Source organism: Mameliella sp. MMSF_3455 (genome assembly GCF_030733205.1).
Taxonomy (GTDB): Bacteria; Pseudomonadota; Alphaproteobacteria; order Rhodobacterales; family Rhodobacteraceae; genus Antarctobacter.
Genome location: NZ_JASHJL010000020.1, coordinates 1 through 55,344, shown reverse-complemented (window position 1 = coordinate 55,344; position 55,344 = coordinate 1). Strand labels below are relative to the sequence as shown.

54 protein-coding genes (1 of these 54 only partly in view) are annotated in these 55,344 nt (G+C 64.4%); 25 read left to right on the top strand and 29 right to left on the bottom strand.

The features are described from left to right. The 6 genes from RBB42_RS15620 to RBB42_RS15595 form a co-directional block, all read right to left on the bottom strand. A protein-coding gene (locus tag RBB42_RS15620; RefSeq protein ID WP_305971432.1) for a phytanoyl-CoA dioxygenase family protein crosses the window boundary here: on the bottom strand, positions 1-1,095 show its 5' portion. It extends 72 nt beyond the left edge of the window; only the first 1,095 of its 1,167 coding nucleotides appear in the window; it begins with the start codon at positions 1,093-1,095; the stop codon falls past the left edge of the window. Next, a complete protein-coding gene (locus RBB42_RS15615; protein WP_305971431.1) occupies positions 1,092-1,310 on the bottom strand; it encodes a hypothetical protein in 219 nt (72 codons plus the stop codon). The genes RBB42_RS15620 and RBB42_RS15615 overlap by 4 nt, the downstream gene beginning before the upstream one ends. A gap of 3 nt (positions 1,311-1,313) precedes the next feature. After that, positions 1,314-2,213, bottom strand: coding sequence for a myo-inosose-2 dehydratase (gene iolE, locus RBB42_RS15610; RefSeq protein ID WP_305971430.1), 900 nt, complete (start codon positions 2,211-2,213; stop codon positions 1,314-1,316). Between the two features lie 45 nt (positions 2,214-2,258). Further along, a complete protein-coding gene (gene iolD / locus RBB42_RS15605) occupies positions 2,259-4,079 on the bottom strand; it encodes a 3D-(3,5/4)-trihydroxycyclohexane-1,2-dione acylhydrolase (decyclizing) (protein WP_305971429.1) in 1,821 nt (606 codons plus the stop codon). Positions 4,080-4,082: 3 nt separating this feature from the next. Next, positions 4,083-5,981, bottom strand: a complete 1,899-nt coding sequence (locus RBB42_RS15600; protein ID WP_306043729.1) for a bifunctional 5-dehydro-2-deoxygluconokinase/5-dehydro-2-deoxyphosphogluconate aldolase — start codon at positions 5,979-5,981, stop codon at positions 4,083-4,085. A 363-nt stretch (positions 5,982-6,344) separates the two neighbouring features. Beyond that, a complete protein-coding gene (locus tag RBB42_RS15595; protein ID WP_305971427.1) occupies positions 6,345-7,376 on the bottom strand; it encodes a LacI family DNA-binding transcriptional regulator in 1,032 nt (343 codons plus the stop codon). Between the two features lie 134 nt (positions 7,377-7,510). On the opposite strand from RBB42_RS15595, the gene RBB42_RS15590 reads away from it, so the two are divergent. Further along, positions 7,511-8,635: a Gfo/Idh/MocA family protein gene (locus tag RBB42_RS15590; protein ID WP_305971426.1), complete on the top strand. Its 1,125-nt coding sequence runs from the start codon at positions 7,511-7,513 to the stop codon at positions 8,633-8,635. A gap of 234 nt (positions 8,636-8,869) precedes the next feature. On the opposite strand, the gene RBB42_RS15585 is transcribed toward RBB42_RS15590, so the two are convergent. The 6 genes from RBB42_RS15585 to RBB42_RS15560 all read right to left on the bottom strand — a co-directional run bounded on the left by RBB42_RS15585 (position 8,870) and on the right by RBB42_RS15560 (position 16,715). Then, positions 8,870-9,667, bottom strand: a complete 798-nt coding sequence (locus tag RBB42_RS15585; protein WP_305971425.1) for an OmpA family protein — start codon at positions 9,665-9,667, stop codon at positions 8,870-8,872. Between the two features lie 13 nt (positions 9,668-9,680). Then, the gene (locus RBB42_RS15580) at positions 9,681-12,185 is read right to left on the bottom strand and encodes a DUF4384 domain-containing protein (RefSeq protein WP_305971424.1); all 2,505 of its coding nucleotides are present in this window, start codon (positions 12,183-12,185) and stop codon (positions 9,681-9,683) included. Between the two features lie 43 nt (positions 12,186-12,228). Beyond that, positions 12,229-14,091 carry an SH3 domain-containing protein gene (locus RBB42_RS15575; RefSeq protein WP_305971423.1) on the bottom strand — a complete coding sequence of 621 codons (1,863 nt, stop codon included), beginning with the start codon at positions 14,089-14,091 and terminating at the stop codon, positions 12,229-12,231. Between the two features lie 171 nt (positions 14,092-14,262). Beyond that, positions 14,263-14,991 carry an amino acid ABC transporter ATP-binding protein gene (locus RBB42_RS15570; protein WP_305971422.1) on the bottom strand — a complete coding sequence of 243 codons (729 nt, stop codon included), beginning with the start codon at positions 14,989-14,991 and terminating at the stop codon, positions 14,263-14,265. Further along, positions 14,991-15,803: an amino acid ABC transporter permease gene (locus tag RBB42_RS15565; protein WP_305971421.1), complete on the bottom strand. Its 813-nt coding sequence runs from the start codon at positions 15,801-15,803 to the stop codon at positions 14,991-14,993. The genes RBB42_RS15570 and RBB42_RS15565 overlap by 1 nt, the downstream gene beginning before the upstream one ends. A gap of 96 nt (positions 15,804-15,899) precedes the next feature. Next, positions 15,900-16,715: an ABC transporter substrate-binding protein gene (locus tag RBB42_RS15560; protein ID WP_371931765.1), complete on the bottom strand. Its 816-nt coding sequence runs from the start codon at positions 16,713-16,715 to the stop codon at positions 15,900-15,902. A 193-nt stretch (positions 16,716-16,908) separates the two neighbouring features. Between RBB42_RS15560 and RBB42_RS15555 the strand changes: the two genes are divergently transcribed. Beyond that, entirely contained in the window at positions 16,909-17,727 is an 819-nt protein-coding gene (locus RBB42_RS15555; protein WP_305971420.1) for a metallophosphoesterase, read from the top strand. Between the two features lie 42 nt (positions 17,728-17,769). Here the strand turns inward: RBB42_RS15555 and RBB42_RS15550 are convergent, their stop codons facing one another. After that, the gene (locus RBB42_RS15550) at positions 17,770-18,732 is read right to left on the bottom strand and encodes an aldo/keto reductase (RefSeq protein WP_305971419.1); all 963 of its coding nucleotides are present in this window, start codon (positions 18,730-18,732) and stop codon (positions 17,770-17,772) included. 277 nt (positions 18,733-19,009) lie between these two features. On the opposite strand from RBB42_RS15550, the gene RBB42_RS15545 reads away from it, so the two are divergent. Next, a complete protein-coding gene (locus RBB42_RS15545) occupies positions 19,010-19,951 on the top strand; it encodes a hypothetical protein (RefSeq protein ID WP_306043399.1) in 942 nt (313 codons plus the stop codon). A gap of 231 nt (positions 19,952-20,182) precedes the next feature. On the opposite strand, the gene RBB42_RS15540 is transcribed toward RBB42_RS15545, so the two are convergent. Then, on the bottom strand, positions 20,183-20,650 hold the full coding sequence (locus RBB42_RS15540) for a DUF411 domain-containing protein (protein ID WP_305972556.1): 468 nt from the start codon (positions 20,648-20,650) through the stop codon (positions 20,183-20,185). A gap of 82 nt (positions 20,651-20,732) precedes the next feature. Further along, positions 20,733-23,159: an FAD-dependent oxidoreductase gene (locus RBB42_RS15535; RefSeq protein ID WP_305972557.1), complete on the bottom strand. Its 2,427-nt coding sequence runs from the start codon at positions 23,157-23,159 to the stop codon at positions 20,733-20,735. Between the two features lie 158 nt (positions 23,160-23,317). On the opposite strand from RBB42_RS15535, the gene RBB42_RS15530 reads away from it, so the two are divergent. Further along, entirely contained in the window at positions 23,318-24,865 is a 1,548-nt protein-coding gene (locus RBB42_RS15530; RefSeq protein ID WP_305972558.1) for a trimethylamine methyltransferase family protein, read from the top strand. A gap of 15 nt (positions 24,866-24,880) precedes the next feature. On the opposite strand, the gene RBB42_RS15525 is transcribed toward RBB42_RS15530, so the two are convergent. The 6 genes from RBB42_RS15525 to urtA all read right to left on the bottom strand — a co-directional run bounded on the left by RBB42_RS15525 (position 24,881) and on the right by urtA (position 32,729). Next, complete coding sequence (locus RBB42_RS15525) at positions 24,881-26,329, bottom strand: methyl-accepting chemotaxis protein (protein ID WP_305972559.1); 1,449 nt, start codon at positions 26,327-26,329, stop codon at positions 24,881-24,883. 170 nt (positions 26,330-26,499) lie between these two features. Further along, on the bottom strand, positions 26,500-27,198 hold the full coding sequence (urtE, locus tag RBB42_RS15520) for an urea ABC transporter ATP-binding subunit UrtE (protein WP_305972560.1): 699 nt from the start codon (positions 27,196-27,198) through the stop codon (positions 26,500-26,502). 89 nt (positions 27,199-27,287) lie between these two features. Continuing rightward, positions 27,288-28,031: an urea ABC transporter ATP-binding protein UrtD gene (urtD, locus tag RBB42_RS15515; protein ID WP_305972561.1), complete on the bottom strand. Its 744-nt coding sequence runs from the start codon at positions 28,029-28,031 to the stop codon at positions 27,288-27,290. Then, positions 28,028-29,191 carry an urea ABC transporter permease subunit UrtC gene (gene urtC, locus RBB42_RS15510; RefSeq protein WP_305972562.1) on the bottom strand — a complete coding sequence of 388 codons (1,164 nt, stop codon included), beginning with the start codon at positions 29,189-29,191 and terminating at the stop codon, positions 28,028-28,030. Before urtC ends, urtD begins: the two co-directional genes overlap by 4 nt. Positions 29,192-29,398: 207 nt before the next feature. Then, a complete protein-coding gene (gene urtB / locus RBB42_RS15505; protein WP_305972563.1) occupies positions 29,399-31,342 on the bottom strand; it encodes an urea ABC transporter permease subunit UrtB in 1,944 nt (647 codons plus the stop codon). 106 nt (positions 31,343-31,448) lie between these two features. After that, positions 31,449-32,729 carry an urea ABC transporter substrate-binding protein gene (urtA, locus tag RBB42_RS15500; RefSeq protein WP_305972279.1) on the bottom strand — a complete coding sequence of 427 codons (1,281 nt, stop codon included), beginning with the start codon at positions 32,727-32,729 and terminating at the stop codon, positions 31,449-31,451. 380 nt (positions 32,730-33,109) lie between these two features. On the opposite strand from urtA, the gene RBB42_RS15495 reads away from it, so the two are divergent. From RBB42_RS15495 to ureG, 12 genes are all read left to right on the top strand, one after another. Continuing rightward, complete coding sequence (locus tag RBB42_RS15495; protein ID WP_305972280.1) at positions 33,110-33,952, top strand: urease accessory protein UreD; 843 nt, start codon at positions 33,110-33,112, stop codon at positions 33,950-33,952. Positions 33,953-33,956: 4 nt separating this feature from the next. Further along, positions 33,957-34,259: an urease subunit gamma gene (locus RBB42_RS15490; protein ID WP_043135940.1), complete on the top strand. Its 303-nt coding sequence runs from the start codon at positions 33,957-33,959 to the stop codon at positions 34,257-34,259. A 41-nt stretch (positions 34,260-34,300) separates the two neighbouring features. Next, positions 34,301-34,465 carry a hypothetical protein gene (locus tag RBB42_RS15485; RefSeq protein ID WP_305972281.1) on the top strand — a complete coding sequence of 55 codons (165 nt, stop codon included), beginning with the start codon at positions 34,301-34,303 and terminating at the stop codon, positions 34,463-34,465. Beyond that, the gene (locus tag RBB42_RS15480; RefSeq protein WP_305972282.1) at positions 34,462-34,770 is read left to right on the top strand and encodes an urease subunit beta; all 309 of its coding nucleotides are present in this window, start codon (positions 34,462-34,464) and stop codon (positions 34,768-34,770) included. The genes RBB42_RS15485 and RBB42_RS15480 overlap by 4 nt, the downstream gene beginning before the upstream one ends. Positions 34,771-34,829: 59 nt before the next feature. Beyond that, positions 34,830-35,651 (top strand): cyclase family protein, encoded by an 822-nt coding sequence (locus tag RBB42_RS15475; protein WP_305972283.1) that lies wholly within the window; start codon positions 34,830-34,832, stop codon positions 35,649-35,651. Between the two features lie 5 nt (positions 35,652-35,656). After that, positions 35,657-35,962 (top strand): antifreeze protein, encoded by a 306-nt coding sequence (locus RBB42_RS15470; RefSeq protein ID WP_305972284.1) that lies wholly within the window; start codon positions 35,657-35,659, stop codon positions 35,960-35,962. Then, positions 35,962-36,357: a carboxymuconolactone decarboxylase family protein gene (locus RBB42_RS15465; protein ID WP_305972285.1), complete on the top strand. Its 396-nt coding sequence runs from the start codon at positions 35,962-35,964 to the stop codon at positions 36,355-36,357. The genes RBB42_RS15470 and RBB42_RS15465 overlap by 1 nt, the downstream gene beginning before the upstream one ends. A gap of 51 nt (positions 36,358-36,408) precedes the next feature. After that, the gene (gene ureC / locus RBB42_RS15460) at positions 36,409-38,121 is read left to right on the top strand and encodes an urease subunit alpha (RefSeq protein ID WP_305972286.1); all 1,713 of its coding nucleotides are present in this window, start codon (positions 36,409-36,411) and stop codon (positions 38,119-38,121) included. Positions 38,122-38,241: 120 nt separating this feature from the next. Continuing rightward, positions 38,242-38,829, top strand: coding sequence for a hypothetical protein (locus RBB42_RS15455; RefSeq protein ID WP_305972287.1), 588 nt, complete (start codon positions 38,242-38,244; stop codon positions 38,827-38,829). Then, complete coding sequence (locus RBB42_RS15450) at positions 38,826-39,302, top strand: urease accessory protein UreE (protein WP_305972288.1); 477 nt, start codon at positions 38,826-38,828, stop codon at positions 39,300-39,302. The genes RBB42_RS15455 and RBB42_RS15450 overlap by 4 nt, the downstream gene beginning before the upstream one ends. After that, positions 39,292-39,933: an urease accessory protein UreF gene (locus tag RBB42_RS15445; protein ID WP_305972289.1), complete on the top strand. Its 642-nt coding sequence runs from the start codon at positions 39,292-39,294 to the stop codon at positions 39,931-39,933. Before RBB42_RS15450 ends, RBB42_RS15445 begins: the two co-directional genes overlap by 11 nt. Beyond that, the gene (gene ureG / locus RBB42_RS15440) at positions 39,930-40,541 is read left to right on the top strand and encodes an urease accessory protein UreG (protein WP_305972290.1); all 612 of its coding nucleotides are present in this window, start codon (positions 39,930-39,932) and stop codon (positions 40,539-40,541) included. The genes RBB42_RS15445 and ureG overlap by 4 nt, the downstream gene beginning before the upstream one ends. A 313-nt stretch (positions 40,542-40,854) precedes the next feature. Here the strand turns inward: ureG and RBB42_RS15435 are convergent, their stop codons facing one another. Beyond that, positions 40,855-41,289 (bottom strand): RbsD/FucU family protein, encoded by a 435-nt coding sequence (locus tag RBB42_RS15435; protein WP_305972291.1) that lies wholly within the window; start codon positions 41,287-41,289, stop codon positions 40,855-40,857. Positions 41,290-41,476: 187 nt separating this feature from the next. Here RBB42_RS15435 and RBB42_RS15430 point away from each other — a divergent pair, with 187 nt between their 5' ends. Next, the gene (locus RBB42_RS15430; protein ID WP_305972292.1) at positions 41,477-41,863 is read left to right on the top strand and encodes an acyl-CoA thioesterase; all 387 of its coding nucleotides are present in this window, start codon (positions 41,477-41,479) and stop codon (positions 41,861-41,863) included. A gap of 19 nt (positions 41,864-41,882) precedes the next feature. Here the strand turns inward: RBB42_RS15430 and RBB42_RS15425 are convergent, their stop codons facing one another. The 3 genes from RBB42_RS15425 to RBB42_RS15415 all read right to left on the bottom strand — a co-directional run bounded on the left by RBB42_RS15425 (position 41,883) and on the right by RBB42_RS15415 (position 43,267). Beyond that, entirely contained in the window at positions 41,883-42,089 is a 207-nt protein-coding gene (locus RBB42_RS15425) for a cold-shock protein (protein WP_043135970.1), read from the bottom strand. Positions 42,090-42,328: 239 nt separating this feature from the next. After that, on the bottom strand, positions 42,329-42,799 hold the full coding sequence (locus RBB42_RS15420) for a hypothetical protein (RefSeq protein ID WP_305972293.1): 471 nt from the start codon (positions 42,797-42,799) through the stop codon (positions 42,329-42,331). Between the two features lie 75 nt (positions 42,800-42,874). Further along, a complete protein-coding gene (locus tag RBB42_RS15415; protein WP_305972294.1) occupies positions 42,875-43,267 on the bottom strand; it encodes a DUF1036 domain-containing protein in 393 nt (130 codons plus the stop codon). A gap of 171 nt (positions 43,268-43,438) precedes the next feature. Here RBB42_RS15415 and RBB42_RS15410 point away from each other — a divergent pair, with 171 nt between their 5' ends. Together RBB42_RS15410 and RBB42_RS15405 are read left to right on the top strand one after the other, a co-directional pair. Next, positions 43,439-43,912, top strand: coding sequence for a DUF2938 family protein (locus RBB42_RS15410; RefSeq protein WP_305972295.1), 474 nt, complete (start codon positions 43,439-43,441; stop codon positions 43,910-43,912). Between the two features lie 138 nt (positions 43,913-44,050). Next, positions 44,051-44,476 carry a DUF4168 domain-containing protein gene (locus tag RBB42_RS15405; RefSeq protein ID WP_305972296.1) on the top strand — a complete coding sequence of 142 codons (426 nt, stop codon included), beginning with the start codon at positions 44,051-44,053 and terminating at the stop codon, positions 44,474-44,476. 547 nt (positions 44,477-45,023) lie between these two features. On the opposite strand, the gene ettA is transcribed toward RBB42_RS15405, so the two are convergent. Next, positions 45,024-46,679, bottom strand: a complete 1,656-nt coding sequence (gene ettA, locus RBB42_RS15400; RefSeq protein ID WP_305972297.1) for an energy-dependent translational throttle protein EttA — start codon at positions 46,677-46,679, stop codon at positions 45,024-45,026. Positions 46,680-47,192: 513 nt separating this feature from the next. On the opposite strand from ettA, the gene RBB42_RS15395 reads away from it, so the two are divergent. Beyond that, positions 47,193-47,786: a nicotinate-nucleotide adenylyltransferase gene (locus RBB42_RS15395; protein ID WP_305972306.1), complete on the top strand. Its 594-nt coding sequence runs from the start codon at positions 47,193-47,195 to the stop codon at positions 47,784-47,786. Positions 47,787-47,844: 58 nt separating this feature from the next. Then, positions 47,845-49,359 (top strand): D-alanyl-D-alanine carboxypeptidase/D-alanyl-D-alanine endopeptidase, encoded by a 1,515-nt coding sequence (dacB, locus tag RBB42_RS15390; RefSeq protein WP_305972298.1) that lies wholly within the window; start codon positions 47,845-47,847, stop codon positions 49,357-49,359. Between the two features lie 264 nt (positions 49,360-49,623). Here the strand turns inward: dacB and RBB42_RS15385 are convergent, their stop codons facing one another. Then, positions 49,624-50,052 carry a L,D-transpeptidase gene (locus RBB42_RS15385; protein WP_305972299.1) on the bottom strand — a complete coding sequence of 143 codons (429 nt, stop codon included), beginning with the start codon at positions 50,050-50,052 and terminating at the stop codon, positions 49,624-49,626. A 182-nt stretch (positions 50,053-50,234) separates the two neighbouring features. Continuing rightward, positions 50,235-50,657 (bottom strand): tellurite resistance TerB family protein, encoded by a 423-nt coding sequence (locus RBB42_RS15380; RefSeq protein ID WP_305972300.1) that lies wholly within the window; start codon positions 50,655-50,657, stop codon positions 50,235-50,237. A 102-nt stretch (positions 50,658-50,759) separates the two neighbouring features. Between RBB42_RS15380 and RBB42_RS15375 the strand changes: the two genes are divergently transcribed. Both RBB42_RS15375 and RBB42_RS15370 read left to right on the top strand, forming a co-directional pair. Next, positions 50,760-52,337: a lysine--tRNA ligase gene (locus tag RBB42_RS15375; RefSeq protein ID WP_305972301.1), complete on the top strand. Its 1,578-nt coding sequence runs from the start codon at positions 50,760-50,762 to the stop codon at positions 52,335-52,337. 75 nt (positions 52,338-52,412) lie between these two features. Then, positions 52,413-52,829, top strand: a complete 417-nt coding sequence (locus RBB42_RS15370) for a DUF4864 domain-containing protein (protein WP_305972302.1) — start codon at positions 52,413-52,415, stop codon at positions 52,827-52,829. Between the two features lie 12 nt (positions 52,830-52,841). Here the strand turns inward: RBB42_RS15370 and RBB42_RS15365 are convergent, their stop codons facing one another. Next, a complete protein-coding gene (locus RBB42_RS15365) occupies positions 52,842-53,516 on the bottom strand; it encodes a hypothetical protein (protein WP_305972303.1) in 675 nt (224 codons plus the stop codon). A gap of 150 nt (positions 53,517-53,666) precedes the next feature. On the opposite strand from RBB42_RS15365, the gene parA reads away from it, so the two are divergent. Further along, positions 53,667-54,308, top strand: coding sequence for a ParA family partition ATPase (parA, locus tag RBB42_RS15360; RefSeq protein ID WP_305972304.1), 642 nt, complete (start codon positions 53,667-53,669; stop codon positions 54,306-54,308). Positions 54,309-54,333: 25 nt separating this feature from the next. Continuing rightward, positions 54,334-55,176, top strand: coding sequence for a DUF6206 family protein (locus RBB42_RS15355; RefSeq protein ID WP_305972305.1), 843 nt, complete (start codon positions 54,334-54,336; stop codon positions 55,174-55,176). Positions 55,177-55,344 lie beyond the last annotated feature (168 nt).

The window sequence follows — 55,344 nt, the reverse complement described above, 5'->3', positions numbered from 1 at the left end:
GGCCCGGTGGAACAGGGCGCTCTGGGTTTCCGGGGCCAGGCCGCCCAGCGGCGGGTCGCTGTCGAGGTTGGTGGGAAAGGAATAGCCCTCGGCGGCGGCGCCCACGGCGGCGGCCAGCGCTTCGTCCCCGAGGCGCCCGGCGGCGCGCAACGTCTGGATCGCGGGGTAAAGCGTGCGGCTCATGGCCGTCCGGTCCACCGTCTCCATCGCACGGCCAAACGCCGAGGACACCTGCAGCAGGTTTGCCATGCGTTCGATGTCGGTGCTGCGGTTCTCGCCCGCCGCATGAAACAGGGCCGGATTGAAGAAAACCGCGTCGCCCTTGGCCAAGGGCAACTGGATATGTTTCTCCTCGAAGAACTCTCGGAAATCCTCGCGCCGGTAGGCCATGTAGCCGGGGCGGAACAATTGCGAGAAGGGCAGCAGTTTCGTCGGGCCGCTTTCGATGGGCATGTCGCAATGGGCCACGGCGCCCTGCAGGGTCATCACCGCCGAAAGGTCATGCACATGGGCCGGGAATCGCGCGGCCACCTCGGCGGTCTGAAAGCCAAGGTGATAGTCGCGGTGCGCCGATTGGGCCTGCCCGCCGGGGCGCACGAGGTTCACCTGCGCGGTCATCTGGTAGAAAGGCCCAAGCCAGGCCTCGCAGACCGCCGCGATCGCCGGGTTGCCATAGTAGAGCGCAAAGCCCTCGGGATCTTCGAGACAGTGTTTCTGCAGCGAATTCCAGATGCGGGCGTTCGACCCGGCCTTGGCGAAATGGTCGCCTGCGCCCAGTCCGGCCTCGCTCTCGCGGGCGATGATCCGGTTGAAGACGGCGGTGGCCGCGTCGACGGGGGCAGTGTCCGCATAGGCGCCTTTCAGCGCCAGGACGCCGGCGGATCGGCCCAGGACAAAGCCCCATTCGGCCAGCAACTCGGCGCGCTGGGCGGGATCGCCCAGTGTCGCCTGCAGCGAGGCCACGTCATAGACCGGCACGTTCTTTTCCACCGCCGAGGCAAATCGAAGGTCCGCGGCAGAGAGGCTCTGTCCGGTCAGCCGGGCAAATTCAGCAAGGTCACAGGACGTGACGTCGAAATAAGCCGTGTCTTTCATGACGATCCTCCTTCGTCGGTGTACTTCTTCCGGATCGCCTCGGCGTCGAAGGCGACAAAGAACTGGTGCGCGCAATAGACCCCGATGGCGCCGAACAGGATCGACCAGCCGGGGTTGCCCCAGCTGAGTTCCAGCAGCGCCCAGCCCAGGCAGGCGGCCACCACAAAGATGCGGCGCCAGAGCGGGATGAAGAAGGGATGCTGGACGTCGAACATGGGTCAGCCCCTGTCCAACCCAGTGGCGCGCGCTGTCTCCCGCAGCGTGGTCAGGCCAAGGGTCTGGTATTTCATCGGGTCACGCAGATCGGGGTCCTGTTCGGCCTCGATCACCAGCCAGCCCTCGTATCCGGTGTCGGACAGGATCTGCAGGCAGGGGGCAAAGTCGATCGCGCCCTCGGCATCGCCGGGCACGGTGAAGACGCCCCTGCGCACGCCTTCGAGAAAGGTCAGGTCCTCGCCCCGGACCTGGTTCATGATGTCCTGACGCACGTTCTTGGCGTGGAAATGGCGCACGCGGGGGGCGTGGCGGGCCAGAACCGCTGCCGGGTCTCCGCCGCCGAAATGGCAATGTCCGGTGTCGAACAGCAGGTGCGTCGCGGGGCCGGTGGCGGCCATCAGCCCGTCGATGTCCTCGGGGCTTTCGATGATGGTGCCCATGTGGTGGTGATAGACCAGCGTCAGCCCCTGGTCGGCGCAGAACTGCGCTATCTCCTCCAGCTTGGCGCCATAGCTGGCCATCTCGTCCGCAGAGAGCCGGGGGCGCTGCGACACGGGTGTCTCCTTCGAGCCGTGCACCGTGTTGGAACATTCGGCAGCGATGCAGACCGAACAGCCGTTGGTCTTCAACATGTCCAGGTGCGGCTGGATCGCCGTCTTCTCGTCCTCGACGGAACGGGCGCAAAGCTCGAGCGAATACCAGGCCGATGGCAGGACAAGCCCGTGGCTGCCCAGCAGGTCCTTGAGCGCCTGCGGATCGGCGGGCCAGCGGTGGCCGCCCTCGATCCCCTCAAAGCCGATCGAGGCGGCCTGTGACAGGATCTGGTCGGTCGGGATATGGGCGCCCAGCGTCTGGTCGTCGTCGTTGGCCCAGGCGATGGGGTTGGTGCCGTAGCGGATCATTGGCGTGTCTTTCCTTTGGGGCAGGGGCCGTGCGGGCCGGTCCTGTCAGATGCGTTCCTTGAGCTGGGCCTCATATCCCTTGCGGGCCTCGGTCACCTCCTCGCGGGGCGAGACCTCGGGCACGGCCACGTCCCACCAGTGACCGCCGTGCGGCGTGCTGGGGTAGGGGTCCGTGTCGATCACCACGACAAACGGGCCTGCGGCATCGGCGGCGCGTTTCATCGCCTCTTCCAGTTCGGCGATGGTCTGGACGTGGATGGCCGCCGCCCCCATGCTGGCGGCATGGGCGGCGAAATCGATATTGCTCTGCGCCGCGCTGGAGTGGTCGAGGAGATTGTTGAACTCGGCCCCGCCGGTGCCCATCTGCAACCGGTTGATGCAGCCAAAGCCGCGGTTGTCGGTGATCACGAGCGTGATCTTGGTGCCCATCGCGACCGCTGTCGCCAGCTCGGAATTGGCCATCATGTAGCTGCCGTCGCCCAGCATGCAGACGACGTCGCGCCCCGGTTGGGCCATCTTGATGCCCATGGCGCCGGCGATCTCGTAGCCCATGCAGGAAAAGCCGTATTCCATGTGATAGGCGCCCGGGCGCGGGGCCTTCCACAGCTTGTGCAATTCGCCCGGCATGGTGCCGGCGGCGCACATCACCACGGTGTCCGGCCCGCTCGCACGTTGCATCGCGCCGATCACCTGCTGGTCGGTGGGCAGCTGGTTGCCGTCGGCGGGCGCATCGGTCAGCGGATCGACGGCGGCGAACCAGTCCTGTTTCAGCTGCGCCGGGACATCCTCGGCCCGGTACGAGGTCAGCTCCAGCGCCAGTTCGGTCAGCCCGGTCTTCGCGTCCGACTGCAGGGGCAGCGCGCCATGTTTGACCGCGTCATAGGCGTTGACGTTCAGGCTCACCAACGTGGCGGCCGGATTCTTGAACACCGTCCAGGACCCGGTGGTGAAATCCTGAAACCGGGTGCCCACGCCCAGCACAAGATCCGCCTCGCCGCAGACCGCATTGGCCGACGACGCGCCGGTCACGCCCACGGGACCCAGGTTCAGCGGGTGATCCCAGGCCAGCGCCGACTTGCCCGCCTGCGTCTCGACCACGGGGATGTTGTGCGCCTCTGCAAAGCCCTGCAGGTCGCCGCAGGCATCCGCGTAGTGCACACCGCCCCCGGCGACGATCACCGGGCGCTTGGCGGCGCGGATCTTTTCCACCACGCGGTGCAGTTCGTGGTGATCGGGGCGGATGCGGCGGCGATACCAGACGTGCGGCTCAAAGAAGCTGGCCGGATAGTCGTAGGCCTCGGCCTGCACGTCCTGGCAAAAGGCCAGCGTGACCGGCCCGCATTGCGCCGGGTCCGTCAGGGTGGCCATCGCGCGGGGCAGGGCGGTCAGCAGCTGCTCGGGCCGGGTGATCCTGTCGAAATAGCGCGAGACGGGGCGGAAACAGTCATTGGCAGAGACGGTGCCGTCCTCGAAATCCTCGATCTGTTGCAGCACCGGGTCCGGCCTGCGGTTGGCAAAGACGTCACCGGGCACCAGCAGCACCGGCAGGCGGTTCACATGCGCCAGCGCGGCGGCGGTGACCATGTTGGTCGCCCCCGGCCCGATCGAGGAGGTCACCATCATCGCCCGTTGCCGCCCGCTCTGCTTGGCAAAGGCAATCGCGCTATGCGCCATCGTCTGTTCGTTGTGACCGCGAAAGGTGGGCAGCTCCTCCTGCGCCTGGTACAGCGCCTCGCCCAGCCCGGCGACGTTGCCGTGGCCGAAGATGCCCCAGCAGCCCGCCAGGAACCTCTCTCCATCCTCGTTCATCTGCGCCGAAAGATAGCGCACCATCGCCTGCGCGGCGGTCAGTCGGATCGTCGTCATGGTTCAGTCCTCCCCGCGTGCGGCATCCCAGTAGCCGCAGAGGCGTGCGAAATTGTCCTTCATTTGCGCCACCGCTTCCGCGTCGGTCATGGCGCCCGTCATCCAGGCCTGCGCCGCATCGGCAAAGATCGTGCGGCCCACGGCAAAGCCCTTGACCATGGGGAAACGTGCCGCGACCTCGAAACTTTGCTTCAGCGCCGCCTCTTCGGCCCCCAGGCCCAGCACCACGATACCACGGGTGTTGGGATCGTTCTCCTCGATTGCCTGCACGGTTTTTTGCCAGGCGGCATCCGATGTCATCGGTTCCAGCTTCCACCAGTCGGGATAGACCCCCAGTTCGTAGAACCGCCGGATCACATTCGCCGTGGTATCCTCATCGACCGGCCCGGCCTTGGACGGGATCACCTCCAGCAGGAATTCCAGCCGGTTGCGCCGCGCGGCGTGGAACAGGCGCGTCACGGTCGCCTCGTGATCGGCGCGCATCTCGGGTGTATCGTCGGGGTGGTAGAAACAAAGCACCTTGACCACATGTTCCAGCGGCCATTCGTTCAGCCCGCCAAAGTCCGGGCCGATCTCCGGTTCCAGTCTCAGTGGACGAGAGCCCGGCCACTCCACCGGCCGTCCGATCCACAGGCCGGTTCCGGCAGCCTGGTAAAGCGCGTCGCGCCCCAGGCGGCTGTCACAGAGCAGTCCGTAGCCGGGTTGCCCGCCAGCCACCTGTGCGCAGGCCTCCAGGCAAAGCGCCTTGAAGGCGCCAATCTTTTCCGGGGTGGCGCCGTCCAGCTCTTCCAGTTGCATCCGGTGGTCAAAGGCAAAGACCCGCATGGTCGACCAGTCGCCCTTGCGGTTGGTGGCCCAGTGCACCTGCTCCAGCACATCGTCCTTGCGCAGCGCCTTTTCCTTGACGCCGCGCTGCAGGAAGAACTCCAGCTCGGCCCATGACGGATAGGCGGGGGTGCAGCCGTGGCGCGAGACGGCGAAGGCGCCGCATGCGTTGGCATAGGTCAGGGAGGTGGGCCAGTCCTGGTCGGTCAGCCAGCCTTTCAGCAGGCCGGACATGAAACCGTCGCCGGCGCCCAGCACGTTGAAGACCTCGATGGGAAAGCCGGGACCGCTCTGGCCGTCGTCCAGCGTGTCCGCGATCTCTCCGGTAAAGGCGACGGCGCCCATCGGGCCGCGCTTGCAGACCAGTGTCGCGCCCGAGACCTTGCGGACATTGCGCAGCGCCTGGATCGTGTCCGTGGTGCCGCCGGCGATATGGAATTCCTCCTCGGTGCCGACGATCAAGTCGAACAGATGCAGCGTGCTTTGCAGCTTCGCCGTGACCGCGTCCGAGGCGATGAACCGGTTTTCACCGTCACCATGCCCGGACAACCCCCAGAGGTTCGGGCGGTAGTCGATGTCCAGCGCCGTCTGCATCCCGTTCCCGCGCGCGATCCTCAGCGCCTTGAGCACCGCCGCCTCGGTGTGCGGATGGCTGAGATGCGTGCCCGTGGCAACAACCGACCGTGCCTGCGTGATGAACCCCTCGTCGATGTCGTCCTCGCACAGCGCCATGTCGGCGCAGTTGTCGCGGTAGAAGATCAGCGGGAACTGTTCCTGGTCGCGGATGCCCAGAAGCACCAGCGCGGTCAGGCGCTCCGGGTCGGTGACGACACCGCGCGTGTCGACGCCCTCCCTTTTCAGCTCCTCGGTGATGAAACGGCCCATGTGTTCATCCCCGACACGGGTGATCAGTGCCGATTTCAGCCCCAGCCGCGCGGTCCCGGCGGCGATGTTGGTGGGCGAGCCGCCGAGGTACTTGTTGAAGCTCGCCATGTCCTCGAGCCGCCCACCGATCTGCGCGCCATAGAGGTCCACAGAGGACCGGCCAATGGTGATCACATCCAGGGTCTTGCCCATGCCAATCTGCCTTTCCGGATCATCGAAGCATCCGCGCCGCTCTCCTCAGCGCGCCGCGTCCTTGCGTCAACCTGAGCCGGGCGAGGCCCCCGGTCAATTCCTCGCCTCCCGGAACCTCTCATTCATGATGGACCGCGATGGGGGTGTCGGGATGGTTTTCTTCCAAATGATGTAAAACGTATCAGCCGTGGCCGGGCGGCCCGTCCTGATCCTGCGGTCCCGGCGCGTCTGGACGTCTCGGCTGCACAGTGGCAGCGCGCGCTGACGGGGTGAGTCCAAGGGTCTGCGGGTTTTGTACAAAATTCAGAAAACGCCGTACGTTTTGTACAAAACGTACAAGCGCCGCCGGCCCGTCCGGCGCGGTCAGACCGACTCCGGCAGGTAGAGATCGGGGCGCATGAAATGCTGTCCGGGGGTGGCGCTTTCCTGTTGCTGCACGGCGGAAATCATCAATGCCACGGTGTCATTGCACAGCTGTTCCAGGGGCGTCGCAATCGACATTTCCGCATAACGATCCGCCAGCGCCGCGCGCGACTCGGGGATCAACTCGTGCAGGATCAGCGTGACCTGCCCCGGCGCGCGCGCCTCGCGCAGGGCCGCAATCGCGCCCTCCATACCGCCGCCTGAACAATAAAGTCCCTTGAGATCCGGATGCCGCTGCAAAAGCTCAAGCGTGGTTTCGTAGGTCAGTTGCCGTGTCTCCAGGTTGACCATCGTGTCGAGGATTCGGAATTCGGGGGCGAACTCCCTGAAATAGCTCCTGAAACCTGTCTCGCGCAGCTCGTGCCCATGCCAGCGATAACCGCCGACAAAGACCGCCAGCTTGCCGGGGTTGGCGACCGTGCGGAACATCATGTGGGCGGCGATGCGCCCGGCCTTCATGTTGTTCAGGCCGATGTAACCATGTCGCACGCCCTGCGCGAAATCGTTGAGCATGGCAAAACAAGGCACCCCCTGCGCCTGCAGCTGGGCGACGGTATCGGTGATCTGGACGTGGTTGACCGCCGAGGCCGCCAGCGCATCACAACGGTCCGCCAGCCCGGTCAGCAGGCCCGCGATGTCACCCGGGCTTTGCGACGGTGAGAACTCCACCGCGATCGAGCCGCGAATGCCCGGGGCCCGCGCCACCGCCGCCTCCATCTCGCGGGCGACGTTCTGCCAGAACGGCTGCCGCGCCTTGGGAAAGACAAAGCCGAAACGCACTTCCGGCAGATCCGCGAACATCCGTTGCCCGATCAATGCTGCGGCATGGTAGCCGATCCGCTGGGCGGCCTCGTAGACGCGTCTTGCGGTTTCCTCGCGCACCTTGGCGCGCCCGTTCAATACGCGGTCCACGGTGGCGACGCTGACCCCCGCCTCGCGGGCCAGGTCGGTGATGGTCGGACGTTTGGCCATGTCATGTCCCGAAGGTTGATGAGTTGCGCACGCATCATGAGGGTTTTTGAAAGAAATCCAATCCCCCGCTTGCAATACGGCTGGGAAGAATCGGGTCACGCGGCTAGGTCTGTTGCACGAAGCGGGAGGGCAAGATGGCAGGACTGGGAATCGGGCTGATCGGGACGGGCTTCATGGGAAAAACCCATGCGTTGGCCTGGGGCGCCGCGCGGGCGGTTCTTGGACGCGACCTGCCCGAAGTGCGGCTGGAGATGCTTTGTGATACGCCCGATGACCGCGCAGCGGGGATGGCCGACCAGTTCGGTTTTGCCCGTGCGACAGGCGATTGGCGCGCGCTTGTCACCGATCCGGCGGTCGACGTGGTCTCGATCACCACACCCAACAACCTGCATCATGAGATGGCCTGCGCCGCGCTGCGGGCGGGAAAGCACGTCTGGTGCGAAAAGCCGATGGCGCTGACTCTGGCCGAGGCCGAAGAAATGGCCCGGGCGGCGCAAGAGGCCGGGACCGTCACGATGGTGGGCTACAACTACATACGGAATCCGGCCTTTCTGCACGCGAAAAAGCTGATCGACGAGGGGCGCATCGGACGTGTCGTGCATGTGCGCGGCTGGGTGGATGAGGACTATCAGGCCGATCCCCACCTGCCCTGGACCTGGCGAGCTCGGCTGCAGGATGCGGGCCTTGGCACGCTGGGCGACCTTGGCTGTCACCTGGTGTCGATGGTCGTGGGGCTTGCCGGACCGATCGAGAGCCTCGTGGCCGATACGCAGATCATCCACGAAACGCGGCCCTTGCCCGACGGGTCGGGCCGGGCCGCGGTCGAAAACGAGGATACGGCGACGGCGCTCTTGCGCTTTGCCAATGGCGCGCACGGGTCGATTTCCAGTTCGCGGTCAGCCTGGGGGCGCAAGAACAAGCTTGACTGGGAGATCCACGGCACAAAGGGCATGATCTGTTTTGCGCAGGAGCGGATGAACGAATTGCAGGTCTACCTGAACGAGGGCCCGAAGGCGGAACAAGGGTTCCGCACGATCCTGACCGGGCCAGACCATCCGCCGTTCGGCGCATTCGTCCCGGCCCCAGGGCACCAGTTGGGCTTTGGTGACCTCAAGACAATCGAGGCAGGGGACCTGCTGGCGGCCATCCGCGACGGCGGGCAGGCCTATCCGTCGATGCAGGACGCGCTGACCTTCGAGCGTGTCATCCACGCCATCGCAGACAGTGCCCGGGAGGGCTGTGCCCGGGTGACCCTCTAGGGGCCGGGTTCAGACGCTCGGAGGCTCCGTGGCGATTTCCGGCAGGTCGATCTGGCTGTCGTCGAGGTGGTGCGCCCGGTTGGCGGCGTGGTCGCAGGTTACGCCAAGGTAGCCTTTGATCTTCTGCGACTGGGCGTTCCGGGGCAGGCAAGGGGCAGACCGTGCGCCCTGCGGCCCCTGGCCGGAGCGGGGGAGATAATGCGCCCCGCCCGGCGACGGGCGAGGCGCTGAATTTTAATACTCGCAGACCTTTGTCGCGGTCTGCAACACCGCGCCCGGCGTGTTGGGCAGGCGCAGGAAGGTGACGCGGCGGTTCTCCGGTGCATCCGGATAGGCCTCGTTCTTGAGAACGTGCTCTCCCCAGCCGACCGGGTAGAGCGGCACACCGACATAGGCCCCTTCGAGGATCCGCGTGACCGAGGCCGCGCGGCGCAGGCTGAGGTCGCAATTGTACCCAGCCGAACCGACGGCATCGGTATGCCCCACGACCGCGTAGGAGGTGCCCTTCAGCGCCGGATCGCTCAACGCGGCGATCAACGTGTCGATCTTGCCGCTCTGGTCGGCCCGCACATTGTCGCTGTCGTAATCGAACTCGATCGTGATCGCGACCGACGGAATGACAACCTTGCCCGTCTTGGGCGGCGCGGGCGCGTCATAGTCCAGCGGCTTCGGCTCGTCGTAGCGTGCCGTCACGGGTTCCTGCGGCTTGGGTTTCGCCGTGTCGGTGTAGGTCGGGGTCGGCGGGGGAGCCTTGCTGACAGTGACTTTCTTGTTGTCGAGGTCCAGCACCAGCGTTTCGAACTCCACGCCGGGTCCCGCGCTTTCCAGCGCGATTCCGTCCGGGTCGATGTCCACACCGGCACAATTGCCGGCGTTCGAGTTCAGAAGGCACCGCGCCATCGCGCTTTGCGGTTCGGGTTTGAACGACATGATCGGGTCGTCACCCTGGATGAAGATCTCGCCCTGCTGCGCAAGGCCTGCCGCAGGGGGCAGGCCAAGGCAGAGAGCGACGCTCAGGAAAAGCTTTCGCATCGCTCTCATCTCCTCAGTATTCGCGGACCACGACCGAGATCTGGGCCTTGGTCACGTCCGGGTTGTGTTTGGAAACGGCGCGGTAGTCGACGCCGCTGGCGGTGTGTTTCTTGTCCTTGGCGCCTGTGTCGAGGTCAAGAACAAGGGTCTCCTTGACGATGCCTTCGTAGTGATCCTTGGAGACGGTCTTGTGACCGGCTGCGCAGGACACCTTGGAGGTATCGCGGGTCGCCTTCTTGATGGCCGCGTCGCCACCGTTGCAGATCGCCAGGATGGTCTCGAGCCCGGGTTCCGAGGTGCGCAGCGCGCCCTTCGGCGGGAAGACGTACTGGGTGCCGCCCGGGATGACGATGTCATCGAGGCCCGGGAAGGGGTACAGCACGCAGCTGTCGTGGTCGTCGTCGATCGAGATCAGCGTCAGACGGCAGTCGTGGCGCGGTTCGATGAAGACCTTCAACTCGTCTCCGACCTTGTAGGTGGGCTTGTCCGTGTAGACGGTCAGGTGGCTCTGGGCCGCGGCCGAGTGCTGGACCGGGTCATAATCGGCGCCGTACTTCTTGGCGTCGTCATGCGTCTTGATCGGTTCCTTGCCGGTCACGACGTAGTCCTTGTCCGTGGGCGTGTAGTCGGCGTCCTTCTTGACGACCTTGGTGTCGACATAGCCATCGTCCTTGACCACCTTCACCTTCTTGGCCGGCGGCTCGTAGTCGGTGTCCTTGACCACCTGCTTGACCGAGTAGGACAGGTCCGCCGTCACGACATGGTCGGTCTTGTACGGGTAGTAGTCCGTCAGTTTCTCAAGCAGGACCGGGTAGGCCGCCGTCCATTCATCCCGCGCGATCGGCGAGGTGTCGAGACGGGTCAGCAAGCTGGCCATCTCGTGTCCGGCAAAGGCCATGCGGCTGCGCAGCGCATCCGAGGTCAGGCCCAGTTCGTTGGCCGCCTGGTCGAAGTCGATGAAGTAGTCGACGTGATAGACAAAGAGGCCGCGCACCGGTTCCAGTCCGGCGGCCTTGGTGTCCGGTTCGATCCCGGCGCTCTCCAGGGTGGCCAGGAAGGCCTCCATGTCACGCTGGAAATACTCGTTCACCACGTCCTTGCCCGGATAGATCGCGTCGATGGTCTGACGCGCCGAGGCCGACAGGGACAGGTTGTTCAGGGCGACGTCACGCACGGTGTCGTCGTTGAACCGCATGCCCTTGGAGTGGCACGAAATGCACGAGATGCCGTTGACCACCTCGCCGGTGCCGTCGGGATAATCGGTGTCGCGCACGATCGAGGTCGGGCCGACGTTCAGACGATCACCTTCGGCGGTGTTGAGGTAGTAGGCGTGAAAGCCGTTGGGCAGGGTGAAGATCGACTCGCCGCCGTCATGCAGGAAGGCAAGATCGGGGCCGTAGGCCTCTGTCGGACCCAGCGGGAACTCGAAGAAGCTCTGGCGTTTGGCCGATCCGGCAAAGTCATAGGAGGTCCAGAAGAAACCGGTGCCCATCGGGTGCCGTTCGATCAGGCGGTTGTGTGTCGACACGCCCGAGTCCTGGAAGCCGGCGCGGACGACCTGCTCGTTCAGGATGTTCTTCTTCATGTCGAGGTTCAGCAGCTTTTCCAGCCCGGCCACGGTATCCGGCAGGCCCAGCATGTCATAGTACAGGGGCGAGACCGACGCGGTCGCGGCGAACCAATCGGCGCGGATGACCGGGATCTTGGTTCCGGCCAGGTGCTGCAGTGAACCCAGGTAAGGGTCGGTGTCGCTTTCCATGCCGTAGGGATACTTGGCTTCGAGGTAGCCCCAGGTTTCGTGCGTCCAGTCGAGATCGGGCAGGAAGACGCGCAGCAGAATGCCGTGATCGTCGACCTTTTCGAACTTGTAGACGTTGGGGTTCCAGCTCAGCGCGTTCAGCAGCTTGACGGTTGCAGCCAGGTAGGCGGTGTAGTTTTCGTCTGTGACATCCGGGTCGTTCCACATCGGCCGCATCGAGATATAGCGGACGCGGTCGCGACGGTTGGTCGGCAGGCTCTGCATGTCGGCATGGGCCATCGCATACATCTCGGCCAGCGAAATGTAGGTGCGCGGCTCGGGGGCCAGGTCACCCAGCGCGACGATCCAGTCCTGAAGCTGTTGCAGCTCGGCCTCGTTCGGCACGCAGCTGGGGTCCCAGCAGTTGTCCGGCATCGCCGGCGCGCCGCCGGTGATGACCTGGTACAGCTTGGACTTGGACGGTTCGCCCACGGCCACGAACTTGGGGTCGTTGGACAGGCGGCGCAGGTCGAGGACGTGGCCGAAGCCCGCCTTCGGCGTGGTCAGCCCGTCGCCAAGTGCGCCCTGCTGGTGGCAGTCGGCACAGTATTTGTCCAGGACCGCGTATGCGGCCTTTTCCTGGGCGGTCGCGTCCGCCGGCAGGGCGTAATCGACGTCTTCAGGATCGATCAGCTTGGTCTGATCCTGCGCCGAAGCGGGCAGGGCGAAGGCAGCGGTCAGGGCGATGACGCTCACCTTCATCAGGTCGTTGGGTTGCATAACATCTTCTCCTGTTCAAAGAGGGATTGGGGTGAAATTCGAACTATTGGCACCGGATCGAGAGGTACTTCTTCGAGGCCCAGCCGGTCACTCCGCCACTGCCCCGATGGGGATTGCGGCACTGTCCCGACAGGCAGCGGACCTGGGCCCAGTTGCCGCTGTGGTTCAGCACTCTGAGAGTGTCGCCAAGATAAGTCTCGGAGATGATCCGGCCGCGGGTACTGGCTTGTGTCCGGATGTTCAGGAAGCCGCTGCCGTCGCGGCGGGTCCGGCTGTTGTAGTGGTTCAGGTTCACCACCGTGGCGGTGCATTGCGTTACCGGACGCTGGCGCGGCTTGTCCGAGGCGAGGTAGCGGTTCGAGACCCAGCCGTCCTGACCGTTGGAAAGGCGCACGTTGCTCCAGCCGCCGTTCCGGTCCAGCACGGTCACCTTGTCGCCAAAGTCGATCCGGTTGATGACGCCGTATTGCGTGCCCGGTCCGGAGCGAACGTTCAGGTTGTCGGTCCCGGTGACGTACATCGGGACGGTGCGGCTGGGCGGCGGTGTCACCACCTTTTCCGGCGTCTTGAGGTAGGTGATCCGGTCGATCACCACGCGCGAGATGCAGTCGGTGTTTGCGCCACAGCGGTCGCGGGTGTTGATGCGCCAGGTCTGCTGGTCCGAGGCGCTCACCGGGCGAGCGGGATTCTTGTAGGCGCGCTCCATTTCCTCGTCGAGGCCGGCAAGATAGCGGTCGCCGCAGATCGTGCGTTCGGTGGTGTTGAGGTTGGGCGAGGTGCACCACCACAGCAGCGGCTCGTCGGGACGGGTATCGACCACCGGGGGCACCGGCTCCTTGGGCGTGTCGGCAACGGTGCACTGACGCGCGACGAAGGACTTGGCCAGGATCGAATAATTATGGTCGCCGCAGACCTGCAGGTAGGCCTCGTAGGCAAAGCATTCGCCGAATTCCTTGGCCTCGGCATAGAGCGCGTCGCAAAGGGCGAGCTCTGGTGCGACTTCCTCCGGGGGCAGCGGCCGGCTGCTGTCTTCGTCGCTGGGCGCCGGTGCCGGCGGCGTGACCGGATCGGGGGCACCGGGCACGACGGCAGCCTTGAGCACCTGTGACTGGGCCAGGATATCGGCCATCGGTATGGCATAGTTGACCGCGTCGCGGTTCGACCCGGCATGATGCAGGCCGACAACCTTTTGCAGGGAGGCGTCGATCACCGGTGAGCCTGAGTTGCCCGGCAGCGTGTCGCAGGTGTGCAGCAACTGGCGGTTCGACAGGGCCGGCGAATTGGCGCGGCATTTCTCGCGGCTGATGCGTTGGGCCTCACCCATCGGGTGGCCGATGACCCAGTAGGGATCGTTGTCCTGCGGGGTGACGGCGGCCAGGTCCAGCGTGCCGTAATCGGCCGAAGGATCACCGATCACCTCGAGCACGGCGTAATCGAGTTCCTTGGAGGTTTCGACCGGCGTCGGCACGACGGTATAGCGCCGTGTGCCTTCGTCGACGCCGGGCTGGCGGTAGCCGGCCACGAAGAGGATCGAGTCGATCCGTGTGGCGCCGGCGCGTTCATTGTCGAGGATGCCGGGCACGCAGTGGTGATTGGTCAGGATGTGCTTGTCGTCCACGATGAAGGCGGTGCAGGGATAGACGCCGGTATCCGTCAGGATGTCCAGGCGGCCCACGGCCAGCCCCATCTTGGAAAAAACGCTGTTGGGCGAGTAGTTCAGGATCGGCTCGTTGTTGTATGCGCCGACCGCCAGTTCGAAGTTGATGTCACTGCCGCCGCCAGCCGCCTGGTTGCGGCGCAGAACGACACTGCCAAAGCTCGTCCGGTCGAAGCCGACGAACTCCTGCGCCCGGGTCTGAACGGGCGCAAAGGCAGCCAGCCCCAGCGCGGTGATCAGTGTGGACAATGCAGCGGCGGTACGCACGGTATCAGTCCTTCGAAAAAAGGTTCATCAACAAGATGATTTCAGTTTGTTCAGAAGGGGCCGTTGCGTCAACGAAGGAAAACCCGACCCTGCAAAAAGTCGGGCAAATTCGGGCATTTGAGAGGGTGCAGGCGGGGTAGGCGTGCCCGAGGCCTACAAGACGCGGGACAGGAAGGCCCGCGTGCGGGCCTCTTGCGGCGCACCGAAGACCTGTGAGGGCGGGCCGGATTCGAGAATGCGGCCCTGGTCGAGAAAGCAGACCGTGTCCGCCAATTCGCGCGCAAAACCCATCTCGTGCGTTGCAAGGACCATCGTCATGCCTTCGGTCCTGAGTTGCCGCAGAACGTCCAGCACCTCGCCCACCAGTTCGGGGTCCAGCGCCGATGTGATTTCGTCGAACAGCATGATTTCTGGCCGCATGGCCAGTGCCCGCACGATGGCGACCCGCTGTTGCTGCCCGCCGGACAACTGGTCGGGATAGTGCTGCATCCGTTCGCCCAGGCCGAAACGGGTGAAAAGCTCGGCAATTCGCGGTTCCAGTTCGGCCCGGCCGAGGCCGTGGATGCGGCGCGGTGCCAGCATGGCGTTGTCCATCGCCGTCATGTGGGGGAACAGGTTGTAGCTCTGGAAGACCATGCCGATGCGCTGGCGCACCGGCTGCGGGTTGAAGCCGGGCTCGGAGATGTCCGTGCCGTCGAGCGTGATGGTGCCGTCGTCGATCGGTTCCAGCAGGTTCAGACAGCGCAGCAGCGTGGACTTGCCGGACCCGGATGCGCCGATCAGGCAGATCATCTGACCCGTGGTGATGTCCAGGTCGATGCCGCGCAGGACGTCGTTGCCGCCAAAGCTCTTGCGGACGTTTTTCAGGGACAGTGTCGTCATCAGCTGCGGGCCTTGCGCTGGCGGTTCATGAGGTGGTCGGCATAGCGGGTCGCGGGGATCGTGATCGCCAAGAAAATCAGCGCGGCGCCGACGTAGGGCGTGAAATTCGCCAGCAGCGATTTGTAGACGCCCGCCTGTCGGAAGATTTCGACCGGGCCGATGAAGCTGAGCAGCGCCACGTCCTTTTGCAGCGCGATGAAAAGGTTCATGTTGGCGGGCACCACGCGGCGGATCGCCTGCGGCAGGATCACGAACCGCATGCTGTCGGACGTGGACAGGCCCAGCGACAGCGCCGCCGCGCGCTGGCTCTCGTGGATCGACTCGATGCCCGAACGGATGACCTCGGCGACATAGGCTGCGTAGACGAGGATCAGTGCCAGCGACCCCCAGATATACGGTGAATTCCACGGGCGCGGCAGGCCAAGCCCGGGAATGCCGAAGCCGATCAGGTAGATGACCAGGATCACCGGCAACCCGCGAAAGATGTCCGTGTAGAGGATTGCCGCCAGTTTCACCGGGTAGAGCGCGGGCGTACGCAGGTCACGCGCAATAGCCACCGCAAGACCGAGTGCCGCGATCAGAGGGGCGCACCAGGCAAAGATCGCGATGTCCAGCAGGAAGGCCTCGAGCAGGCCCGGAAAGGTCTTGGCAAAGACCTCACCGTTGAAAAAGCTGCGCTGGACGCGGTCCCAGCCGGGCGCGAGCGGCACCAGGAGGACGATGGCCAAGACAACCGCCAGGGTCGAACCGGCGGCGATCAGGTTTGCGCGTCTGCGCTGGCGGGTCTCGAAGATCTGTCTGCGGGTGGGCATCAATTGTCCGTCAGGCGAGGGGGAGCGGGGCAGAGGGCTCTGCCCCGCTCCCCCGAGGTACTTGGAAAGCCAAGAACGCCGGGGGGCGTCTGGCGATTACTCGATGACCGGAACGCCGGTGGCGTCCTGCAGCCACTCCGCCTCGATCTCGGCCAGCTTGCCGCTGTCCTTAAGCGCGGCCAGGGCCTCGTTGACGCAGGTCTTGAGCGGGCTGCCTTCTTCCATCAACAGGCCGAACTGGTCCGGGTTGTCGCTGCGTTCCGGCGGGAACTGGCCGAGGATCGTGCCGTTTTCCACCACCACGGCAGAGAGATAAAGCGCGGTCGGCAGGTCAAAGAGCGCGGCGTCGATCTGGCCAGCCTGCATGGCGGCGGTGACGTCGACGTTGTCGTCGTAAAGCATCGGCTGCTTGTCCGGGCCGATCAGATCCATCAGCATCGGTACGGCGGTGGTGTTGGCATCAGCCCCCCAGAGCAGGGTTTTCAGGCTGGCCACGGTCGGTTGCGCCCCGCCATCGACCACGGATTGCGTGGTCAGGACCGCCATCGCGGAACTGTAGTAGGGATCGGAGAAATCGACGATCTTCTCGCGTTCCTCGGTGATCGAGAACTGTTGCAGGTTGACGTCGAAATTCTTGGCGCCGGGTTGGATCGACTGGTCAAAGGACGTGCGCACCCAGGTGACCTGGTCGGCGGTAAATCCCATTTCCTCGGCCAGCGCATAGGCCACCGCCGCCTCGAAGCCCTTGCCGCTTTCGGGGGCGTCATCCAGCACCCAAGGATAATAGGCGGGATTGCCGGTGGCGATGGTCAGCACGCCGTCTGTCAGGGTCTTGCCGGCGGCACAGTCGTCCTGGGCCAGCGCGGCACCCGCAAGGCCGCAGGCCAGCGCGGTGAATGTCATGAGTTTCATCGGAAATCCCCCTGTCGGTTTTGGCTGGTGGCACAGTTGCCGCACCCGCGCCGCTTGTCAATTTGCCGGTGTCATTGGCCTGTGTGCGGATGACATGCAAGCCGTAGATGCCCGCCGTCCGCTGATGCCGCGCCTGTCGTGATCCTGTGATCCGCCTGTCATAGGGTCGTGCCGAATCGTGCGGGGGCGTGTCATGAAATTCATCCATATGTCGGATATTCACCTGGGCGTGCCGGGCATGCTGATCGAAGGGATCGATCCGCACGAACGTCTGGCGCGCGCCTTTGGTCATATCGCCGAGCATCATTCGGATGCGGTGCGGCTGGTGATCACCGGAGACCTGACGCATTGGGCCGATCCCGAGGCCTATGCGGCGCTGAAACAGGCGCTGCGGGTGCTGCCGATCCCGGTGCGCCTGATGGTGGGGAACCACGACGACAGGGCAGTCTTCCTGGACCAGTTCCCCGATCATCCGCGCGACGAGGCTGGCTTTATCAACCATGCCGAGGACCTGCGCGAAGGGCGTTTCATCTATTGCGACACCGTCCAGCGGCAGAGCCATGCCGGCCATTTCTGCAAGGCGCGGCAGGACTGGCTTGCGGCGCGGCTGGAAGGATGCGACCGCGCGTTCCTGTTCTTTCACCACAACCCGCTGCATCTGGGCGATCCGTCCTCGGACATGCTGTCGCTGAACGATCGCGACCAGGCCGGGTTACGGACCTTGCTGAAAGCCCACCGCGACAAGATCGTGCACATCTTCTTTGGACATGTGCATGAGCCCCTGTCCGGCACGCTGGCGGGCATTCCCTTTTCCGGCGTTGCCTCGACCGTGCACCAGGTGATCCCGAACCTGTCGCCCTCGAAGCTCTCAGGCATGGGGCCGTTGGAGCCATCCTATCGCGTCGTGCTCATGCGGGGCGAGGACGTGGTGGTGCACCAGATCCCCTTTGCCTGGGACGGCGAGGTGATCTGGCACGGCAACGACTGGGAAGACTGGGCTAGGGAGGCCTGATCGAGGGCGTCGGGCAAATCCGCCCGACGGTTCTCGGCGATCTCAGCCCGGCTTGTAGTCGCGGTTCGCTTCGGGATCCTCGTCCGAGAAAGGCAGTTTCGACAGATCGTCCCAAAGTGCCTCTGGCAGTTTCATCGCGGCCCAGTCGATCGTTTGCTGCACGCGTTCGGGCTTTGACACGCCAACCACGGTGCAGGTGATGCGCGGATCGCGCAGCGAGAACTGTAGCGCCGCCGGCCCGGTGGGTACGCCGTGGCGGGCACAGACCTCCTCGATGGCGCGGACCGGGGCTAGGGCCGCCTCGTCGGCCTTTTGGTATGTGATACGCGGCATGGCGGCACTGCCTTTGGCCAGGACGCCGCTGGCAAAGGGCGCGGCGTTCAGCACGGCGATGTCATTGTCATAGGCATAGTCGAACATCGCATCCGCCGAGCGGTTCAGCAGCGTAAACCGGTTGTGCGAGATCAGCGCGTCGAAAGGGTAGGCCCGCAAGATCGGGTCCATCACGTCAAGCCGGCCCGCCGCAAGGCCGACGGCCTCCGCCAGCCCCTCTTCCTTGAGCTTGAACAATTCGTCCAAAGCACCGCCCTCACCGGTGATCTCGCCCAGGTCGCGGGCATGTTCCGGGTCGTGCAGATGCAAAAGCGGGATGCTGTCCAGGTTCAGGGCCGCCAGACTTTCCTCCAGCGATTGGCGCACACGGGCGGCGTCGAAGCGGCCGGTTTCCATGTCGCGGTCCAGCTTGGTCGACAGGACAAAGCCCTCGGGCAGGCCGCCGCGCTCCTTGATGACCGCGCCGATGCGTTCCTCTGACCGACCGAACCCGTAATTGCGCGACGTGTCGAGGAAATTTACCGGCCCGTCAAAGAAGGCTTCGACCGTTGCGCGGGCGCGCTCTTCGCTCACGGAATAGCCGTAGGTGTCGGGCATGTCGCCAAGGGCGGAGGCACCGAAGCAAAGCTCTGTGACTTCGAGATCGGTCTTGCCGAGGGCGTAGCGGGCCATAGGGGCCTCCTGAGTGTCCGGGGTTTTGGCGATTTGTGACCGGATCGGGCCCGTGTGGCAAGGGGGGCGTTCGGGTGTGCACGCGTGGGCAGGTAAGGGGGAATGCGGAAGCAAGGGGGGCAGAGGCGGTTATACCATTCGTCAGCAAATGTACGGTTTGGCGCCCACGTGCGGCTTGTGGCCAAATCTCTCGTTCATTCTGTTCCTATTTGACTCTGGTCTCCTGCCCGAAACTGGTGCATTCGTTTTTTCGGTTCATGTCGAGGGAGTCAAAGGATTGGCACGCTGTTTGAAGCAAGTCGCCGGAAACATTTTCTTAATTGCACTGATTGTGATGATCTCGGGAATAGCGCAAGCTGCTGAAATCAAGAGAATAGACGACCGGGTGTGCACGATTCTTTTCAAGGGGGAGATTGTGTACGGGGATGCTCAAAGGCTATGGAACCTTGCCCCGGATCATACCGACATACTTTGCCTGGACTCACAAGGCGGGAGCTTTTCCGAGGCAATCAGTATTGCTGAGCGTCTTGACGGCGGATGGATCGGAACCCGACTTGAAGAGGGCGCAGAATGCTTGTCCGCCTGTGCCTTGATCTTCGTGGCAGCCAGTCAATTTGAAGAAATCCATGTTCCCATTCGGTCGAAGCACCAGAAGGCGCGTTTGGGATTTCATGCGCCCTATGCGTTGCCGCCCAGAGGACAATACACTGAGCAGTCTATTGCAGAAGCTTTCAGGGTAGGCACCGAGGCCGTCGCCCTGATGATGCGGCTGGGCACTGTAGAGGGGCGCTTTGGCTACCAAGGTGTTTTCCCGAATGACATGCTGATCCAAATTCTAGAGAAAGGTCCTGGCGAGTTCTATGAAATCGACAGGCCTGAGCGCGCAAAGGCATTGGGTATCAAAGTCTTTGGATTTCAGGCCCCGGAATGGACGCAAGCCCAAGTTTGCACCGCTTGCGACCATTGGTTCGAAATGTCGCGGTATCCGAATGCCTGCGAGCGAGTCCAGACCCGTGTTCTTTCGGGTGGCGTCATCGAGTACCGGGTACAGGGTTACGAAGCCGAAGCTATGGCCCAATGCGTGGTGCGTGTTGACGCAAACAAGGGTTTGGCGGCGATAAGAACATACGGGCTTTGGCCGGGTGACTATGTCCAAAATTCGCCGTTCCAAAAACTTGATGATTGGTATGCGTATGCAAAAACCGGTAGTGGCAATTGAAATTGAATCTATACGATGCGCGCATGCTCACTGCTGAGCCAGCCAGTGCCGGGCATGCAGTTCTTACATGTCTTACATGGTCCACTTTAGGCGATTGTGTTTTTTCGCAAGCTCGACGGGGTTCTGCCCATATTCTGCGGTGTGCGTGACACGCCACAAGACGAAACCGAGACTGCCAGTAATGTTTGGAGGCACATGCATCGCCGAGGTGACGTATCTCGCCGGACGGGATCAAGCCCCCTCGTAGTGGGTGAAGACCTCTGTCGTGCCGTTGCGGCGGATGAGGTGGACGTCGTAGGCCTCGCGTTGTGACTCTGGGCCCATCCCGGGGGAGCCGTAGGGCATGCCGGGGACGGCAAGTCCGCGCGCGTCGGGGCGTTGGGCCAGCAGGCGGCGGATGTCGGCGGCGGGGACGTGGCCCTCGATCAGGTAGCCGTCGATGCGCGCCGTGTGGCAAGAGGTCATCGCGGGCGGGATGCCGTTGTCCATCTTGTAGCGGATCAGGGCGGCGTTGTGCGTGTCCTCTGTCGTGACGAAAAACCCCTCCTGGCGCAGGATCTTGACCCAAGCGCTGCAGCAACCACAGTTGCGGTCCTTTAGCACATGAATTTCCGGTGCAGCGGCGCGCAGCGCGGCGGGTAGGGGGATCATGGCCAAAGCCCCCAAGAGGAGGCCCCGGCGGTGGACAGTATTGGTCATGACGCGCATTCCCTTTGTGGTTCCTTCCGGTTCTGGCGGTCGAGATAGAGGTTCCGGTTGGGGGAAGGTCAAGACCGGTGGCCTATCCTCGCGGCAACGTCATCGCGGGATCGTAGGGGCTGGGCGTGATGACCTCTGCGGTGAAACGCTCTCCCAGCAGGTCAAGCTCCATCTTTGTGCCGTGCGTGGCCAGGTCCGGGTCGACGAAGCCGAGCGCAAGGTTCAGCCCGGTGCGAAAACCGTAGGCGCCCGAGGTCACGGTGCCGACAACCTTGTCGCCCATCATCATCGAGGCACCGGGCGCGGCGCGGCGGTCGGTGGCGGTGTGGCTGAGGGTGACAAGGCATTTGCGCGGGCCGTCGGCTTGCCGTTTCAGCAGGGCCTCCTTGCCGATGAACTCCTTGTCGAGTTTCACGAAGCGGTCCAGCCCGGTCTCGAACGGGGTGAATTCGGTCAGCAGGTCGGCTTTCCAGTGCAGGAAGCCCTTTTCGAGCCGCATGGAGTCGACCGCCTGGCTGCCAAAAAGGCGTAGGCCGTGCTTGTCGCCAGCCTCACGCAGGGCGGTGTAGGCGGCAAAGAGCGAGGCGTTGGGGACGTGGATTTCATAGGCGAGTTCGCCGGAAAAGCTGACGGACAGAACGGTCGCCGGGGCATAGCCGATGAAACATTCGCGGGCGGAGAGCCAGGGGAAACCGGCGGCCGACCAGTCGCCGCGAGAGGTGGCGGCGAGCACGTCGCGCGCCTTTGGCCCGGCGAGGACGAGGATGGTCTGATCGTTGGTCAGGCTGCGGATCTGCACGTCCTCATCGGCGCGCTTGTGTGTCCTCAGCCAGTCCATGTCGTGGAATTCGGACGCGGCGGCAGAGCCGTACCAGACGCGGGCAGGCCCCCGGTCAGAGGCGGGCAGGTTGGCGAAAGTCGCCTCGGCCTTGATCATTCCGTGGTCGTTCAACAGGTAGCCGAGGCCAACGCGGCCGTCCCTATTTGTCACCCGGCCACAGCAGAGCCGGTCAAGGAAGGCGTGGCGGTCGGTGCCGGTGATTTCCAGCCGGTTAAAGCCGTTGACCTCACACAGACCGACAGCGGTGTGGACGGCACCCACCTCGGCGGCCACGGCGTCATGCGCCTCGTCAAAGCGGAAGCTGGGGGTGATGTGGATGCCGGGGGCAAAGACCTCTGCCCGTTCCCAGCCGTTGACGGGGCCGAAATGCGCGCCTTCGGCCTGCAGGATCGGCGTCAGGGGCGTGGTCTTTGCCATCCGGCCCGCCGGGCGGTGTTCATTGGGGAAGTGGAAGCGGAATTCGTTCTGGTAGTCCTGCACGGCGTAGCGCGCGCAAAGTTCGACATTGGCGTGGCCGGCAAAGCGGCGCGGGTCGATGACCCATGTGTCGTAACAAGCCTCGCCATGCACGATCTGCTGCGCCAGCAGCCAGCCGTGGCCGCCGCCCTCGCCCAGACCGGCGCGCAGCCCGATGATGCAATAGGCGTTGCGCTTGCCCGGGATCGGGCCGACCAACGGCGCGCCGTCGATGGTATAGGTGATGGGGCCGTTGACGACCGTGGTGATGCCAACCTCTGTCAGGGCGGGCATACGGGCAAAGGCCCCCTCAAGCACGTCCATCACGCGGTCCAGATCATCGGGGCAGAGCGCGTTGACAAAGTTCGGGTCGATCCCGTCCATGCCCCATGTCTTGCAGTCCTGTTCGTAGAAACCGACCAGCAACCCGTTCTTTTCCTGCCGCGAATAGTAGTCCGAGATCGGGCAGCGCAGCAGTGGCATCCGGTGGCCCGCTTCCTTGATGGCGGGGATTTCCTCGGTCACGAAATACTGGTGTTCCATCGACATGACCGGGTGGTGCACGCCCATCATGGCGCCGACCTCGTTCACGCGGTAGCCGCAGGCATTGATGACCACCTCTGCGTGGATCTCGCCCTTTGGGGTGGTGACGACCCAGGTGTCATCGGGCAGTTGGCGCAGGGCGGTGACGGGGGTGTTGCGGTGAACCTCTGCCCCCGCCTTGCGCGCCCGGCGTGCGAGCGCCTGACACAGCTGCGCCGGGTCGATGTCGCCGTCCAGCGGATCCCAGAGGCCGCCGATCAAGTTGTCGGTGGAAATCAGCGGGTGGCGGCGGGCGCATTCGGCGGCGTCGATTACTTCGAACTCGACTCCCATGCCCCGCGCCATGCTGGCAAAATGGCGGTAGCCGTCCATATGCGCCTCCGTGTTGGCAAGGCGGATGCCGCCGTCGGCATGGTGGTAGGTGATCGGATAGTCGGGGTCTTCGGCCAGTTCCTTGTACAGCGCGATGGAATGGCTCTTCAGGCCGACCATGGTCTGGGTCATGCCGAAATTCGTCACCTGCGCCGCGGAATGCCATGTGGTGCCCGAGGTCAGCTCATCCCGTTCCAGCAGCATGACATCTGTCCACCCCTCCTGCGTCAGGTGGTAGAGCGTCGAACATCCGGCAATACCGCCGCCGATGACGACGGCGCGAGTGGTGGTCTTCATGTGCGGGCCTCCTGCTGTTGCGGCCAATCGGGGGCAAACTCCTGCTCTTGGGCAAGGCGGCTTTCGTGACTTAAGCGTCTCGAAAAAGGAGTTTTGGAAAGCCTTCAGGTGCACGCGGCGGCTTGTCATGGGACGCGGCGCAGCCCGTAGTGAGTGGCATGGATGTCGACAAGGATCAGCGCGGTCCGCGCCAGGTGCGAGAGGGGATGCGGCCCGGCGGTCGCCTTGCACGCCATGCGGCACGGGCCAAGGGACCTGCCAGTCCCGCACCGCCGGGCCAGGTGGGCGGGCAATACGCGCCGCTGGCAGAGGCCGACATGGCGGCGATCTACGATGCTGCCAAGCGGCTGCTGGCCGATCTGGGCATGGGCGAGGTGCCCGACCGGCTGCGCGCCGATCTGTTGACCGCCGGGGCAGAGGTGCGCGGCGCACGGGTGCTGTTTCCGACTGCTCTGGTCGATGAGGCGGTGGACCGGGCGACAAAGCGCTTTGTCCTTCATGGCCGCGATCCCGCCCGCGATATCGAGGTGGGCGGCGACCGGGTGTATTTTGGCACCGGCGGCGCGGCGGTGCAGGTCGTGGACCTGAACAGCGGTCTTTACAGGGCGGCCACCCTGCAGGACCTGCGAGACTTCACCCGTCTGCAGGACGCGTTGGAAAACATCAGCTGGTTCACCCGTTGCTGTATCGCCACCGATGTGCCCTCTGCGCGTGACCTCGACCTGAATACCGCCTTCGCGCTGTTGACCGGGACGACAAAGCCGGTGGCCAGCGCCTTTACCCTGGCCGAAAACGTGGCGCCCGTCGTGGCGATGATGGACATGGCGCTGGGAGGCGAAGGCGCCTTTTCCGCCCGCCCTTTCCTCAAGGCGCATATCAGTCCGGTGATCTCTCCGATGCGGTACGGGGCCGACGCGGTCGAGGTGGTCTATGCCTGCATCGCGGCCAACATGCCGCTGTCCTGCATCACCGCGGCACAGGCCGGTGCGACGGCGCCGGCAACGCTGGCCGGCTTCCTTGCGCAGTCATTGGCCGAGACCCTGGCCAGCCTGGTCATGGTCCATGCCATCCGCCCGGGGCATCCGATGGTCTTTTCCAACTGGCCGTTCGTCGTCGATCTGCGCACGGGGGCCTTTTCGGGCGGCGGCGGAGAGGTCGCCCTGCTGAACGCGGCCTCGGCGCAATTGTCGAACTGGCTGAATCTGCCGTCGGGCGTGGCCTGTTCGATGACGGATGCCAAGGCGGTGGATGCGCAGTACGGCATGGAAAAAGGGATGACGGCGCTGGCGGCAGGGCTTGCCGGGGGCAACCTTGTCTACGAGAGCGCGGGCATGACCGCCGCTTTGCTGGGTGCCAGCTTTGAAGGTTTCGTCCTGGACAACGAGATGCTGGGGGCGGTTCAAAGGGTGTTGCGCGGGATCGAGGTCAGCGAGGATACGCTGGGTGTCGAGGCGATCCGGGACGCAGTCCTTGGCCAAGGGCATTTCCTGGGGGCCGACCAGACCCGCGCAGCAATGGAACGGGACTATCTCTATCCGCGCCTGGCAGACCGCAGCGATCCTCGCAGTTGGGAAATGGGCGGGGCCGAAGATGCGCGCACGCGGGCAAAGGCCGAGGCGCAGCGAATTCTGGCCACGCATCGGCCCGTCTATCTGGAGGCGGCGCGGGAAAGTGCGATCCGCGCCGCCTTTCCCTGCCTGCAGTAAGTTCGCGCGCGCCGGTCAGGCGGCCTGGCTCTGCGCGGTTGGCCGGTTCGGGCGTTGAAGAACCGTTTCGCCGATCCTGAGACCGGCCAGCGCGGCGGCCACTTCGCTGGCATTCTGGCGCATGATCGAGGCGGCGGCGGTTGTCTGTTCCACCATCGCCGCATTCTGCTGGGTGACCGAGTCCATCTGGCTGACCGCCGAGTTGACCTCGGACAGGGCGGTGGACTGCTCGCTGGAGGCGGTGGCGATCGCGGCAGCAAGCCCCGACACCTTTTCAAAGCTTTCGACGATGGCCTTGAGATTGCGTCCGGCATTGTCGATCAGGTCGACGCCGCTGGTCACTTCCCTGGAACTGTTCGAGACCAGCTCGGTGATCTGGCGCGCGGCGTCCGAGGCATTGCCGGCCAGCACCCGCACCTCTTCGGCCACCACGGCAAAGCCGCTGCCGGCACTGCCGGCCCGCGCCGCCTCGACGCCCGCGTTCAGGGCCAGCAGGTTGGTCTGAAAGGCGATGTCGTCGATCAGTCCGATGATCCGCGTGATCTGGTCCGAGGATGCCTGGATGCGTGTCATCGCGCCAGCGGCTTCCTCGACCGTGCGCGCGCCCTCTTGCGCAGTCTGCGAGGCCGTCGCGGCGACCTGGTTGGCCTCTTGGGTGTTCTGGGCAGAGTTGGCGACGTTTTCGGTCAGTTCATGCACCGCGGCGGCGGTTTCTTCCAGCGATGCGGCCTGGTTTGCGGTGCGCTCCGACAGGTCGTCGGCGGCGGCGGATACTTCCTCGATGATCTTGACCAGGTTCGACATCGTACCCGTGACCTGGGTCATGGTCTCCCGCAGGTTCGCGGTGGCGCCGTTCAGCTTGGTCCGCACATCGTCGAAACGCCTTGGATAGTCGCTGTGTTCGGGGCCGGGGATGACATGGGTCAGATCGCCCTGCGCCAGTTTCTCGATCGCGGTGTTGATATGGCCAAAGGCGGCCGTCTGTTCCTCTGCGAGAATGCGGAACGTGGTTTCGACTACCCGTTCGATGTCCAGCGCGAAGGCCCGGGTCAGAACGCCGACCATGACGGCCAGGCGGCTGCGTTTGCGCCGCGGAATGCGTTTGAACAGGGCCGCGACAAGGTCGGTCGTGGCCAGCGAGTAAGCGGACATGTAGGTGTCCAGCGGCAGGTTGATCCGGGCGTGCGTGCGCCCGATCCGGTCGACCGAGGCGATGTATTCAGCGTCGAACTCTCCCGACAGCAGGCGGGTCCAGTGCTTTTTCTGGGCGTTGCGGGCATATTCCATCCGTTCCGGCCCGTCGAAGAAGGCCGCGGTTTGGGGATTGGCCTGCGCGCGCCTGTAGAAGGCTTCGAGAACCGCGTCGAGTTCGGGTTTGAGAAGTTCCCCGACCTCACGCAGCATATCTGCGTTTTCGCCATCCAGCTGGAAATGCGCGAGTTTCTGTTGAAGGTCCTTGGTCATCTGCTGTTCCGTCAATGATCGGTGGTTACAGCAGATTAAAGCGCCCAGAGGTTAACAAGCCTGCCAGAACGGCGGCATCGTTTGGGCTTCCCGGCCCTTGTTTTCTTAAACTTGCGCACGTTCGCAGCTGCAGAAAAACGGTTCGCGGCCCAAGCGGGTCGATGCCCGTATCAGACCGACACTTTCTTCAGCAGGACCTCTCGCGGGGTGTTCGCCTTGGGCGCATCGTGGATCACGCGGCCGCGTTCCAGCGCCACGAAGTGATCGCCAAGATCGTAAGCGAAATCGAAGAACTGCTCGACCAGGATGATGGCCATGTCGCCCTTTTGGCGGAGGTATTTGATCACCTCTCCGATCTGCTTGATGATATTCGGCTGGATACCTTCTGTCGGCTCGTCCAGCAGCAGCAGTTTGGGCTGCGCGATCAGCGCGCGGGCAATCGCGAGTTGCTGTTGCTGGCCACCCGAAAGATCGCCGCCGCGGCGGGCCAGGAACTGCTTCAGGATCGGGAAAAGCTCGAATGTTTCGTCCGGGATGCCCCATTCCGACTTGGGCAGGCAGGCATATCCGGTCTCGAGGTTCTCTTTCACGGTCATCAGGGGAAAGATATCGCGACCCTGCGGGACGTAGCCGACACCGGCGCGCGCCAGCGCATGGGCCGGGGTGGTGCGGGCGATATCGGCCCCGTCCAGCATCATTGCGCCGCCGGACCGTGCATGTGTGCCCGAAATCGCCTTGAGCAGGGATGTCTTGCCGACGCCGTTGGTGCCCATCAGGCATGTGACGGCACCGGGCTTTGCCTCCATCGAGATGTCGTAGAGGATCTGGCTGTGGCCATAGTGCAGGGTCAGGTCGGAGAGGCTCAGCATGGGGTGGGCTTTCCTGTCGTCCCGGCGCCGCGAGGGTGGACTGGGGCGCATCTGGGTAATTTCACAAAGAAGAAGCGGCCGCGCATCGTTCAGCGGCCCAGGTAGACTTCGATCACCTGCGGATTGCTGGTGACATGGTCGATAGAGCCTTCGGCCAGCACCGAACCCTCGTTCAGCACGGTGACCTTGCAGTTCAGCCGGCGGACGAATTCCATATCATGTTCCACGACGACGACGGCACGGGTCTTGGCCGCCTCGACCAGCATTTCGGTGGTCTTTTCGCGTTCCGCCGGGGTCATGCCCGCAGCCGGTTCATCGACCAGCAAGAGCCGTGGTTCCTGTGCCAGCAGCATGCCGATCTCCAGCCACTGTTTCTGCCCGTGCGAGAGCTCTCCGGCGGGGCGGGTGAGGCTGTCGGTGAGGCCGGTCTGCTCGGCGATCTCCTCGATGCGCTCGGCGCCGTGCTTCGTCTTCTTGTAGAGCAGCACGTCGAAGGGGCCACGCGGGTTCTTCAGCGCCATGGCAAGGTTCTCTCGGACGGTCTGGGCCTCGAAGACGGTGGGTTTCTGGAACTTGCGGCCGATACCCTCGCGGGCGATGGCGGATTCGGACATGCCCAGCAGGGAAATGCCCTTGTCCCCCCAGAGGACATGGCCCTCGTCCGGCTTGGTCTTGCCGGTGATGATGTCCATGAAGGTGGTCTTGCCCGCTCCGTTCGGGCCGATAATGGCGCGCAGTTCGGGCTCTCCGATCTGGAAGGACAGCGAGTTGATCGCCTTGAAACCGTCGAAGGAGACCGAGACGCCGGACAGTTCGAGAAGGGTCTTGCTCATGATTTTCTCGCAATCTTGTCGACCAGCCCGCCCAGGCCCTGCGGCGCAAACAGTGTGACGGCGACGAAGGAGAGGCCGAGGAGCACCAGCCACCAGTCCGTCCACTGGATCGTGTAGAACCCGAGGTCGATGTCGGGGGCGCCACCGCCGGTGAACCAGCTGGACGCGAGGGTGACAAAGACGGTGCCCAGCACCGCGCCGTAAAGCCGTCCGCGCCCGCCGATGGCGACCCAGACCGCAAGGTAGATTGAGGCGATGGGCGCGATCTCGGCCGGGTTGATGATGCCCGCCTGCGGATAATAAAGCGCCCCCGCGATGCCCGCGATCACCGCTGTCAGGGTAAAGACGAAGAGCTTGTAGCTTTCGACGTGGTAGCCAAGGAATCGCACCCGGGTTTCATCGTCGCGGATGGCCCGGATCACGCTGCCCATCTTGCCCGAGACGACCCAGGCAAACAGGATGTATCCCAGTGCCAGCGCCAGGGCGGAGGCCCAGAAGAAGACCATCGAGACCATGCTTTGCGGCGTCGATTCGAAGCCGGGTATATTCTGCAGGCCCGAAAGGCCGTTGTTGCCGCGCAGCCCGCTGTCGTTCTGGAACAGGTACAGCGACAGCGCCAGCGTCATGGCTTGGGTCAGGATCGACAGGTAAACGCCGGTCACGCGCGAGCGGAAGGCCAGCCAGCCAAAGACCAGCGCCAAGAGGCCGGGCACCAGCACCACCATCAGCAGTTGCAGTGGCAGCGAATGGGCAAAGGCCCAGATCGGCGGAAACTCGGAGGCCCCGACAACGCCGAAGATCTGGCTGGCGATGGCGTCGGAAACCTCTTGCGGACTGGGCGGGACAACCTGCGCGGCCATGCTGTAGGTGACGATGGTTTCGGTACGGGCGTACATCAGCCACATCCCGATGGCGTAGCCGCCGATCCCGAAGAACGCGAAATGACCCAGGCTGAGGATGCCGCAATAGCCCCAGACGACGTCCATCGCGATGGCGACGAGGCAGAGGCAGAGCGTCTTGCCCAGGGTCTTGACGAAACTGGTCGAGATGAAGCCGGTCCCGGTCGCCTCGGCCATCAGGGTGACGGCCAGCGTGAAGATCCCGAGGAAGGCGAGGAACCAGAGTACCGAAGGGTTTCGGGCGATGAAGCTGCGGTTCATTTGGGCGCTCCGTTCTTGGGATTGCTCCAGTCGGGGGCAGGGGGGCGTTGTTGCGGAACAACGGGTGCTGCCCCCGGCCTGTGGCCTTGCCCGTCATGTTTCGCGCCCAGTGATGCAGGGGCGCGCGCGCTCGTGCCGCTGGTGGCGCTGGGTGTTGGCGGGATCAGGACGCCGTTGCTGTGGCTGCAGAACAGGGTGCGCATGGTCTCAGTCTCCTGCCGCGCGGCCCTTGAGGGCGACGATGCCCTTGGGCCGGAACTGGATGAAGAGGATGATGAAGAGGATCATGTAGGTCTGTGCCGCCAGCGTGTTTGACGGGTTGAACCATTCGATCCCCTTTTGCAGCGTGCCGATCATGAAGGCACCGGCGAGCGTGCCCCAGACATTGCCGACGCCGCCGACCACCACGGTCATGAAGCTTTGCACGATATAGTCGGCGCCCATTTCCGAGGTGACCTTGGCATAGAGCCCGATGGCCACGCCGGCGATGCCTGCGATGCCGGAGCCAAGCCCGAAGGTCATCATCTTGATGCGGTCGGGGTTGATGCCCATCGAGGCGGCCATGCGCGGGTTCTGGGTCACGGCGCGCACCTCAAGCCCGAGCCGCGTGCGTTTCAGGATGAAAAGGAGAAGGGCCAGGAAGAGCAGCGCCAGTACGAAAATGGCGATGCGGATATAGCTGATCGCGATGACGTCGTTGAATACCAGCGCCCCGTCCAGCCATTCGGGCGAAGTCAACGGACGGGCCTGCGTGCCGAAGATGTTCTTGGCCAACTGTTGCAGGGCGATCGAGACCCCGAAGGTGGCCAGCAGGGTTTCCAGCGGTCGATTGTAGAGCCAGCGGATCACCAAACGCTCCATTGCAACGCCAGCGGCGAAGGTCACGGCAAAAGCCAGCGGCAGGGCGACGATCAACGACAGCGTGTAGTCGGGAATGAAGAGCTGGACGACGTAGCCGGTATAGGCGCCCATCATGATGAATTCGCCATGCGCCATGTTGATGACGCCCATGACGCCAAAGGTGATGGCGAGCCCGATGGCGGCAAGGAAATAGATCGAGGCCAGCGAGATCGCATCCAGCGCAAGATCGCCCGCCTGGCTCATCCCGACGCGGGTCTGGACCGCGTCCTGAGTTCTTTCGGCGGCATCGGTGATGGCGCTGTCCGGCTCTTCGTAGGCCTCGTAGATGGTCCAGGCGGCCAGGGTTTCGGCGATGATCTCGGGCGTGGCGCGGGGGGGCAGCGTGCCGGCCTCGGCCAGGGTGTCATAGGCACGCAGGCGCCGGTCGGGCGTGCCAAGCTGGCCGACCGCGATGCCGCCGACCTTGCCGTCCTCGACGTGGCGTTCCAGCGTCGTGCGGATCGAGGAGGCATCGACCAGCGCAGGCAGGTCGGTCTGTTCCCCGATCATGGCATAGGCCTCGGCCTCGGGCAGATCGGTGCCGGGCTCCAGCACACGCGCGACGTTTGCCCCGTCAGGGATGTCTTCGGCAATTTCGGTCCGGGTGGCGAGGATCTGGGACAGAACGGCCCGGGCGTCGACACTGAGGTCCGAGGACAGCGCCTCGATGGCTTCGATGCGGGCCTCGGGCGTGTCGCCGAAACGGGCGACAAGGTAGTTCAGCAGGCGTTGCTTGCGTGTCTTCAGCGCGGCATCCGCTTCGCCGTCGATAGAGGCAGAGAGCGGCGGGATCTGGCTGGGGTCCAACCCGCGCGCGATGGCGTCGACAGCGTCACGGCGCTTGGTGATGTCGGGGTCGGACAGCTGGAACTGAACCAGCGCCTCGGCGATGGCACGGCGCACACCGCCGTTCGGTTTGACCTGGTCGAGAGTGTCCGGATCGACGCCACTTGTAACAGGATCTCCGCTGGAGAGGTCCAGCAGGGTCAGCGTGTCGCCCGTTTCCTCGACATAGAAGAACAGGCCGTCCTCTTCGCGGACATAGACGGCCTTGTCCTGCCAGCGTTCCAGGAAGCGCGGGACCTCGGGCAGGCCGGAGGCAGAGAGCGCCTCGAGCACAGGCGCGACGGTGCGGCGCGAGGGCTTGGCGACTTCCGCCTGGTGCTCTTGCAGGAGGGATTGCAGATCCTGGGTGAAGCCGGGCGCGGGCAGCCACGCGATCAGGAGAACCGCAAGAAGGGCACGGAGCATGTGTCAGCCTGTGTCTTGGGAGGGGGTGGGCAGGGCGGTCGGGCCGCCCCGCCAATCGGAACCTTGGTCGCCGGGGCGGCAGGCGGCCGCTCCGGCGGGGATCAGGTCAGTAGTTCGACTTGATCTGGACGCAGGTCTCGGTCTCGGTGTTGTACATACCGCAGCCGAGGTCCTTCCAATCCGACTTCAGAACGGCCGATTCAGGCAGGAAGTCGGTCCAGGCGTCGCCCGGCACCGGATCGGTCTGGCTGATGATGTCGAACTGACCGTCCTCGGTGATCTCGCCGATCAGGACCGGCTTGGTCAGGTGATGGTTCGGCAGCATGACCGCGGTGCCGCCGGTCAGGTTCGGGAATTCCTGCCCGTACATGGCGGTGCGGACGGCGTCGACGTCGGTCGTGCCGGCCTGCTTGACGGCGTTCACCCACATGTTGAAGCCGATGTAGTGCGCTTCCATCGGGTCATTGGTCACGCGGTCGTCGCCCATGCGGTCCTTCCATGCGGCCACCCATGCCTCGTTCGCCTCGGTTTCGGCGGACTGGAAGTAGTTCCACGCGGCCAAGTGGCCGACCAGGTTCACGGTATCAAGGCCCGAGAGCTCTTCTTCACCGACCGAGAAGGCGACGACCGGGATGTCGTCGGCCGAGATGCCGGCTGCGGCCAGTTCCTTGTAGAAACCGATGTTGGCGTCGCCGTTGATGGTCGAGATCACGCCGACCTGCTTGCCGTCCTCGCCGAGGGCTACGACGTCGGCAACGATGGTGCCCCAGTCGGAATGTCCGAAGGGGGTGTAGTTGACGAAGATGTCCTCTTCGGCGATGCCCTTCGATGCCAGGTAGCTGGCCAGAATGTTGTTCGTGGTCCGGGGATAGACGTAGTCGGTGCCCAGAAGGGCGAATTTCTCGACGCCCAGTTCCTCGAGGAAGTAGTCCACGGCCGGGATCGCCTGCTGGTTCGGTGCGGCGCCGGTGTAGAAGACGTTCTTGGACGATTCCTCGCCTTCGTACTGCACCGGGTAGAAGAGCAGGCCGTTCAGCTCCTCGATCACCGGCAGAACGGATTTCCGCGACACGGAGGTCCAGTTGCCGAAGATCACGTCGACCTCGTGCACGGTCAGCAGTTCACGCGCCTTTTCGGCGAACAGCGGCCAGTCCGACGCGGGGTCGACCACGACGGCCTCCAGCTCGCAGCCCAGCAGCCCACCTTGTTCGTTCTGATCGTCCACCAGCATCAACACGGTGTCTTTCAGGGTGGTTTCCGAAATCGCCATCGTGCCGGACAGCGAGTGCAGGACGCCGACCTTGATGGTGCAGTCCTGGGCGCTTGCGCCGCCCGCCATGATGGCCAGTGCGGCAGCACCGGACAGAAGTTTCGTGAAACGGTTCATTCCTGTCTCCCTGCGGGCCAGCGGCCCTTGTCGCCACGTTTCCGAGCGACTAGGTCCTCCCCCGCAACCATTTGTTGCATCCAGTGTGGCGGCCTGACCGAGGTGCGAACTTGACCGGTCGCCACACGCCCTTTCCGTCCATCTCCTGAGCAGCGCGGCCTGGGCGCCTCGAGTCATCTGGTCCAGGTGCCTTTCGGTCAATCGCAGGCGGGGAACTGGCAGGTGCGCGGCGAAGAATGCACAATTATTGACCTTAAACTGGCAATGCAGCCCAATTATTGTGCGAAACTTCTGCCTGTCCGCCCGGAAAAATGCCCAAGCATGTTGCATTCGGCGATCCCCAGTGGCGCTATCGTGCCGAAAGAGGTCGCGGGGGGACCATGACACTGCACATGCGAAAGGACCGGGCGGGAGGGGCTGCCACGCCGGCAACATTGCCCCGGGCGCGCGGCACGCTGGATCTGTCGAGCAAGTCCCGCGGCGACAAGTCGGCGATCGACCGGCTGCGCACCTCCGGTTGCCTGCGATCCCTGTTTCCGCGCCGCGGGTCTGGGGTTGAGGCCATCGTCATCAATACATCGGGCGGGTTGACCGGTGGCGACCGTCTGGACCTTGCAGCCACAGCAGGCCAGGGATCGCACCTGACCCTGACGACCCAGGCGGCGGAACGGGCCTACAAGGCCAGTTCCGACATTGCCCGTGTCGAGACTCGGCTCGAGGCCGTGACGGGCGCGACCCTGCACTGGCTGCCGCAGGAGTTGATCCTGTTCGAAGGTGCCCGGCTGAGACGCCGCCTGCGTATCGATTTGGCGGCGGACGCGCGTCTGCTGTTGGTCGAGCCGGTCATCTTTGGCCGCAGCGCGATGGGTGAACGCCTTAAGGACGTGCACTTCGATGACCGGATAGAGGTCTGGCGCGAGGGCGCGCCGATCTACCTTGACGCTGTGCGGTTGGACGGTGACCTGGAGGCGCGGATGCAGGGGCCGGCGCTTGGTGGCGGGGCGGGCGCGATGGCCAGCCTGGTTTATGTCGCGCCGGACGCCGAGGCGCATCTGCCGGCTTTGCGGGCTTTGCTGCCCGATACCTGCGGCGCGTCCCTGATGCGCGAGGATCTGTTGATCCTGCGGATGCTGGCGCGCGATAGTCTGACTTTGCGGCGCAGCCTGCTGCCCGTGCTGGACCGGCTGAGCCGGGACACCCTGCCGACATCCTGGAGACTGTGACGACATGCAACTGACCCCGCGCGAGAAAGACAAGCTTCTGGTCGCGATGGCCGCCGAGGTGGCCCGCAAGCGCCTGAGCCGCGGCGTGAAACTGAACTATCCCGAGGCGATCGCGCTGATCACCGATGCGGTGGTGGAGGGCGCTCGCGACGGGCGGTCCGTCGCCGACATGATGCAGGCGGGCGCCGAGGTCATCACGCGCGAACAATGCATGGAGGGCGTGCCCGAGATGATCCACGAGGTGCAGGTCGAGGCCACCTTTCCGGACGGCACCAAGCTGGTGACGGTCCACGACCCGATCCGGTGATTTTGAGTATTTTCAGAGAGAAGAAAGACGAGGGACCAAGAATGAAGAACCTGATCGCAACCGGCGTCGCAATGTTGGCCGCCGCCCCCGCCCTGGCGCATCCCGGCTCGCACATGCATCCGCATGGCGCCGAAACCTGGCTGAGCCTGCTGCCCGCCGTGGCACTGATCGTGGTTGCGGGGCTGATCACCTGGGGTCGGAGATGATCCCCGGAGAGCTGTTCCCGGCCGAGGGCACCCTAACCCTTAACGAAGGCCGTGAGGTGGTGACGCTGCAAGTGGCCAATACCGGCGACCGCCCGGTGCAGGTGGGCTCTCATTACCACTTTGCCGAGGCCAACCCGGCGCTCGATTTCGACCGGGGCGCCGCGCGCGGTTGCCGGCTGGATATCGCGGCGGGCACTGCGGTGCGCTTCGAGCCGGGGCAGGCACGCGAGGTCAACCTGATCCCGATTTCGGGGGCACGCCAGATCTACGGATTCAATCAGCAGGTGATGGGCGCGCTGGACTGACACGCCCGAGTCGGCACAGACTGGTCGGATTGCAGAAGCCAACCAGGGAAGGAAAGACCATGTGCGATGTGTGCGTGATGAACTCTGTCAAGGACCGGATGCTGTCGCGGCGTTCGTTCTTCAGGGCGGGGGCCGCTGCCGGCGCCGGGGCGGTTCTGGGGACCGGCCTCGCAAGACCGGCGATGGCGGCCAGCCACGGTGGCGGTGTCGTCGACATGACCCATACCTACGACGAGAGCTTTCCGACCTATTTCGGCGAGCCGGGGATTTCCTACGACAAGGGGGCCGATTTCGCCAATGACGGGTTCAACCTGTACAGTCTGACGGTCAATGAACACACCGGCACCCATGTGGATGCGCCTTTGCACTTTTCGGCTGACGGCCACTCGGTGGATGAAATTCCGGTCGAAAGCCTGGTCTGTGCGCTGGTCAAGGTGGATATCGCGGCCCGGGCGGCGGAAGACGCTGACACGACGGTGACGCCAGATGACCTCAAGGCCTGGATCGCTGCACATGGCGATATCCCCGAGGGGGCCTGTGTCGCGATGGATTCCGGGTGGTCCGCCAAGATCGGCAGTGACGGGTTTCGCAACGCGGACGACGACGGAGTCATGCATTTCCCGGGTTTCCACGTCGAGGCGGCCCAGATGCTGGTCGAGGAAACGGGCGCGCGGGCCATTGCGACGGACACGCTGTCGCTGGACCCCGGCAACTCTGCCAGCTTTGACGCGCATTACGCATGGTTGCCGACCAATCGCTACGGGATCGAGAACCTAGCCAACCTCGGCAATGTCCCGGCCTCCGGCGCGACGCTGATCGTCGGCGCGCCGAAACATGCACGCGGCACGGGTGGCCCGGCCCGCGTCTTTGCGATGGTGTGACGCATATGGTTCGGCTGTCCCCTCTCGATCTCTGGCTCACCGCCTCGCGCTGTGCCTGCATGGCCGCCGAAGCGCAGGCGGTGGTGACCATGCGCGTCCTGGGGATGGCCGGGCTATGGTCCGTGACCCCGTCCGAGACGACACGGATGATGCGCGAAAAGGCGATAAATTTCCCGCTGGCGATGGAACTGGCGTCCCGCGCGGCGTGGAAAGGGGAAGATCCCCTTGGCGCCGCGCTGGCCCCGCTGCATCGCCAGACCCGGGCCAACGCGCTGCGGTTGGCCCGGCGCGGACCCAGGTGGAGGATGTAATGGCGACGGTCAAACTTTTGTCCGACGAGGAGTTGAGCGCCGAGGCAAAGGCGGTGTTCGACGATATCCGCGCGGTGCGCGGGACGGATTTCATCAACAACTTCTGGCGTGCCCTGGCGCATGACCCGGCGCTGCTGAAGGCGACATGGGACCGGCTCAAGGCGGTGATGGCGCCCGGCGCGCTGGATCCGCTGGTCAAGGAAATGATCTATGTTGCCGTTTCCGGCACCAATGGCTGTGACTATTGCGCCCACTCTCACACCGCGGCGGCCCGCGCCAAGGGCATGACGCCCGAGATGTACGGAGAGCTCTTGGCCGTGATGGGCATGGCCAACCATACCAACGCCCTGGCGAGCGCCCTGCAGGTGCCCGTGGACGAGGTTTTCAAGGAATAGGACCCGGTCCGGAGCCAACTGGCTCCCGCCGATGACAAGCACGAGGACAGGATGCCAGCCACAATCAAACGCTCCGACTATGCCGCGATGTTCGGCCCCACCACCGGCGACCGGCTGCGGCTGGCCGACACGGACCTGATCATCGAGGTCGAAAAGGACCTGACCGGCCCCTATGGCGAAGAGGTGAAGTTCGGCGGCGGCAAGGTGATCCGTGACGGCATGGGGCAGGCTCAGACCACCCGGGCCGAGGGCGCGGTGGACACGGTCATCACCAACGCGCTGATCGTCGATCACTCGGGTATCTACAAGGCTGACGTGGGGCTGAAGAACGGGCGTATCCACAAGATCGGCAAGGCGGGCAATCCGGACACCCAGCCCGGCGTCGAAATCGTTGTCGGCCCGGGCACAGAGGCCATTGCCGGAGAGGGGCGCATCCTGACCGCGGGCGGTTTTGACAGCCACATCCATTTCATCTGTCCGCAACAGATCGAGGACGCGCTGCATTCCGGCCTGACCACCATGCTTGGCGGAGGCACCGGCCCGGCGCATGGCACGCTGGCCACCACCTGCACGCCAGGACCCTGGCACATTGGGCGGATGCTGCAGGCGGCGGATGCCTTCCCGATGAACCTGGCCTTTGCGGGCAAAGGCAATGCCTCGCTGCCCGCAGCCCTGGAGGAGCAGGTCAAGGGCGGCGCCTGCGCGCTGAAGCTGCATGAGGACTGGGGCACGACGCCGGGTGCCATCGACTGCTGCCTGAGCGTGGCCGACGCGATGGACGTGCAGGTGATGATCCACACCGATACGCTCAATGAATCCGGCTTCGTCGAGAACACCGTGAAGGCCATGAAAGGCCGCACCATCCACGCCTTCCACACCGAGGGTGCGGGGGGCGGCCACGCCCCTGACATCATCAAGATCTGTGGCGAAGAGCATGTCCTGCCCTCGTCCACCAACCCGACCCGCCCCTTTACCGTGAATACGCTCGAAGAACACCTCGACATGCTCATGGTTTGCCACCACCTCGACAAGGCGATCCCCGAGGACGTGGCCTTTGCCGAAAGCCGCATCCGGCGCGAGACCATCGCCGCAGAGGATATCCTGCACGACATGGGGGCCTTTTCGATCATCGCCAGCGACAGCCAGGCCATGGGCCGGGTGGGCGAGGTGCTGATCCGCACCTGGCAGACCGCTGACAAGATGAAAAAGCAGCGCGGGCGCCTGAGCGAGGAGACCGGCGACAACGACAACTTCCGCGTTCGGCGGTATATCGCGAAATACACGATCAATCCGGCCATTGCGCATGGCATCGGCCATGAGATCGGCAGCATCGAGGAAGGGAAACGTGCAGACCTCGTGCTTTGGAACCCGGCCTTTTTCGGCGTGAAACCCGAGATGGTGCTGATCGGCGGCACCATCGCCTGCGCGCAGATGGGTGATCCCAATGCCTCCATCCCCACGCCGCAGCCGGTCTACACCCGGCCCATGTTCGGCGCTTATGGCCGCAGCGTGGAAAACTCTGCTGTCACCTTCGTCTCGGAGGCGGCGCAGGCCGAGGGGATCGGCGCCGGGCTGGGGCTGGCGAAGGAAACCGTGGCGGTCAGGAACACGCGTGGCATCGGCAAGAAGGACCTGCTTCTGAACGATGCGACACCTACGGTCGAGGTCGATCCGGAAACCTACGAGGTGCGCGCCGACGGCGAGTTGCTGACCTGCGAGCCGGCCAGCGAATTGCCGATGGCACAACGGTATTTCCTGTTTTGACCCATCGTGGAGGGGCGTGCCCGCGCCTGCGGGCCGTCGCTTGATCTCCGCCAGAGGCTCCCGCAACATGATCTTGGTCCGGGCGTCACCGGACGCGGATCAACGGATTGGAGTTTGAACATGCGCAGCTTGTTCCTGGCCGCCGGCCTTGCTTTCCTTGCCCCCGTGGCCTGGGGTTGTCCCGTGGGATCGGACATCGACAAGGGCATCCGCTTTACTGTCGATGACGTCGATACAGAGGAATACCGACGCGTGAGGCCGGGCATGATCGAGGCGATCTATACAGCCTCGGACGGGTTGGTCACACGCAACCTGCTGGCGCAGGGGGTCTACCTCGTCGAACTAGTCGATTTGGTCGAGGGGGTGCCGGAACAAGACACGCGTGTCACCTATGCCTTTCCGGGCCGGGCAGAGGAACTGGCGGTGCCGGAACCGGGCGGGCAGGTGACCTATGACGTGGCGATCAACAACCTTGGCGATCTCGACAGGGAACGTCAGATCTACGATTTCGGACCGCTGTCCAAGATCAACTTTGGCGCCTGCGAATACGATCTGATCCCGATCGAGATCCGTTACGAACCTGACGACAGCGGCACGGTTGATCTGCTGTACTACCTGCCCGCCTTCGGCTTTTCCTACTACGCGGGCAGCGACTACACGGACGGGTCGGACCGCTACAATTATTCCAACATCGAGGTGATCGAGTGAGCGAACTCCCCCTTGCGCAAGTCCTTGAAGAGGCGGGCAACTGGCAGGCCCCGGCAGCGGACCGGGTTGTCCTGGACTACGAGGCGCGGTTCCTGCGGCGCAAGCGCCTGGTGACAGAGGCGGGTCTGGCCTTTGTTGTCGATCTGGAGCAGACCACCTCGCTGGACGCGGGGGATGCCCTGTTGCTGGCTGACGGACGTCGGATCGAGGTGGCGGCCGCCAGCGAAGAAGTCCTTGAAGTGCGCGGGCCGAGCCTGCCGCAGCTTGCCTGGCACATCGGCAATCGGCATACGCCCTGCCAGATTGCCGAGGGCATGTTGTTGATCCGGCGCGATCCGGTGATCCGGCACATGCTGGAACATCTCGGGGCCGAGGTGACGGAGGCCATGCATCCCTTCACCCCAGAGGGTGGCGCCTATGGTCACGGGCGCACCCACAGCCACGAACACGGCCACAGCGCCCATGCCCATTGATCCGCGCCTGCTGACACTGACGCAATGGCTGTCCCCTGCCTACCCGGTGGGGGCCTTCGCGTGGTCGCACGGGCTGGAAAGCGCGGTGCGGCAAGGCTGGGTGACGGATGCGGACAGCCTGCAGGCATGGTTGGCAGATGTGCTGCGCGATGGGTCCGGCAAGGCCGATGCGCTTTGGGTCCGGCTGGCCTGGCAGGGGGGGCGGCCCGTGGCGGAACTTGATGCGCTGGCGCGCGCCTGGCAGCCTTCACGCGAACGCCTGCGCGAGGCAGAGCGGCAGGGCGCGGCCTTTGCCCAGGTCACGGCAGAGGTCTGGCGGCTGGACCTGCCGCCGATGCTCTTGCCTGTGGCACTTGGCGATGCGGCGCGGCAGTTGGACATGGCCGTGGAACCGGTGATCGCGCTTTACCTTCAGTCCTTTGCGGGCAATCTCGTTTCCGCGGCACAGCGTTTGATGCCGCTGGGACAGACCGCGGCGCAGGGTGTGATGTCGCGGCTGGCGCCGCTTTGTGCCGAGGTGGCCGCAGGCACCGAGGGGCAGACACTGGATGACATGGCCTCCTGTGCCTTTCTGTCCGATGTCGCTTCCATGAAACACGAAACACTTGAACCAAGGCTATTCCAGTCATGACACGGATGAACGGCCCCTTGCGTATCGGCATCGGCGGACCCGTCGGCGCCGGCAAGACCACCCTGACCGCACGGCTTGCCGAGCGCCTGAAAGACGATTTTTCCATCGGCGTGATCACCAACGACATCTACACGCAGGAGGACGCGGAAGCGCTGATGCGGATGCAGATCCTGCCTGCGGATCGGGTGATCGGAGTGGAAACCGGGGGATGTCCGCACACGGCAATCCGCGAGGACGCCTCGATCAACCTGGCGGCCGTGGCCGAGATGCGCCAGCGACACCCGGAGGTCGAGATCGTCCTGATCGAGTCCGGGGGAGACAACCTGTCGGCCACCTTCAGCCCGGAACTGGCGGACCTGACGGTCTATGTCATTGATGTTGCTGCCGGAGAAGAGATCCCCCGCAAGGGCGGGCCGGCGATCACGCGGTCGGATCTGCTGGTCATCAACAAGACCGATCTTGCGCCCTATGTCGGCGCCTCCTTGGAGGTGATGGAGCGCGACGCGACGCGGGTCCGCGCCGGGCGGCCGTTCGTGTTCTCTGCACTCAAAGGCGGGGACGGGGTCGAGGGGATCGTGACGCAACTGCGGGACATCGCAGGGCTCTGATCGGGTAATTCGGTGGCCTCTGGCGGCGCGCTCGCCGAGGTCCGGAGGCGGGTGTCTCAATCCCGCGGGTCTTGCATCTGCCCCGGGGTGAGCCGGGAAAAACATCTTTGATCAATGGGTTGCCGTGTCCGGCTCAGAATGCGGCCCAGTCGGTGAACTGGTAGGTCTTGGGCTTTGTGCGGCCCGGGATGGGAATGGTGGGCTGTGCGGGGCGGGGCTGGTTGTGCTTGGTCATGGCGGGGCTCCTTCTTCTGTCTCTGAAGATGGGGGAAGGGGCCCTTTTCCGACAGTCACGAAAACCATACCGGCCAGTTCAGTTTGGCGGGATGACGCCTTTCTTGAGGATGATGTTGCCGTAAAGCCTTGATTCCCCAGTCTGAATAACGGCAAAGCCGGTCTTTGCCCGATCGTAGAAAGCAAAGCGTTCCAGCGTCGCGATCGGCGCCGGGTTGTCCGCGAACTCATCGATAAGCGTTTGAAATTCCTCGATGATCTCAGGGGTTGCCTCGGCGTCGCCAACCACCTGCATGGTATGTGCCGGGTCTTTCACGAAACTGTCCAGAGGCATGACCGTCAGCACCGCCTGCAAGACCTGGGTGGCGGACAGGCCGTCCAGCCGGTGTACCTTGCAGCCCATTGAATAGGCGGGAAAATTGCAGTCCGCGATCACGAGTTCATCGCCGTGTCCCATCGCCCGAAGGCTGTACAGGATCTCGGGCGAGAGGATAGCGGGGATGTTGCGCAGCATGGGGGACCCTCCGGAATTCCTGACCATGAAAACGCCCCCGGCGGCCCGGCGCAAGAGGGCATTTGGCCCGGGACGGCTTGTACAAAACGTACAAAACGTACGCGGTTTCTGACGTTTTGTACAAAACCGGCTATGGTCGGGACAGGGGCGGGGCACGGCGCCGCGCGCGACAGCAAGGAGACAGGGAATGGAGCAGGTGGCACCAAAGGGCGATCCCACCCTGCGGACGCTGGCCATGCCGGCGGATGCCAATGTCAGCGGCGATATTTTTGGTGGCTGGGTGCTCAGCCAGATGGACCTGGCCAGCGGCATCATCGCCGGGGAACGGGCGCAGGGCCGCGTGGCCACGGTGGCGGTGGACGCGATGAAATTCATCCGCCCGGTGCGGATCGGCGACGTGCTGGAAATCTACGGCCGGGTCGCGCGGGTGGGCCGGACCTCGATGGGGATCGGGCTGGAGGCCTGGGTGATCCGCAACCGGATCGGCAAGCGCGAGAAGGTGACCGAGGCGGTTTTTACCTATGTTGCCCTCGACGAGGAGGGCAACAAGAGGATGGTTCCGCCCGAGGCCTGACGACCCCGGGCGGCGCCGATCAGAGCAGTTCGATGTCCGACGCGCTTTCGCGGCCGTCACGGCCGGTGCGCAGTTCGAAGCTGACTTTCTGGTTGTCCTGCAGGCCGGTCAGGCCCGAACGCTCGACAGCGGAGATGTGGACGAAGATGTCCTTGCCGCCGCCTTCGGGCGCGATGAAGCCGTAGCCTTTGGTGGTGTTGAACCATTTCACGGTGCCAGTGGCCATTCCGTGGTCTCCTGTAGATTTGCCGCACGCGGAAGTGCTGCGGCCCGGCAATGTCAGAGCAGTATCGGTTGCGCTGACGCCGTATGACGGAGACAGGTAGGCGATAGTGGTAACGTAGCGGTCTTGGATATCGCAGGTTTGCTGAGTCGGAGCAAGAAAGATTGAAATGCGCTCGCCGGAAGCTTGCGGCAGATCGCGCGACGAGTCGCTCCCCGGGGCATTGCTCCGGGGAGGCCCGGTCAGTTCAGGGTCATCTCACCGCTGATCCGGTTGGTATAGGGGTCGCCGCCCGCGTCAAATTCGCCGGCTCCGGTGATCGAGGCCCATTTGCCGGTGCCGCCCATGACCATCCAGTCGCCCTGGGTGCGTCCCTCGGCATTGATGGCCTTGGCGATCCACTTGACCACGGCCACTTCGCCGTCGCCGTCGGTGTAGTGGCACAGCCCGTCCCCTGAGACATCTCCCTTGTCGATCAGGATCGCACCGAAGCAGGGGCCTTTTGCGCTGGCAAAGGGATTCATCGGGTCCTCGGTCTCGAAACTTTCATACATCGAGGTCGCGTGCACGATGACCAGGCCATCGGACACCGGCATCGGCGTGGCGGTCGACGCGCCGTGCCCCACGCCAGCGGCGGTCACGGTTTCAGAAAGGGTCGGTGTGGCAATCACAAAAATGGCCGCCGCGAGGGCAGGAAAACGGATGAAATACATGAGTTTCTCCTCCAGAATCGGTCCCGGTTGGTCCGGGACCTGTTCCGAGGATACCACGGTATGAGGCGGGCCGGCCTAGTTGCAGGTAAAGCGTTCCGTCCAGCGGCCCCAGTTGTTCATGTCCATCGTGCGCTGGCGAAATCCGTAGGTGTGCGACGACCCGCGAATATGGAAGTGGCGCACGGCGCCGCGCCAGTAGATGCGGCTGTTCACCGGGGCGATGCTTTCGCCGTACATGTAGTAGATGCGGTTGGTGGTAAAGGCGACCGTGGCGGTTTCCCCGGGGTCCAGCAGGTACCAGCCGTTGGTGATCCAGTTGCCGGACAGGTCACGATAGTTGATCGCGGTCTGGATCTGCCGGTTGCAGTCGTTCCGGAAGATGACGGTGAACTGGTTGTTCTGGGCGTGGCTTTGGCCTGCACTGAAGGCCGTCATCAAGCAGAGCGCCAGCATCAAAAGACGGTGCATGTATCAATTCCTTGAGCAATTAATCCAAGTACACGGAAAGGTTAGGCTGGCCGTGGCGCAACGGTCAAGTTTGTTGCCCAGGGCGCGGCGGGCCGCGGTCGGCGAGTGATCGGCAGCGATTGTCTATCGCGCCTGTCGCGGGCATGGTGGCGCAAAAAGGGGAGGCGAGCGATGGGCTTGATCTGGGCAGGCGTGGTAATCGGCATCGGCGGCACGGTGGCGATGGACCTCTGGGCGCTGCTGCTGGACCGGCTGACGGGACAGGGGCGTCCGAACTGGGGCAACGTGGGCCGCTGGGTCGGCTGGCTGTTCCGGGGGCGCGTCTTTCACGATGACATCGGCGCGGCAGCCCCGGTCGACGGTGAGCGCGCGCTCGGCTGGGCATTCCACTACTTTGTCGGGGTTGTCTACGGTGTGGTCTTTGCACTGATCGTCGGGGGCGCATGGTTCGACGCGCCGGTGTTCTGGAAGGCCTGGATCTGGGGGATCGTGACCATCGCGGGCGGATGGTTCCTGCTGCATCCGGGGATGGGGCTGGGCTGGGCCCTGTCGCGGACAGAGCGGCCCTGGAAGGGGCGCTTCATGGGGCTGGTGGCGCATTCGGTCTTTGCCCTGGGCATGTGGGCCGCGGCCTGGCTCGTCTGAGGCGATGGCATCGGCGGCGGACCGCCGCCGTCACGTCAGGAATTTTGCCCGGACGGTTGAAACATCGGCTCATAGGGATTTGGTCAGGGTCAGAGTGCGGTAAGACCCGCGAAATCCACCTCTGACGGGAGACCGATCATGAGCGTAAGAAAGACCCTTCTTGGCACTGCAACCCTCGTGGCATTGGCCGCGGCACCGCTGACCCCGGCCCTGGCGCAATCCGGGCCGCAGGCGGAGCTGATCCCGGCTCAGGCCGCCGAGGCGCAATACAGCGACAGCGACCTCAACAGCTTCGTCGATGCGGCAATGAAGGTCATGGCCCTGCGCCAGACCTACCAGGCGCGGCTGCAGGCGGCCGAGAACGAAGAGGACCAGCAGGCGCTGGTCCGCCAGGCACAGGAAGAAATGAAAGAGGTCATCGTCCAGACTGATGGTATCGACGTGCCGACCTATACCGCCATCGGCGAGGCCGCCCAGGCCGACGATGCGCTGAACCAAAGGATCACCGCGCTGTTCCAGGAGCGCATGCCGGGCGACGGCGCGCAACCGTCGGACGACGGCTGATGCTTCGGCCCGGATGTCGGGCCGCTTGAGAAGATGAACCCGCGCGGTGGTCAATGGGCTACCGCGCGGGTTTTCCTTGGAGGTGGTGGCGTGAATAGCGGGGATCACCCTGACGCTGGGTACCAAGCTCTGCGAAGGTCAGGGTGCGAACCCATGCTACAAGTGCATTGTCCAAGCGTTGTCTCGAGTTGGTTGCAGAAAAATACCCCTTCCGTTACCAAAAGTTAATAAGGCCACCGCTGTTTGGCTTCACTTGCAAGTGCTCCAAAGTCTCTTCGGCCGCTCCTCACACCCTCTGCCACGAAACAGAGGCGATGACCGTAATACTCGCTTACCGTTTTTAGCTCGCTTCCTTTTTCGGCTTGTGCAAGCCAATAGCGTTTGCCCTTCGCGTAGCGCTCTGGCGAAGACTTGTGATGGATCTCGACCAACCAAGTCTCTGGCATTCCGTGGTACTCAAGGAAAACCAAAGCCTCGTAGATATCGCGCGCTTTCATTGTAACTGCCTAAGACCTGAGATCTCGAAAGGTTGACGCGACCCGGTTGCTCACCGCGAAAACTTCTTGTGCTTCAGCCGCTTCGGCTCCAGTGCATCCGCGCCGAGGCGCCGTTTCTTGTCCTCTTCGTAGTCTTCGAAGTTGCCCTCGAACCATTCCACATGCGCCTCGCCCTCGAAAGCCAGGATGTGGGTACAGATCCGGTCGAGGAAGAAACGGTCGTGCGAGATCACGACGGCGCAACCGGCGAAATCGACAAGGGCATCTTCCAAAGCGCGCAGGGTTTCCACGTCGAGGTCGTTGGTCGGTTCGTCGAGCAGGATGACGTTGCCGCCCTCTTTCAACAGGCGCGCCATGTGCACGCGGTTGCGCTCACCACCTGACAACAGGCCGACCTTTTTCTGCTGATCGCCGCCCTTGAAGTTGAAGGCCGAGCAATAGGCGCGGCTGTTCATTTCCGCGTCGCCCAGCTTGATCTGCTCGGCGCCACCGGAAATTGCCTCCCAGACGGTCTCATCGGCCGAAAGATCGTCGCGCGACTGGTCGACATAGGCCAGTTGCACCGTATCCCCGTATTCCAGCGTGCCGGCGTCCGGTTTTTCGTGTCCGGTCAGCATCTTGAACAGCGTCGATTTACCCGCGCCGTTGGGGCCGATCACGCCGACGATTCCACCGGGGGGCAGCGAAAAGGAGAGATCCTCGATCAGGAGCTTGTCGCCCATCGCCTTTTTCAGGCCTTCGACCTCGATCACCTTCTGGCCCAGGCGCGGGCCGTTGGGGATGATGATCTGGGCGCGGCTGAGCTTTTCGCGCTCTGACTGGTTGGCCATCTCGTTGTAGGCGCTGATCCGGGCCTTGGACTTGGCCTGACGGGCCTTGGCACCCTGACGCATCCATTCCAGCTCGCGTTCGAGGGTCTTCTGCTTGGCCTTGTCCTCGCGCGCTTCCTGTTCCAGCCGCTTGGCCTTCTGCTCCAGCCAGCTGGAATAGTTGCCCTCGTAGGGGATGCCGCGGCCGCGGTCGAGTTCGAGGATCCAGCCGGTGATGTCGTCCAGGAAGTAACGGTCGTGCGTGACGCAGAGGATCGTGCCCTTGTAGTCGATCAGGTGCTGTTGCAACCAGGCGATGGTTTCCGCGTCCAGGTGGTTGGTCGGTTCGTCGAGCAGCAGCATGTCGGGCGCTTCGAGAAGCAGCTTGCACAGCGCAACCCGGCGGCGTTCCCCGCCCGAGAGATTGCCCGGCATGGCGTCATCGGGGGGGCAGCGCAGGGCCTCCATCGCGACATCGACCTGGCTGTCCAGATCCCAGAGGTTCTGGCTGTCGATCTCGTCCTGCAACTGCGCCATCTCGTCGGCGGTCTCGTCGCTGTAGTTCATGGCCAGTTCGTTGAACCGGTCCAGCTTGGCCTTCTTCTCGGCGACGCCCAGCATGACGTTGTCGCGCACGGTCATGTCTTCTTCCAGCGCGGGCTCCTGCGGGAGGTAGCCGACCTTGGCGCCCTCTGCGGCCCAGGCCTCGCCGGTGAAATCCTTGTCGATTCCGGCCATGATCCGCATGAGCGTCGACTTACCGGCGCCGTTGACGCCGACGACGCCGATCTTGACCCCGGGCAGAAAGCTCAGGCGGATGTTTTCAAAGCATTTCTTGCCGCCGGGATAGGTCTTGGAGACGCCATCCATGTGGTAGACATACTGATACGAGGCCATGATCCGCTCCTGCAGCTTGCGCGTTGTTCGTGACGGAGTAGCGCGTTGGCGTCGGCGGTGCAATCTGCGGCGGGAGAGGCGGAAAATTCCGGGCAGATTTGCCTTGAACCGATCTGAACACTTCGCGGTCATCTAGGAGACTGTGCCCACGGACCGGGGACCGGGAAAGGCAAGGGTGATGCGGAACGCTCGGAACGGGTGAGTGACCTGTTTTCGACCTCGCGGGACCGTGCCTTGGACGGCGTCCGGCTGGTGAGTGCCCTGGGCAAGCAGACGGAAAGCGGGGCAGGCCGTGCGGTCTATCGACCCGCAAGCCGCCCGCCTGCGACATGGCCCGCCGGGTCGGGTAAGGCCCGCGCGCGCATGGGTTTCTTGCACATGCCCGTCCAACCGCGTATCCGGTTGCCCGGTGCGCGCAGGCGTATCTTGGCGGGAGGACGCGGCGTGCCGCAGCCAGGCAGACAGGGGCAGGGCCTTTTCCTGGCCGGGGCGGGCGCCCTGGATGGCCGGGCCATGCCGCGTGGATCCCGGATCGGATTGTTGGGGGGGTCCTTTGACCCACCGCACGCCGGGCATTTGCACCTGTCGCGCGAGGCGCTCAAGCGGTTCGGCCTGGATCGCGTTGTCTGGCTGGTGAGCCCCGGCAACCCGCTGAAGCCCAATCCTCCCGCGTCGCTGGAGGACCGCATGGCGGCGGCCCGGGCGATCGTCGACCATCCGCGCATCACCGTCAGCGATTTCGAGGCCCGCGCAGGCACGCGCTATACCGCTGAAACCCTGGCTCGGTTGCGGCACCTGTTTCCAAGGGTGCGGTTCACATGGCTGATGGGGGCCGACAACCTGGCGCAGTTCCATCGCTGGGACAACTGGCAGGGCATCCTGCACAGCGTGCCGGTGGGGGTGCTGGCGCGGCCCGGTCTGCGCATGGCGGCGCGCCTTTCTCCGGCGGCGCGGATCTTTGGCGCGGCGCAAATTCCGGCGTATGCCTCGCCCCGGCTGGCCAGTGCACCCGCCCCGGCCTGGTGTTTCGTGAACATGCCGATGACCGACCTCAGCTCGACCGCAATCCGCGCGGCGGGTGACTGGGCAACAGGGCTGAAAACGTGAATGGCGTGCCCCCAGTTGCCGGTTGCTCGTGGTGCCGGGATTCGCTTAGATCAGCCCCATGACGTATGGCATTTCCAGACGTGCATTCCTGGGCGGAGTGGCCGGAACGGCGCTAGGCGGGGCGGCATTGCCCGGCTGGGCGCGGGCACCCGAGACCTCCTTGCGCCCGGTTGCACGTTCCGACGAATTCCGAAAACGCATCCAGCCGCCCGCCGAGGCGCTGATCGAACGCGCGGCGCTGGATGGTGAGGTCGGCTTTGCCGTCGCGCGCCTGCACAACGGCGAGGTGCTGGAGACACATTCCCCCGACGTGAGCCTGCCCCCGGCCAGCGTGGCCAAGGCCCTGACTGCGGGCTACGCGCTGGATATGCTTGGTCCGGCGCATCATTTCGTGACCCGCGTGATCGCCACCGGCCCTGTCAAGGATGGTATTGTCCAGGGCGACCTGGTGCTGGCGGGCGGGGGCGATCCGACGCTGGACACCGATGCGCTGGCCGGGCTGGCCGCCGCGGTCAGTGCCGCCGGTGTCACCGGCCTGACCGGGGGGTTGAAGGTCTGGGGCGGGGCGCTGCCCTCGCTCACCGGCATCGACGCCAGCCAGCCGGACCACGTCGGCTATAACCCGTCGGTCTCCGGGCTGAACCTGAACTACAACCGCGTGCATTTCGAATGGCGCAAGGCGGGCAGTGACTACACGGTGACGATGCAGGCGCGGTCCGCCGCGCACAGGCCCGACGTGCGCGTGGCCCGTATGGACCTGATCGACCGACGCATGCCGGTCTACACCTACGAAGACCGCTCTGGCCGCGACAACTGGACCGTGGCGCGTGGCGCGCTGGGTGACGGCGGCGCGCGCTGGCTGCCCATCAAGAAGCCCGAGGCCTACGCGGGCGAGGTGTTCCAGACGCTGCTGGCGGCGCAGGGCATCAAGACCGGCAAGCCCGAGATTGCCGCGGGTCTGCCCGGCGGCGATGAGCTGGCCCGTCACGAAAGCAAGCCCTTGCGGGTGATCCTGCGCGACATGCTGAAATGGTCGACGAACTTGACCGCCGAGGTCGTCGGTCTTGCGGCCAGCGTGGCGCGCAGCGGGGCTGTCCCCGCCTCGCTACTGGCGTCGGCGGCGGAAATGAATGACTGGGCGCGGGAAAAGCTGGGGGTCGAGGGGCTGGCGCTGGTCGATCACTCCGGCCTGGGAGACAAAAGCCGGGTCAGTGCGATGCAGATGATGGGGTGCCTGCGCGGATTGCGCATGAAGATGGGCATCAAGCCGCTGCTCAAGGACATGCCGATCCGTGATTCCCGGTACCGGGTGATCGAGAATGCGCCGCTGAAGGTGCGGGCCAAGACCGGCACGCTGAATTTCGTCAGCGGGCTGGCCGGGTTCGTCGATCTGCCAGACGGCACGGAGCTTGTCTTTGCGATCTTTGCCGCCGACATGCCGCGAAGAGACGCGCTGACCAAGGCGCAGCGAGAACGCCCCGAAGGCGGACGCAGTTGGAACAGCCGGGCAAAGATACTGCAACAGGGGCTGATCGGGCGCTGGGGCGTGCTTTACGAAAGCGATCCGGTCTGACAACGCGCCTTGCGACGGGCAGACCGCCGGGTTGCCCGGAACCATCGAATCGGAACAGCGGCGTGCCTTCCTGTCCGGGATATCCGCACAGGAAACCCGCAAAGCGAAACGCTCGCACGGCGAACGCGATCGAAACCTGGAAGCGGCCGGGCCGATCCGCCGTGCCGGGACGGTCGGTAGAGGTCAAAGAAAATGGGCCCTGCGATGCAGGGCCCATTGCCTAGTCTGCGCGTCAATGGGGCCGGTGGCAGCCAGCCTGACGGCTCAGTTGTCGATCACGACCTTCATGTTCTTCTTGCCGACCTGTTCTGTCAGCTCGAACAGGACGGCGGCGTGTTCCGGGTGCAGGCGCACACAGCCGGCCGAGGCCGGACGGCCAAGGCGGCTGATCTGGTCGGTGCCGTGGATCGCGTAGTCACCGTTAAAGAAGATCGAGTAGGGCATCGGCGCATTGTTGTAGATGCTGGACCGGTGATACTTGGACAGCCAGTAGGCATTCCATTGGCCACGCGGCGTGTGCTTGCCCGCGCGCGCGGTCGAGACCGGCCAGCGATAGGCAACCTTGCCGTTGTAGATCACCGTCATGGTCTGGGTCGACACATCGACCTTGGCCACCAGCGGGGCGGCGGCGGCCATGAGCGGTGAAAAACACAGAAGTGCCGCGGCCAGCGCGGCGGCAAAAAATCGTTTCATTCGTCCCTCCAGGTACAAGCTTGGCAGCTTCGGCGAAAAAATGCCTAGAGAGACGTTACTACGCGGTTACCCGCCGGTCAGTCAGGTATACCCGACCCGGCCCGGTACAGGGGACAGAGCGCCAAAACCTATGGGATTTTTGCAACAGGCCAGCCCGGGATTCGGGTGGTTTTAAGTCAAATTCACAGCGTCAGGTGTCGCGCCCGGGCACCACGTTCGATCGCGGCGGCATGCAGCCGGTCGAGGTTGAGTTCATAGCGAATCTCCTCGAGCAGGCGCAGTTCCGTTTCCTGCAGCGTGCCATCGGCGGCCGCGACATCGCAGGCCAGCGCATAGGCGGTTTCGAACAGCCGTTCGGGCAAGTTGTCGCGGATCAGGCCGAACAGCGCGTCCAGCCCGTCTTCCTGTTCGAAAAGTTCGAAGACCAGCGTCGACATGGCGCGCACCCGGTCGGTGTCATAACCCGAAAAGATCGGCAGCATTTTCACCGAGGCGTCGATCTTGACAAGTTCGACGGTCCGCACCCTTTCGTCCGAGACCGAAACGGCAATCATCAGTGCCACGAGGCAGTCCTGCGGGTTGAGCGGCTGGGTGGCGTCGGACATGCGGGGGCCTCGGTCTGCAAAGGGGTCGCCGTGCAATTTATTGACGCGGAGGCGGGGGGGCAATAGAGAAGCGCCCGCAACACCCCCCAAGGAGACCGAGAAATGTCCGATCTGCGCGACGCGGCGATGAGCGCCAAGGCCTGGCCCTTCGAAGAGGCGCGCCGGATCCTCAAACGCTATGAAAAGGCTCCGCCTGAAAAGGGTTACGTCCTTTTCGAGACGGGCTATGGCCCCTCGGGCCTGCCGCATATCGGCACCTTTGGCGAGGTTGCGCGGACGACCATGATCCGCCGCGCCTTCGAGGTGATCTCGGACATTCCGACCCGCCTGATCTGTTTCTCGGACGACATGGACGGGATGCGCAAGGTGCCGGGCAACGTCCCCAACCAGGACCGCCTGCGCGAGGACCTTCAGCGCCCGCTGACCAGTGTCTACGACCCGTTCGAGACGCATGAGAGCTTTGGCCATCACAACAACGCCATGCTGCGGCGGTTCCTGGACACCTTCGGGTTCGAGTACGAGTTCATCAGCGCGACCGAGTTCTACAGGTCCGGCCGGTTCGACGAGATCCTGCTGCGCGCCGCCGAGAAATATGATGACCTCATGGCCATTATGCTGAAATCGCTGCGCGATGAGCGGCGTGAGACCTATTCGATCTTCTTGCCGATCCACCCGGAAACGGGCCGCGTCCTGTACGTTCCGATGAAGAACGTCGATGCGGCCAAGGGCGAGATCACCTTCGACGACGAAGATGGCAGGGAATGGACGCTGCCGGTCACGGGCGGCAACGTGAAACTTCAGTGGAAGCCGGACTTCGGCGCCCGCTGGGCCGCGCTGGGCGTCGATTTCGAGATGTACGGCAAGGACCACAGCACCAACACGCCGATCTATGACGGCATCTGCCGGACGCTGGGCGTGCGCCCGCCCGAGCATTTCACCTATGAACTGTTCCTGGACGACAAGGGCCAGAAGATCTCCAAGTCCTCGGGCAACGGCATCTCGATCGACGAGTGGCTGACCTATGCCTCGACCGAGTCGCTGTCCTATTTCATGTTCCAGAAGCCCAAGACCGCCAAGCGGCTGTTCTTTGACGTGATCCCCAAGGCGGTGGACGAATACCACCAGCAGCTGCGCGCCTATCCGGGGCAGGAACTCAAGGCGCAGGTCAACAACCCGGTTTACCACATTCACAACGGCGACGTGCCGGAATCGAAGATGGTGGTGCCTTTCTCGATGCTGCTGAACCTTGCCAGTGCCGCCGGGGCCGAGGACAAGGCCGCGATGTGGGGATTCATCCGCCGCTATGCGCCGGATGCCTCGCCCGAAACGCATCCCGACCTGGATGCGGCAGCCGGTTTCGCGGTCAAGTACTACGAGGATTTCGTCAAGCCGACCAAGGTCTTCCGCGCGCCGGACACCAAGGAGCGCGCGGCGATGGAAGACCTTGCCGCGCAGCTCAGGGCGCATGACGGGGCAACCGACGACGAGACACTGCAAAGCCTCGTCTTTGCCGTCGGCAAGGCGCATGAGTTCGAAAACCTGCGCGACTGGTTCAAGGCGCTTTACGAGGTGCTGCTGGGTCAGTCGCAGGGCCCGAGGTTCGGCGGGTTCATTGCGCTTTATGGCGTCGATGAGACCGTGGCCCTGATCGACAAGGGCCTGGCGGGCGAGCTGGGCTGACCCGTGCTGTTCCTCTGAAACTTTGACGCCCTCTCCTCGTGGCTTACCTATGGGAAAGCCACGAGGAGAGATGACATGCGCACTTTGTTGATGGGCCTGGCTGTTGCGGTCGGCCTGGCGGGGGCGGCGCCGGCACAGGATGCCCTGGCGCCCAACCCGGCAATCCAGGGCACGATCCAGGGCCAGATCGACGCCTTCCTGCAGGACGATTTTGGCGCCGCCTTCGAATTCGCCAGCCCGGGCATCCGCAACACCTTTCGCACGCCTCGGAATTTCGGCGCGATGGTGCAAAAGGGCTATCCGATGGTCTGGCGGCCCAGCGACGTCGAGTTCGGCCCGCTGCGCGAGCTGGATGGGGCGCTTTGGCAACAGGTGCTGATCCAGGACGAGGCGGGCAAGAATTTTATCGTCGAGTACCGGATGCAGAATGTCGACGGCGATTGGCGCATTTCGGGCGTCCGGGTCATTCCGGCGCCGGGGGTGTCCGCCTGACCCGGGTGCTGGTCAGAACTCTGTCCAGAGCCCCATCTTCAGGCCCATCGAGGTGTCGCCGGTCAGCCCCCAGGTGACGCCTGTTTCCAGCTTGAGCGGGCCCTTCAACGGCACGACCAACGAGGGCGCGACCCGTGCGAAGGGGTCGTAGCCATCAGGCTGGCCGGTCTGCAACTGCAGGATCAGCTTGCGGTCCCTGGGCAGGTTATGGCCCCAGGTGACATCGATCTTGAGGTCGGTCCGGCCGCTGGCGACATAGGCCTCGGCCACGCTGTCGATGGACAGCCAACCGTTTTTCAACCCCCAGCCGACAGCAAGCCCGGGCCGCAGGACCTGGTCTCCGGCGATCGTGCCCAATCCGAACTGGGCGGTCATCTGCGCGCCCGTTTCGGCCTGCAGGATCGGCCATTGCAGGAACAGGACCGATTTCCCGCTGCCGCCGACCGAATGGCCGATGTCGAAACCCAGCGTCAGCCGGTCAGTCAGGCCGTATTCGAAGAACAGCGTCGAATAGTCCTGCGTCGGGTCCATCGACGTCCAGGTGTTCAGGTCCTGCGGCCAGCCCAGTCGAACGGCGATGCTGCCAAAGCCGCTGCCCTGCTTGCGTGGCCAGGCACCCGCCCCGGCAGGTGGGGCGGCAAGACTGGTGGCCAGGATGGTGGCCAGGAAAAGGTCCAGAGGACGCATGGCGGGACTCTTGGCAGCGTCGGGCCGTTAACCAACCCTTCCGAACCGTAGGGATGCAATGGTTAACGGAAGGTGAAGCAATTGACGCAGGGGGCTGGATTCCCCTTTGCCGCAGGTGCACAGTCGCTGGCAGGTTTCTCGGGGGATGGAATGGCTGGACATGTGATCACCGTGGCACAGCAGAAGGGCGGCAGCGGCAAGACCACGCTGGCGGCACACCTGGCGCTGGCCTTTCACGGTCAGGGCAAGCGGGTGGCCGTGGTGGACCTGGACCCGCAAGGCAGCCTGGGGCGCTGGTTCATGACCCGGGTCGAAAGCCAGCCCGAAACCTGCGAGGGGCTGGATTTCGCCACCTCTTCGGCCTGGGGGATCTCCTACGAGGTGCGCAAGCTTTCGGCAGTCAACGACATTGTCATCATCGACACTCCGCCCAAGGCCGACAGCGACCTGCGCCCGGCGCTGCGGGTGGCGGACCTTGTCGTGGTGCCGGTGGCGGTCAGCCATGTCGATCTCTGGGCCACCGAAGGTGTGCTGGACCTGGCCGCGCGCGAAAATTGCGCGACGCTGCTGGTCATGAACCGCACGCGGGCCGGCACACGGCTGAATGCCGAGGTGGTCGAGGCGGCGACCCGGCTTGGGGCGGCCGTGGCGCAGGCCAGCCTTGGCAACCGCGTAGGCTATGCCGAGGCGCTGGGACAGGGGCGCGGGGCGCATGAAGGCGCCAAGACCCCGGCCCGGGCCGAGATCGAGGCGCTTGCGCAAGAGGTGGCGAAACGGCTCGAGACGGGGTAAGGGGGCGCGCACAGGAGGCCCCTTGATGACCGATCTCGATGAACTCGCCCGCCTGATCCGGGCCGATGCCCAATCCCGGGGGCAGACGATTTCCCGGCTGGGCTATTTCTGCGCGCCGTTCCGCCCGGACAGCGGGCCGCTGTCCGACCGGGTGATCAAGGTCTACCGCGGCATGGGGGACGCGGCGGCGCTGGACAGGCTGCAGCGCTGCCACGATGACTACGTCCGGGCCCTGCTGGCGGGCGGCGTGCCAATGCCGGCGACAGAGTTCCACTTTGTCGAACTGGGCGGTACACGCGTGCCGGTGATCGTGCAGGAGGCCCTGCCGGTCGACAGCCTGATGCGGCCTCGGATGCAGAAGGAAACGCTGACCGCGACGCTGGAGATGATGGAAGCTGCGGGCCAGGTCATCGCGCGCTTCTGGCTCTGGGCGCGGGAGCAGGAGGGGCGGATCGGCTTTCACCCCTCGATCCGCAATTTCGCGGTGATCGACGGCAAGGCGGTGTTCTTCGACACCTTTCCGCCCCTGATCCACTATTCGCGGGACGAGATGGGCAAGATGCTGCTGACCTTCTCGGACAAGCGCCTGATGCGGATCATCGGCCCGCTTATGCAGAGACGCGTGACCGGGATCCAGGACGAATGGTACTCTCCGCCCGAAACGCTGGTCGGGCTGGTGGGGTCCGCTTGCCGTTTGCGCCCCGAGGATGCAGAGGCCTACCTTGACTGGGGTCGAGACTTCGTCACCCGTGCGATGGCGCCCTGGGCCGAAGAGGCGCTGGCCGGGCTGCAGGCGCCGCCCAAGCTGCCCGGGTATTGGACCGGGTTCCGCAAGCTCTTGGGCCTGCAGGGAGAGCCCAACCTCTGACGGCGCCGCGGGGCAAACCCCGTCCTACGCAGGGGGGTAATCTCTCGATGCCCAGCCCGGCGTTGCGCCGGCGGAAGGCGGTGTCATGAGTATTTTGCGAGAGAAGAAGCCAGGGCGCGCGCGCTTGCGGCTTCTTCTCTCGGAAAATACCTCCGGGGGGTGGGGGCA

Bases quoted from the DNA above. Each gene is read 5' to 3' on its own strand.
- dacB (WP_305972298.1), top strand. From the start codon at position 47,845: ATGACGTATGGCATTTCCAGACGTGCATTCCTGGGCGGAGTGGCCGGA.
- RBB42_RS15395 (WP_305972306.1), top strand. From the start codon at position 47,193: ATGCCGCGTGGATCCCGGATCGGATTGTTGGGGGGGTCCTTTGACCCA.
- RBB42_RS15410 (WP_305972295.1), top strand. From the start codon at position 43,439: ATGGGCTTGATCTGGGCAGGCGTGGTAATCGGCATCGGCGGCACGGTG.
- RBB42_RS15535 (WP_305972557.1), bottom strand. From the start codon at position 23,159: ATGAAGACCACCACTCGCGCCGTCGTCATCGGCGGCGGTATTGCCGGA.
- urtD (WP_305972561.1), bottom strand. From the start codon at position 28,031: ATGAGCAAGACCCTTCTCGAACTGTCCGGCGTCTCGGTCTCCTTCGAC.
- RBB42_RS15430 (WP_305972292.1), top strand. From the start codon at position 41,477: ATGGAGCAGGTGGCACCAAAGGGCGATCCCACCCTGCGGACGCTGGCC.
- RBB42_RS15480 (WP_305972282.1), top strand. From the start codon at position 34,462: ATGATCCCCGGAGAGCTGTTCCCGGCCGAGGGCACCCTAACCCTTAAC.
- RBB42_RS15490 (WP_043135940.1), top strand. From the start codon at position 33,957: ATGCAACTGACCCCGCGCGAGAAAGACAAGCTTCTGGTCGCGATGGCC.
- iolD (WP_305971429.1), bottom strand. From the start codon at position 4,079: ATGACGACGATCCGACTGACCGCCGCGCAGGCGATGGTGCGCTATCTT.
- RBB42_RS15435 (WP_305972291.1), bottom strand. From the start codon at position 41,289: ATGCTGCGCAACATCCCCGCTATCCTCTCGCCCGAGATCCTGTACAGC.
- RBB42_RS15580 (WP_305971424.1), bottom strand. From the start codon at position 12,185: ATGCAACCCAACGACCTGATGAAGGTGAGCGTCATCGCCCTGACCGCT.
- urtE (WP_305972560.1), bottom strand. From the start codon at position 27,198: ATGCTGAGCCTCTCCGACCTGACCCTGCACTATGGCCACAGCCAGATC.
- RBB42_RS15585 (WP_305971425.1), bottom strand. From the start codon at position 9,667: ATGCGAAAGCTTTTCCTGAGCGTCGCTCTCTGCCTTGGCCTGCCCCCT.
- RBB42_RS15380 (WP_305972300.1), bottom strand. From the start codon at position 50,657: ATGTCCGACGCCACCCAGCCGCTCAACCCGCAGGACTGCCTCGTGGCA.
- RBB42_RS15485 (WP_305972281.1), top strand. From the start codon at position 34,301: ATGAAGAACCTGATCGCAACCGGCGTCGCAATGTTGGCCGCCGCCCCC.
- RBB42_RS15455 (WP_305972287.1), top strand. From the start codon at position 38,242: ATGCGCAGCTTGTTCCTGGCCGCCGGCCTTGCTTTCCTTGCCCCCGTG.
- RBB42_RS15525 (WP_305972559.1), bottom strand. From the start codon at position 26,329: ATGACCAAGGACCTTCAACAGAAACTCGCGCATTTCCAGCTGGATGGC.
- RBB42_RS15375 (WP_305972301.1), top strand. From the start codon at position 50,760: ATGTCCGATCTGCGCGACGCGGCGATGAGCGCCAAGGCCTGGCCCTTC.
- RBB42_RS15445 (WP_305972289.1), top strand. From the start codon at position 39,292: ATGCCCATTGATCCGCGCCTGCTGACACTGACGCAATGGCTGTCCCCT.
- urtC (WP_305972562.1), bottom strand. From the start codon at position 29,191: ATGAACCGCAGCTTCATCGCCCGAAACCCTTCGGTACTCTGGTTCCTC.
- ureC (WP_305972286.1), top strand. From the start codon at position 36,409: ATGCCAGCCACAATCAAACGCTCCGACTATGCCGCGATGTTCGGCCCC.
- RBB42_RS15530 (WP_305972558.1), top strand. From the start codon at position 23,318: ATGGATGTCGACAAGGATCAGCGCGGTCCGCGCCAGGTGCGAGAGGGG.
- RBB42_RS15370 (WP_305972302.1), top strand. From the start codon at position 52,413: ATGCGCACTTTGTTGATGGGCCTGGCTGTTGCGGTCGGCCTGGCGGGG.
- ettA (WP_305972297.1), bottom strand. From the start codon at position 46,679: ATGGCCTCGTATCAGTATGTCTACCACATGGATGGCGTCTCCAAGACC.
- RBB42_RS15540 (WP_305972556.1), bottom strand. From the start codon at position 20,650: ATGACCAATACTGTCCACCGCCGGGGCCTCCTCTTGGGGGCTTTGGCC.
- RBB42_RS15355 (WP_305972305.1), top strand. From the start codon at position 54,334: ATGACCGATCTCGATGAACTCGCCCGCCTGATCCGGGCCGATGCCCAA.
- ureG (WP_305972290.1), top strand. From the start codon at position 39,930: ATGACACGGATGAACGGCCCCTTGCGTATCGGCATCGGCGGACCCGTC.
- RBB42_RS15405 (WP_305972296.1), top strand. From the start codon at position 44,051: ATGAGCGTAAGAAAGACCCTTCTTGGCACTGCAACCCTCGTGGCATTG.
- RBB42_RS15570 (WP_305971422.1), bottom strand. From the start codon at position 14,991: ATGACGACACTGTCCCTGAAAAACGTCCGCAAGAGCTTTGGCGGCAAC.
- urtB (WP_305972563.1), bottom strand. From the start codon at position 31,342: ATGCTCCGTGCCCTTCTTGCGGTTCTCCTGATCGCGTGGCTGCCCGCG.
- RBB42_RS15365 (WP_305972303.1), bottom strand. From the start codon at position 53,516: ATGCGTCCTCTGGACCTTTTCCTGGCCACCATCCTGGCCACCAGTCTT.
- parA (WP_305972304.1), top strand. From the start codon at position 53,667: ATGGCTGGACATGTGATCACCGTGGCACAGCAGAAGGGCGGCAGCGGC.
- RBB42_RS15615 (WP_305971431.1), bottom strand. From the start codon at position 1,310: ATGTTCGACGTCCAGCATCCCTTCTTCATCCCGCTCTGGCGCCGCATC.
- RBB42_RS15560 (WP_371931765.1), bottom strand. From the start codon at position 16,715: ATGAAACTCATGACATTCACCGCGCTGGCCTGCGGCCTTGCGGGTGCC.
- RBB42_RS15385 (WP_305972299.1), bottom strand. From the start codon at position 50,052: ATGAAACGATTTTTTGCCGCCGCGCTGGCCGCGGCACTTCTGTGTTTT.
- RBB42_RS15470 (WP_305972284.1), top strand. From the start codon at position 35,657: ATGGTTCGGCTGTCCCCTCTCGATCTCTGGCTCACCGCCTCGCGCTGT.
- RBB42_RS15420 (WP_305972293.1), bottom strand. From the start codon at position 42,799: ATGTATTTCATCCGTTTTCCTGCCCTCGCGGCGGCCATTTTTGTGATT.
- iolE (WP_305971430.1), bottom strand. From the start codon at position 2,213: ATGATCCGCTACGGCACCAACCCCATCGCCTGGGCCAACGACGACGAC.
- RBB42_RS15590 (WP_305971426.1), top strand. From the start codon at position 7,511: ATGGCAGGACTGGGAATCGGGCTGATCGGGACGGGCTTCATGGGAAAA.
- RBB42_RS15600 (WP_306043729.1), bottom strand. From the start codon at position 5,981: ATGGGCAAGACCCTGGATGTGATCACCATTGGCCGGTCCTCTGTGGAC.
- RBB42_RS15565 (WP_305971421.1), bottom strand. From the start codon at position 15,803: ATGCCCACCCGCAGACAGATCTTCGAGACCCGCCAGCGCAGACGCGCA.
- RBB42_RS15465 (WP_305972285.1), top strand. From the start codon at position 35,962: ATGGCGACGGTCAAACTTTTGTCCGACGAGGAGTTGAGCGCCGAGGCA.
- RBB42_RS15555 (WP_305971420.1), top strand. From the start codon at position 16,909: ATGAAATTCATCCATATGTCGGATATTCACCTGGGCGTGCCGGGCATG.
- RBB42_RS15475 (WP_305972283.1), top strand. From the start codon at position 34,830: ATGTGCGATGTGTGCGTGATGAACTCTGTCAAGGACCGGATGCTGTCG.
- RBB42_RS15550 (WP_305971419.1), bottom strand. From the start codon at position 18,732: ATGGCCCGCTACGCCCTCGGCAAGACCGATCTCGAAGTCACAGAGCTT.
- RBB42_RS15595 (WP_305971427.1), bottom strand. From the start codon at position 7,376: ATGGCCAAACGTCCGACCATCACCGACCTGGCCCGCGAGGCGGGGGTC.
- RBB42_RS15495 (WP_305972280.1), top strand. From the start codon at position 33,110: ATGACACTGCACATGCGAAAGGACCGGGCGGGAGGGGCTGCCACGCCG.
- urtA (WP_305972279.1), bottom strand. From the start codon at position 32,729: ATGAACCGTTTCACGAAACTTCTGTCCGGTGCTGCCGCACTGGCCATC.
- RBB42_RS15425 (WP_043135970.1), bottom strand. From the start codon at position 42,089: ATGGCCACTGGCACCGTGAAATGGTTCAACACCACCAAAGGCTACGGC.
- RBB42_RS15415 (WP_305972294.1), bottom strand. From the start codon at position 43,267: ATGCACCGTCTTTTGATGCTGGCGCTCTGCTTGATGACGGCCTTCAGT.